The 57,671-nt window shown below is 47.6% G+C and carries 54 protein-coding genes and 1 pseudogene (1 of these 55 running past the window's edge); 8 read left to right on the forward strand and 47 right to left on the reverse strand.

Annotation, left to right across the window (positions count from 1 at the left end):
• From ACTRDR_RS00005 to ACTRDR_RS00015, 3 genes are all read right to left on the reverse strand, one after another.
• Positions 1-199: IMP dehydrogenase (locus ACTRDR_RS00005; protein ID WP_440525674.1), on the reverse strand; the 199-nt coding region annotated here is incomplete at its 3' end.
• Between the two features lie 154 nt (positions 200-353).
• On the reverse strand, positions 354-1,310 hold the full coding sequence (locus tag ACTRDR_RS00010) for an ORF6N domain-containing protein (RefSeq protein WP_440525675.1): 957 nt from the start codon (positions 1,308-1,310) through the stop codon (positions 354-356).
• Positions 1,311-1,438: 128 nt separating this feature from the next.
• Positions 1,439-1,933: a DUF6106 family protein gene (locus tag ACTRDR_RS00015; protein ID WP_118551444.1), complete on the reverse strand. Its 495-nt coding sequence runs from the start codon at positions 1,931-1,933 to the stop codon at positions 1,439-1,441.
• Positions 1,934-2,211: 278 nt separating this feature from the next.
• Here ACTRDR_RS00015 and ACTRDR_RS00020 point away from each other — a divergent pair, with 278 nt between their 5' ends.
• Positions 2,212-2,973 carry a hypothetical protein gene (locus tag ACTRDR_RS00020; RefSeq protein ID WP_440525676.1) on the forward strand — a complete coding sequence of 254 codons (762 nt, stop codon included), beginning with the start codon at positions 2,212-2,214 and terminating at the stop codon, positions 2,971-2,973.
• Positions 2,974-3,047: 74 nt separating this feature from the next.
• Here ACTRDR_RS00020 and ACTRDR_RS00025 read toward each other — a convergent pair whose 3' ends face one another.
• From ACTRDR_RS00025 to ACTRDR_RS00035, 3 genes are all read right to left on the reverse strand, one after another.
• The gene (locus tag ACTRDR_RS00025) at positions 3,048-4,748 is read right to left on the reverse strand and encodes a D-alanyl-D-alanine carboxypeptidase family protein (protein WP_440525677.1); all 1,701 of its coding nucleotides are present in this window, start codon (positions 4,746-4,748) and stop codon (positions 3,048-3,050) included.
• A 218-nt stretch (positions 4,749-4,966) separates the two neighbouring features.
• Positions 4,967-5,518, reverse strand: coding sequence for a phosphodiesterase (gene yfcE, locus ACTRDR_RS00030; RefSeq protein WP_440525678.1), 552 nt, complete (start codon positions 5,516-5,518; stop codon positions 4,967-4,969).
• A 27-nt stretch (positions 5,519-5,545) separates the two neighbouring features.
• Entirely contained in the window at positions 5,546-5,725 is a 180-nt protein-coding gene (locus ACTRDR_RS00035) for a hypothetical protein (RefSeq protein ID WP_440525679.1), read from the reverse strand.
• A gap of 144 nt (positions 5,726-5,869) precedes the next feature.
• Here ACTRDR_RS00035 and trmB point away from each other — a divergent pair, with 144 nt between their 5' ends.
• Together trmB and trxA are read left to right on the forward strand one after the other, a co-directional pair.
• A complete protein-coding gene (gene trmB / locus ACTRDR_RS00040) occupies positions 5,870-6,514 on the forward strand; it encodes a tRNA (guanosine(46)-N7)-methyltransferase TrmB (protein ID WP_440525680.1) in 645 nt (214 codons plus the stop codon).
• Between the two features lie 295 nt (positions 6,515-6,809).
• Positions 6,810-7,130: a thioredoxin gene (gene trxA / locus ACTRDR_RS00045; RefSeq protein ID WP_440525681.1), complete on the forward strand. Its 321-nt coding sequence runs from the start codon at positions 6,810-6,812 to the stop codon at positions 7,128-7,130.
• Positions 7,131-7,911: 781 nt separating this feature from the next.
• Here trxA and gatB read toward each other — a convergent pair.
• The 14 genes from gatB to gnpA all read right to left on the reverse strand — a co-directional run bounded on the left by gatB (position 7,912) and on the right by gnpA (position 24,823).
• A complete protein-coding gene (gene gatB, locus ACTRDR_RS00050) occupies positions 7,912-9,357 on the reverse strand; it encodes an Asp-tRNA(Asn)/Glu-tRNA(Gln) amidotransferase subunit GatB (protein ID WP_440525682.1) in 1,446 nt (481 codons plus the stop codon).
• Positions 9,358-9,561: 204 nt separating this feature from the next.
• Complete coding sequence (gene gatA, locus ACTRDR_RS00055) at positions 9,562-10,998, reverse strand: Asp-tRNA(Asn)/Glu-tRNA(Gln) amidotransferase subunit GatA (RefSeq protein WP_440525683.1); 1,437 nt, start codon at positions 10,996-10,998, stop codon at positions 9,562-9,564.
• A gap of 115 nt (positions 10,999-11,113) precedes the next feature.
• Positions 11,114-11,407: an Asp-tRNA(Asn)/Glu-tRNA(Gln) amidotransferase subunit GatC gene (gene gatC / locus ACTRDR_RS00060; RefSeq protein ID WP_440525684.1), complete on the reverse strand. Its 294-nt coding sequence runs from the start codon at positions 11,405-11,407 to the stop codon at positions 11,114-11,116.
• Between the two features lie 172 nt (positions 11,408-11,579).
• Positions 11,580-13,316: an aspartate--tRNA ligase gene (aspS, locus tag ACTRDR_RS00065; protein WP_440525685.1), complete on the reverse strand. Its 1,737-nt coding sequence runs from the start codon at positions 13,314-13,316 to the stop codon at positions 11,580-11,582.
• A 424-nt stretch (positions 13,317-13,740) separates the two neighbouring features.
• A complete protein-coding gene (locus ACTRDR_RS00070; protein WP_440525686.1) occupies positions 13,741-14,790 on the reverse strand; it encodes a polyamine ABC transporter substrate-binding protein in 1,050 nt (349 codons plus the stop codon).
• 71 nt (positions 14,791-14,861) lie between these two features.
• The gene (locus tag ACTRDR_RS00075) at positions 14,862-15,662 is read right to left on the reverse strand and encodes an ABC transporter permease subunit (RefSeq protein WP_176862026.1); all 801 of its coding nucleotides are present in this window, start codon (positions 15,660-15,662) and stop codon (positions 14,862-14,864) included.
• A gap of 3 nt (positions 15,663-15,665) precedes the next feature.
• Entirely contained in the window at positions 15,666-16,544 is an 879-nt protein-coding gene (locus ACTRDR_RS00080) for an ABC transporter permease (protein ID WP_440525687.1), read from the reverse strand.
• On the reverse strand, positions 16,525-17,514 hold the full coding sequence (locus tag ACTRDR_RS00085; RefSeq protein ID WP_440525688.1) for an ABC transporter ATP-binding protein: 990 nt from the start codon (positions 17,512-17,514) through the stop codon (positions 16,525-16,527). The genes ACTRDR_RS00080 and ACTRDR_RS00085 overlap by 20 nt, the downstream gene beginning before the upstream one ends.
• A 241-nt stretch (positions 17,515-17,755) precedes the next feature.
• Entirely contained in the window at positions 17,756-19,063 is a 1,308-nt protein-coding gene (locus tag ACTRDR_RS00090; protein ID WP_440525689.1) for a polyhydroxyalkanoate depolymerase, read from the reverse strand.
• A complete protein-coding gene (locus ACTRDR_RS00095) occupies positions 19,014-19,487 on the reverse strand; it encodes a hypothetical protein (RefSeq protein WP_440525690.1) in 474 nt (157 codons plus the stop codon). The genes ACTRDR_RS00090 and ACTRDR_RS00095 overlap by 50 nt, the downstream gene beginning before the upstream one ends.
• Positions 19,487-20,215, reverse strand: coding sequence for an ABC transporter permease subunit (locus ACTRDR_RS00100; protein ID WP_176862135.1), 729 nt, complete (start codon positions 20,213-20,215; stop codon positions 19,487-19,489). Before ACTRDR_RS00100 ends, ACTRDR_RS00095 begins: the two co-directional genes overlap by 1 nt.
• A gap of 70 nt (positions 20,216-20,285) precedes the next feature.
• Entirely contained in the window at positions 20,286-21,164 is an 879-nt protein-coding gene (locus ACTRDR_RS00105; protein ID WP_176862016.1) for an ABC transporter permease subunit, read from the reverse strand.
• Positions 21,165-21,237: 73 nt separating this feature from the next.
• Positions 21,238-22,593: an ABC transporter substrate-binding protein gene (locus ACTRDR_RS00110; RefSeq protein ID WP_440525691.1), complete on the reverse strand. Its 1,356-nt coding sequence runs from the start codon at positions 22,591-22,593 to the stop codon at positions 21,238-21,240.
• A 70-nt stretch (positions 22,594-22,663) separates the two neighbouring features.
• Entirely contained in the window at positions 22,664-24,823 is a 2,160-nt protein-coding gene (gene gnpA / locus ACTRDR_RS00115; protein WP_440525692.1) for a 1,3-beta-galactosyl-N-acetylhexosamine phosphorylase, read from the reverse strand.
• Positions 24,824-25,131: 308 nt separating this feature from the next.
• On the opposite strand from gnpA, the gene ACTRDR_RS00120 reads away from it, so the two are divergent.
• On the forward strand, positions 25,132-25,980 hold the full coding sequence (locus ACTRDR_RS00120; protein WP_440525693.1) for an AraC family transcriptional regulator: 849 nt from the start codon (positions 25,132-25,134) through the stop codon (positions 25,978-25,980).
• 51 nt (positions 25,981-26,031) lie between these two features.
• Here the strand turns inward: ACTRDR_RS00120 and ACTRDR_RS00125 are convergent, their stop codons facing one another.
• The 5 genes from ACTRDR_RS00125 to glnA all read right to left on the reverse strand — a co-directional run bounded on the left by ACTRDR_RS00125 (position 26,032) and on the right by glnA (position 31,515).
• Positions 26,032-27,156, reverse strand: coding sequence for a DUF6056 family protein (locus tag ACTRDR_RS00125; protein ID WP_440525694.1), 1,125 nt, complete (start codon positions 27,154-27,156; stop codon positions 26,032-26,034).
• Positions 27,157-27,165: 9 nt separating this feature from the next.
• A complete protein-coding gene (locus tag ACTRDR_RS00130; RefSeq protein ID WP_176862006.1) occupies positions 27,166-28,386 on the reverse strand; it encodes an LL-diaminopimelate aminotransferase in 1,221 nt (406 codons plus the stop codon).
• Between the two features lie 216 nt (positions 28,387-28,602).
• Positions 28,603-29,490 carry a diaminopimelate epimerase gene (gene dapF, locus ACTRDR_RS00135; RefSeq protein WP_440525695.1) on the reverse strand — a complete coding sequence of 296 codons (888 nt, stop codon included), beginning with the start codon at positions 29,488-29,490 and terminating at the stop codon, positions 28,603-28,605.
• A gap of 83 nt (positions 29,491-29,573) precedes the next feature.
• The gene (locus tag ACTRDR_RS00140) at positions 29,574-30,122 is read right to left on the reverse strand and encodes an ANTAR domain-containing response regulator (RefSeq protein ID WP_440525696.1); all 549 of its coding nucleotides are present in this window, start codon (positions 30,120-30,122) and stop codon (positions 29,574-29,576) included.
• A 58-nt stretch (positions 30,123-30,180) separates the two neighbouring features.
• Complete coding sequence (gene glnA, locus ACTRDR_RS00145; RefSeq protein ID WP_440525791.1) at positions 30,181-31,515, reverse strand: type I glutamate--ammonia ligase; 1,335 nt, start codon at positions 31,513-31,515, stop codon at positions 30,181-30,183.
• A 196-nt stretch (positions 31,516-31,711) separates the two neighbouring features.
• Here glnA and ACTRDR_RS00150 point away from each other — a divergent pair, with 196 nt between their 5' ends.
• Complete coding sequence (locus ACTRDR_RS00150; protein ID WP_440525697.1) at positions 31,712-32,467, forward strand: hypothetical protein; 756 nt, start codon at positions 31,712-31,714, stop codon at positions 32,465-32,467.
• Positions 32,468-32,797: 330 nt separating this feature from the next.
• Here the strand turns inward: ACTRDR_RS00150 and ACTRDR_RS00155 are convergent, their stop codons facing one another.
• The 20 genes and pseudogenes from ACTRDR_RS00155 to ACTRDR_RS00250 all read right to left on the reverse strand — a co-directional run bounded on the left by ACTRDR_RS00155 (position 32,798) and on the right by ACTRDR_RS00250 (position 52,356).
• Positions 32,798-34,297: an RNA-binding domain-containing protein gene (locus ACTRDR_RS00155; protein WP_440525698.1), complete on the reverse strand. Its 1,500-nt coding sequence runs from the start codon at positions 34,295-34,297 to the stop codon at positions 32,798-32,800.
• 14 nt (positions 34,298-34,311) lie between these two features.
• Positions 34,312-34,488: a hypothetical protein gene (locus ACTRDR_RS00160; protein WP_176861993.1), complete on the reverse strand. Its 177-nt coding sequence runs from the start codon at positions 34,486-34,488 to the stop codon at positions 34,312-34,314.
• 340 nt (positions 34,489-34,828) lie between these two features.
• Positions 34,829-35,410 (reverse strand): helix-turn-helix domain-containing protein, encoded by a 582-nt coding sequence (locus tag ACTRDR_RS00165; protein WP_176861991.1) that lies wholly within the window; start codon positions 35,408-35,410, stop codon positions 34,829-34,831.
• Between the two features lie 58 nt (positions 35,411-35,468).
• On the reverse strand, positions 35,469-35,606 hold the full coding sequence (locus ACTRDR_RS00170) for a hypothetical protein (RefSeq protein ID WP_440525699.1): 138 nt from the start codon (positions 35,604-35,606) through the stop codon (positions 35,469-35,471).
• Positions 35,607-35,931: 325 nt separating this feature from the next.
• Positions 35,932-37,269: a flagellin N-terminal helical domain-containing protein gene (locus ACTRDR_RS00175; RefSeq protein WP_440525792.1), complete on the reverse strand. Its 1,338-nt coding sequence runs from the start codon at positions 37,267-37,269 to the stop codon at positions 35,932-35,934.
• Between the two features lie 340 nt (positions 37,270-37,609).
• A complete protein-coding gene (locus ACTRDR_RS00180) occupies positions 37,610-38,833 on the reverse strand; it encodes an ATP-binding protein (RefSeq protein WP_440525700.1) in 1,224 nt (407 codons plus the stop codon).
• A 185-nt stretch (positions 38,834-39,018) separates the two neighbouring features.
• On the reverse strand, positions 39,019-39,492 hold the full coding sequence (locus tag ACTRDR_RS00185) for a flagellar protein FliT (protein WP_440525701.1): 474 nt from the start codon (positions 39,490-39,492) through the stop codon (positions 39,019-39,021).
• Positions 39,492-39,878: a flagellar export chaperone FliS gene (gene fliS / locus ACTRDR_RS00190; protein WP_022155007.1), complete on the reverse strand. Its 387-nt coding sequence runs from the start codon at positions 39,876-39,878 to the stop codon at positions 39,492-39,494. Before fliS ends, ACTRDR_RS00185 begins: the two co-directional genes overlap by 1 nt.
• A gap of 1 nt (position 39,879) precedes the next feature.
• Positions 39,880-41,430, reverse strand: a complete 1,551-nt coding sequence (fliD, locus tag ACTRDR_RS00195) for a flagellar filament capping protein FliD (protein ID WP_440525702.1) — start codon at positions 41,428-41,430, stop codon at positions 39,880-39,882.
• Between the two features lie 17 nt (positions 41,431-41,447).
• Positions 41,448-41,900, reverse strand: coding sequence for a flagellar protein FlaG (locus ACTRDR_RS00200; RefSeq protein ID WP_440525703.1), 453 nt, complete (start codon positions 41,898-41,900; stop codon positions 41,448-41,450).
• A 164-nt stretch (positions 41,901-42,064) separates the two neighbouring features.
• Positions 42,065-42,283: a carbon storage regulator CsrA gene (csrA, locus tag ACTRDR_RS00205; RefSeq protein ID WP_440525704.1), complete on the reverse strand. Its 219-nt coding sequence runs from the start codon at positions 42,281-42,283 to the stop codon at positions 42,065-42,067.
• A gap of 1 nt (position 42,284) precedes the next feature.
• On the reverse strand, positions 42,285-42,743 hold the full coding sequence (fliW, locus tag ACTRDR_RS00210) for a flagellar assembly protein FliW (protein WP_440525705.1): 459 nt from the start codon (positions 42,741-42,743) through the stop codon (positions 42,285-42,287).
• 64 nt (positions 42,744-42,807) lie between these two features.
• Positions 42,808-44,346: a flagellin N-terminal helical domain-containing protein gene (locus ACTRDR_RS00215; RefSeq protein ID WP_440525706.1), complete on the reverse strand. Its 1,539-nt coding sequence runs from the start codon at positions 44,344-44,346 to the stop codon at positions 42,808-42,810.
• 47 nt (positions 44,347-44,393) lie between these two features.
• Positions 44,394-46,316: a flagellar hook-associated protein FlgK gene (gene flgK / locus ACTRDR_RS00220; RefSeq protein ID WP_440525707.1), complete on the reverse strand. Its 1,923-nt coding sequence runs from the start codon at positions 46,314-46,316 to the stop codon at positions 44,394-44,396.
• Positions 46,317-46,329: 13 nt separating this feature from the next.
• Positions 46,330-48,048 carry a flagellar hook-associated protein FlgK gene (gene flgK, locus ACTRDR_RS00225; protein ID WP_440525708.1) on the reverse strand — a complete coding sequence of 573 codons (1,719 nt, stop codon included), beginning with the start codon at positions 48,046-48,048 and terminating at the stop codon, positions 46,330-46,332.
• A gap of 60 nt (positions 48,049-48,108) precedes the next feature.
• Positions 48,109-48,627 (reverse strand): flagellar protein FlgN, encoded by a 519-nt coding sequence (locus ACTRDR_RS00230; protein WP_440525709.1) that lies wholly within the window; start codon positions 48,625-48,627, stop codon positions 48,109-48,111.
• A 4-nt stretch (positions 48,628-48,631) separates the two neighbouring features.
• Complete coding sequence (gene flgM, locus ACTRDR_RS00235; protein WP_440525710.1) at positions 48,632-48,907, reverse strand: flagellar biosynthesis anti-sigma factor FlgM; 276 nt, start codon at positions 48,905-48,907, stop codon at positions 48,632-48,634.
• Positions 48,908-49,011: 104 nt separating this feature from the next.
• The gene (locus tag ACTRDR_RS00240; protein WP_440525711.1) at positions 49,012-50,400 is read right to left on the reverse strand and encodes an MATE family efflux transporter; all 1,389 of its coding nucleotides are present in this window, start codon (positions 50,398-50,400) and stop codon (positions 49,012-49,014) included.
• Between the two features lie 222 nt (positions 50,401-50,622).
• Positions 50,623-51,999 (reverse strand): MATE family efflux transporter, encoded by a 1,377-nt coding sequence (locus ACTRDR_RS00245; RefSeq protein WP_440525712.1) that lies wholly within the window; start codon positions 51,997-51,999, stop codon positions 50,623-50,625.
• A gap of 131 nt (positions 52,000-52,130) precedes the next feature.
• Positions 52,131-52,356 (reverse strand): annotated as a pseudogene (locus ACTRDR_RS00250) (hypothetical protein).
• Positions 52,357-52,419: 63 nt separating this feature from the next.
• Here ACTRDR_RS00250 and ACTRDR_RS00255 point away from each other — a divergent pair.
• Genes ACTRDR_RS00255 through ACTRDR_RS00265 form a run of 3 tightly spaced genes read left to right on the forward strand, consistent with a single transcriptional unit; the run spans position 52,420 to position 55,464 of the window.
• Entirely contained in the window at positions 52,420-53,793 is a 1,374-nt protein-coding gene (locus tag ACTRDR_RS00255) for an NAD(P)/FAD-dependent oxidoreductase (RefSeq protein ID WP_440525713.1), read from the forward strand.
• A 42-nt stretch (positions 53,794-53,835) separates the two neighbouring features.
• The gene (locus ACTRDR_RS00260) at positions 53,836-54,693 is read left to right on the forward strand and encodes a DegV family protein (protein WP_440525714.1); all 858 of its coding nucleotides are present in this window, start codon (positions 53,836-53,838) and stop codon (positions 54,691-54,693) included.
• 36 nt (positions 54,694-54,729) lie between these two features.
• Entirely contained in the window at positions 54,730-55,464 is a 735-nt protein-coding gene (locus tag ACTRDR_RS00265) for a lysophospholipid acyltransferase family protein (RefSeq protein WP_440525715.1), read from the forward strand.
• On the opposite strand, the gene ACTRDR_RS00270 is transcribed toward ACTRDR_RS00265, so the two are convergent.
• On the reverse strand, positions 55,457-56,752 hold the full coding sequence (locus tag ACTRDR_RS00270; RefSeq protein WP_440525716.1) for a cellulase N-terminal Ig-like domain-containing protein: 1,296 nt from the start codon (positions 56,750-56,752) through the stop codon (positions 55,457-55,459). The two genes, ACTRDR_RS00265 and ACTRDR_RS00270, sit on opposite strands and share 8 nt — an antisense overlap.
• A gap of 113 nt (positions 56,753-56,865) precedes the next feature.
• Positions 56,866-57,671, reverse strand: partial view of a peptidoglycan DD-metalloendopeptidase family protein gene (locus ACTRDR_RS00275; RefSeq protein ID WP_440525717.1) — the 3' portion only. Its footprint extends 43 nt past the window's final position; 806 of the gene's 849 nt are visible here — the last part of the coding sequence; the start codon falls outside the window, past its right edge — the gene reads right to left on this strand; its stop codon occupies positions 56,866-56,868.

Below are 57,671 nucleotides of genomic sequence, written 5' to 3' on the forward strand. Positions count from 1 at the left end.
TACCACCCTGTCTTGCCATAGCGATCGCCATGCGATGCTCGGTAACGGTATCCATTCCTGCGCTCATCATAGGAATGTTCAGTTTGATCTTCTTTGTCAGCCATGTGGTCAAATCCACCTGATTGGGGACTACCTGAGAATAAGACGGTACGAGCAGTACGTCATCAAAGGTAATGCCTTCACCAATAATCTGTCCCATTTTCTCTCCTCCTGTGTTCATTTAATAAGATTTGTGAATGATTTGTTTCAGTAATATAAGCTATGCTTATAAGAAATATTCGCTGTGCTTATAACATTTCCATGAGTTTAGCAAAGTTTTCTATGGCTGTCAACTGGTGAGTGCTAATTATTTTCTATTCTTCTGTTTCTAATTCTAATCTCTGTAAAATATCCCTTACAATACCTGCATCTTCAATCAGATTAATTCCAAAGCATTTTTTACCTGCATCCTTCAAAGACGCACCCACATGATATGCTTTCGTTTTATCAAGAATTAAAAAACGATCATGAAATACTCTTGTGTACTTTACATCCAGTTTAGGATACTGCGCATTAAAGTTATCTACATCTGTTTGAGATAATTTTGTCCGTTGCAGTGTATAAACTGTCACCGCCACATTTTCTTTCTTCTTTGACAAAATATTTAATGTTCCTACATCCACATATCCATCTACTAGAACAATTTCCGTCTCTGCTTTCTGAATTAGTCCTATTAGTAAACTGAACGCATCATATATCTGACCATCAAAAAATATCTTTTGATTAGACTCCTCATGATCTGATATGTACTCAAAAATCTGCTCAAGTTTTTCATCTGTCTTTTTCTGATATTCCAGTTGTTTTAACTCAACGTTACTAATCCTTTCAAACAGAAGTGCATTGTTGGCTATAAACCGCCGCATTTCTACAAATGCACGCATAATGCCTATGCTTACATTGATTGCCACCTCGCTATGCAATACACTGGCCAGCATGGATATTCCCTGCTCTGTAAATACATACGGTAATGTACGTCTGCCGCCATAACCATTTTCTGTTCCACTGCCATTTGAGGTGCCAAATTGGCATTTCAAGTTTTCATATTCATCTTTTGTAAGCTGAAATCGAAAATCTTCTGGAAATCTGGCAATATTTCTTTTAACGGCTCTGTTTAACGCTCCTGTTTCTACCTGATAAAGCATTGCCAGATCACTATCCACCATAACTTGTTTGTTTCTTACCATATAAATCAGATTTTCAATGTCCGGTGGTATGATTTCAACTGTTTGTGTTTCCACTGGTTCCATTTCTTTTGCTTTTTGATCCGCCATTCCATTTCCTCTATAACTTGAAATGCCAGTTTGGCATTTCAAGTTACTTTACCGCACAATCATTACAAAAGGATCCCGATGCATCCTGTTCACCGGAATCCTTTTGTTCGTGAATTACTCACTGATCATTATTCGCTGAATACCTTACGGGGTGCCACGCTCTTGAGCACCTTCACCAGTTCCTCGTTGGGGCTTAAGATGATCTTCTCGCCACCTTCATAATACATGGCATAACGGCCATCCGGCTGAAGTACCTCGCCGATGCTGTAATCCTTCTCCTTCACCTGACGGTTCTTGAAGTTGTCCAGATGGTAGGAATAGACCGGTGCAAATACTTCCATACGGTCCAGGCTGTAAGTAGCTACACGCTTTCTCTTACTCTTTGCCATGATCTTGTCCACAGACAGTTCCTTATCCAGATAGAGATATTCATACTCCAGATCCGTGAACATATTCAGAAAATAAGCTCCCACACCCGCAACAAGAGCGACCGGCAGGAAAATGATAAACACAAACATTACCAGGCAGCTTAACACTGTCAGGGTGACAAGTAATACTTTTAAGATTTTAGCCCACGCGGGCTGTTTTGCTTTTACCAGACATTCTACGTAAGAATCACTCATTTTTCGTTTCCTTTTCTCTCATATATTTTGCAGCAGGGATTTTCCGCGCCGTTCTTCCGTTCCTTCGGGAAATCTCTGTTTACGTCTGTCCGGATTCTGCTTCTCCTGACAATCGTCTTCTATTATGATATATCATCCGTGGAAAACTTGCAAGATATGCCTGGATTTTCCGGGTGATTTAATTCTTTTTTTAGAATCCCCTCACACTTCCTTCATTGACTTTCGGATAGAGAACCTTTATCATAAATTTATATTTTACACAGGAAGGCGGTTTTCCCATGGCGGTAATGGATGAATTTAAAAAAGAACGGGAAGCCCTGAAAAACGGTACTCCCAAACAAAAGCTGGCGTATTTCTGGTATTATTATAAATGGCACGTAATCATTTCCGTGATCGTCATCGGCATGATCGTAAGCTTTATTTACCAGTATGCGAACCGGAAGGATACCGCTTTTAACGCCGTTTTATTAAACGCAAGTCTCTTAGACCAGATGTCTTCCGAGCAGCCGGATTTCATTACGGATTTCGCCGAAAAAGAGGGCATCGATCTGAATACCAACGATATCACTTTCGATACTTCTATTCGTATTGTGGAAGACAGCATGGATGAGACCTCCGTCACTTCTACCCAGAAGCTGATGGTATATGTGGCAGCAAATGAGCTGGACAGCATGATCACGGATTTCGATTCTTTCCAAAAATATGCCAACAGCAGCCTGTTCTATGATCTGCGGGATATCCTCACAGAAGAACAGATTCAGACACTGGAACCTTATTTCTATTATGTGGACAGGGAAGTGGTGCTGGCGATCGAGGCAGCAAACGATGATCTGAATACCGATTATACTCCGGAATATCCCGATCCTCTCCACCCGGAAGAAATGCAGGATCCCGTCCCGGTGGGCATCCGCCTGACCGGCTGTAAGGATCTGACCGATAACTATTACTTCCGCGGAGACGGTATTGTCATGGGCATCTACGCAAATGCGAAGCATGCAGACACCGCTGTGGATCTGGCAGAATACTTATTGAGCAAGTAGAATTTGCAACATGGAACTTAAAAAGGCATGCCCCTCGTATCGGGACATGCCTTTTTGTATCTATCTATATTCTTTTAGAAATCCAGGTCACGGAAGCGGTTGGGCTTCTTGGGCTTGCGCCGTTTCTTCGCCTGCCGGATAGCCTCCTTACGTCTGCTGCGCAGATCCTGATCCACGGAGCGATAACGGGATCTGGAACGTTTTCTTCTGCGGTTAAACCGCCAGGTCAGTCTGGTGCTGCGGTGGGCGAAATGATAATTTTTAACAAATGCTCTTAGCAGCAGAATGAGGAAAATCACCACAGCGATCCCCAGGATCCAGAAAAATACCTTTACCACATTGATAAAAATCACTGCCGGACCACCGGAAGCCGTATCTTCTTCCCCGGGAGCTGTCGGTTGCGTGGCTGTGGGAATACCTCCGCCCTCGCCGGTCGGCTCATCAGCCGCCGCTCCTTCTGTCGGCTGCACAGTTTCGGCGCTGTCCGGCTCCTGCGTCGCCGCCGTAGCTTCTACCTCCTCCGTTGTCCCTGTGGTCTCGTCCCCAAACACACTGCTTCCCTTTTCCGAAGCCGTGAAATCAATGGATGCCGTGCCCAGTACCACATCATGATACGTATACGTAATGACCGCTACCTGTCCGGGATCCGTATTATCATAAGAAATATCGGATACCGCATCCTCGAATGTGATAGTATTCGGCAGAGTGATACAATCGCTCTGATTCAGTTCCAGGATCGGCTTGGAATTACCAAAGATGTCATTGCCACTATAAAAGGAACCCGGATTTTCAATGTTGTATTTGGTCTCTGTCTGCGCGATATTGACCTTTCCAAAATTACTGAATCCGTAATCAAACAGCGAAATCGTATCTTCATAATAATTAGGATTTTCATCCCTCATCACCACGCAGATCAGCTTCATGCCATCCTTCTCCGCGCAGGATACCAGCGTGCTTCTCGCCACATCAGTATAACCGGTCTTACATCCTACCAGATAAGGATAGGCGTATTTTCCGCCGGGGATCAGTTCCATTTTGTTGACTTCCATAATGTCATCCGGCTGTCTCTCCGAGGGCAGAATGTGCAGCATATGGGTCATGGTCATTTTGCACAATGCTTCGTTGGCAAAAAATGCCTTGCCGATCATCGCCAGATCATAGGCGCTGGTGTAATGATCCTCATTGGGAAGACCGTTGGGATTGACAAAATGAGAATCCACACATCCCAGTTCCTTCGCCCGCTCGTTCATGATGTCGCCGAAATCCTGCCAGGTCGTCCCCGAGATATGTTCCGCCACCGCAAAAGATACCTCATTCGCCGAACGGATCAGTATGGCATTCAGACACTCTTCCATAGTCAGCTGTTCCCCGGGTTCAATGGCAATATGGTTGCTGCCCGGGTCGATGTCATGTACTGCGTCGTAGGAGAAATCCACGATCTCATCCATGCTGCAGCGCTCCGAGGCGATCAGTGTCGTCAGTATCTTGGTGGTACTGGCGGGATACTCCTTCTGGTGAATATTTTTCGCATACAAGATTGCTCCGGTATCCGCATCGATCAGGATCGCCGACTCCGCACTGACTACCGGGCCCGTGGGCCAGTGGTCCACCGCATTGGACTGTACCGCCAGTGACTGGTTGCGGGCGATGTTCTCTTCTTTGATGGTGGTTGCCGAAACCGCAAGTCCATTAGATGCAAAAAGACAGATGGCGCTGATTCCCATAACTGCCTTCGCAAAAAAAGTTCTATATGAAAAATGCTTGAAAAAACGCATGTATAAATCCTTCCTGATAAATCTTTATAAACCTTTATAAAAGATGCCAGTGGCACATGTCTAGCACGGACCGAAGCGGAGCGGAGACGTGGGAGTGCGTGGCACGGGGCAATCCGTAGGCATCAAAGTCGGGGGCTTTTGACCCCGACATCTTATAAAAACGGTGTATGATAATGCACATTTTCTATCATACACCATTTTTCTCAAAAACCATAGTATTAACTTAAAATTTTTTGCATATGTTCCTGACCGTCAAAATCTTTCCAGATAAACGTATTATCTTCCCAGATCATATACCCGTGCCAGCTGCCTTCCTTCGGGATCGACACGGAACCGGGATTCATACAAATGTACTGTTCTTCCTCATGTTCCATGCATTTCGGTACATGGGTATGTCCGTGCAGCAACACATCTCCGGGGTGCAGCGGTGGCAGGTTCTGTTCGTTATAAATATGTCCGTGGGTAGCATAGACCATTGTATTTCCTTCCGCAAGTACGCAGTAATCCGCCAGCACCGGGAATTCCAGCACCATTTGATCCACCTCCGTATCACAGTTGCCGCGGACACAGTAGATGTCTTTTTTCCGGGCATTCAAAAGCTCAATAACTTCCTTCGGTGCATATCCTTCCGGGAGGTCATTGCGGGGACCGTGATACAAAATATCTCCCAACAGCAAAAGTCTCTCCGCTCCTTCTTTTTCATATGTCTCTAATAATTTTCTGCAATAGTATGCCGAACCGTGAATGTCCGACGCGATCATCCATTTCATAATCTTTCCTCCCGTTTGTATATAAAATCAGTCCCGATAGCCCGATGCAGCAGGATCGTGCACAACTGCCTGTTCCGACAGGGTCATATGCACAGCCACCTGTTCCGACAGGGTCATATGCACAGCCACCTGTTCCGACAGGGTCATATGCACAGCTACCTGTTCCGACAGGGTCATATGCACAGCCACCTGTTCCGACAGGGTCATATGTACAGCCGCCTGTTCCGACAGGGTCACTTGACAAGTTTTCCAAGATACAGTACATTGACAATACAGATTCTACACGAATCTGCAGCATTCATCAAGAAAAGTCATTAAATCATCAAATAATAAGGAAAGGTTATCGAATATATGAGATTGCGCAATATTACAGGCTCCCGCGAAGTGATCGCAGAAAGCCCTTACGTGGTACCGGAAGATACTTTGGAAGACTGTCCCGGAACCTGGCACGAGATCTTCGGGAACGATCACCCAATTCATATCGAGATTGGTATGGGGAAGGGACGTTTCCTGCACACCCTCGCGAAATTAAATCCGCAGATCAATTATGTGGGCATCGAGAAATATTCCAGTGTCCTGCTCCGCGCCATCCAGAAAATGGAGGAGGATGAGCTTCCCAACCTGAAATTCATCCGCATGGATGCCGAAGATATCGACAAGGTATTCGGAAAGGGAGAGGTCGACCGGATCTATCTGAACTTCTCCGATCCCTGGCCAAAGGACCGCCATGCCAAGAGGCGTCTGCCCTCCAGACAGTTCCTGGCCCGCTATGATGTGATCTTAAAAAAAGAGGGCACCCTGGAATTCAAGACGGATAATCGTCCTCTGTTTGATTTCGCAGTGGAAGAATTAGAACCCGCCGGCTGGCAGGCGAAGGTGATCACCTACGATCTGCACAGTGACGCTGCTCTGATGGAAGGCAATGTCATGACAGAATATGAGGAGAAATTCTCCTCCATCGGCAACCCTATTTGTAAATATATTATTTTTAGATAACAATTCATAATACACTCATTTTTTGAAATAATTCATAACACACTGGTTTTTGAATTAATTCACAGTACACTCATTTTTGAATTAATTCACAACACACTGTTTTTTTGAAATAATTCATAACACACTGGTTTTTTTGAAATACTTGTAACTGTTCAGTGCCATACAAAACTATGATCTGCGAATGCTTGCGTTCAAGCAGATAAGAAGTTTTATATGGCGAATGTGATTCTGAATACTTGTAAAAACTTAAACCATATCGGCTGCTTGCATTCAGCCGGGGAAAGGAAGGATCATTATGGAATACACTTTTACTGTTGCTAATTTTGAAGAGGAAGTTCTGCATTCGGAGATTCCCGTTCTGGTGGACTTCTACGCCGACTGGTGCGGTCCCTGCAAGATGATGGGACCCGTGGTAGAGAAATGTGCCGATGCTTACGCCGGCAAGATGAAGATCGGCAAACTCAACGTGGATGAAAATATGGCGATCGCGCAGAAGTACCGTGTGGTAAGCATCCCGCATTTCATCGTGTTCAAGAACGGAGAGCCCGCCGTAACCTTCGGTGGTGCCATGTCCGAGGCAGGCTTCCGTCAGAAGTTGGATCAGGTGCTGGCATAACTCGAAAGTTACGCGGGCAATGAGCCGCGCATAGTGAGGACAGCGATGGGCGCTTGCGCTCAAATTGCTGTCTTTACTTATGCCTATGCGGCGAACCGCCAACAGCTCCTGTATCCTTTCTTCCGCCTCAACGTGGGCACAGGAGATAGGAGCAAGCTTCTCTGTGCCCTTCTTCTGCCTCAGCGTGGGCACAGGTGACAAGGGCAAGCTAGTCTGTGCCCTTAAACCAAGATGTGGGGCACTACACACAAGATTTGATGATTACGCCCCGCGCAATGAAAACTACCGGGGCTTAATTGACAAGATTTGATAATTACGCCCCGCACAACGAAAACTACCGGGGCTTAATTGACTAAATTTGATGATTACGCCCCGCATAGCGAATAAAACCGGGGCTTAATTGACTAAATTTGATGATTACGCCCCGTATAGCGAATAAAACCGGGGCTTAATTGACTAAATTTGATGATTACACCCCGCATAGCGAATAAAACCGGGGCTTAATTGACAAGATTTGATAATTACGCCCCACATGACGAAAACTACCGGGGCTTAATTGACAAGATTTGATGATTACACCCCGCATAACGAAAACCACCGGGGCTTAATTGACAAGATTTGATGATTACGCCCCGCATAACGAAAACTACCAGGGCTTAATTGACAAGATTTGATGATTACACCCCGTATAGGCAAAATAAGAACCGTGATTTGTGAGCAAGCTCCCAATCACGGTTCTTATTTTGCCTATGCGCGGCTCATTGCCCGCGTAACTTTCAATTTACAGCAGTTCCTTCAGCATCTGGTTGACGCTGGCGGGATCTGCCTTGCCTTTCATTGCCTTCATGGTCTGACCTACCAGGAAGCCGATGGCTTTCTCCTTGCCGTTATGGTAGTCCTCTACGGACTGAGGATTGGCGGCGATAACTTCCTCCACAACTTTCCGCAATGTGCCTTCGTCATTGACAGTCTTCAATCCCTTTTCTTCCACATACTGTTCGGGATCTACATCTTCCTCAAACATCACCTGGAATACTTCCTTTGCCACAGAAGAGTTGATCACTTTGCCATCAACCAGAGCGATTAGCCTGCTCAGATGCTCCGGGGCAAACCGGATATCTTCCGGCTCCATCTCTTTTTCTTTTAACAGACGCATAGTCTCTACCATCAGCCAGTTGGACACTTTCTTAGGCAGGCTTCCCAGTGCCACACACGCCTCGAAGATATCTGCCAGATGCTTGGATCCGGTGATGATCTCGATATCATATTCGGGAATATCGTATTCTTCCTTGTACCGTTTCATCTTCTCGGTTCGGAATTCCGGCTGTTTACTGCGAATGTTCTCCAGCCACTCATCGCTGATATAGACCGGCACCAGATCGGGGTCCGGGAAATAGCGGTAGTCCTGGGCATCCTCCTTGGAACGCATGGCGTAGGAATATTCCTTATTGTCATCCCAGCGTCTGGTCTCCTGAATCACTTCTTTGCCTGCCTCCAGCAGATCGATCTGCCGCTCTCTTTCGCCCTGAATGGCTCTGGCGATGGCCTTGAAGGAGTTCAGGTTCTTCATCTCGGTACGGGTTCCGAACTTTTCCGCGCCTACTTCTCTCACAGACAGGTTCACATCCGCACGCATGGAGCCTTCCTGAAGTTTACAGTCGGAAGCTCCTAAATACTGGATCAGCAGACGTAATTTTTCCAAATAGGCAATGACTTCCTCCGCGCTGCGCATATCCGGCTCGGATACGATCTCGATCAGAGGCACACCGGAGCGGTTGTAATCTACCAATGTACAATCTTCCCAGTCGTCATGAACCAGTTTGCCGGCATCCTCCTCCATATGGATCTCGTGGATACGCACCGGCTTCGTATAGGTGCTGCCATCCTCTCCCGCCACCTCGATCTCTACCGAACCATTCCTGCAGATGGGCAGATACAACTGAGAGATCTGATAGTTTTGAGGGTTATCGGGATAGAAATAATTTTTTCTGTCAAATTTACAATACTGTGTGATGGTACAATTCGTCGCAAGACCTACTGCCACCGCATATTCTACCACCTGTTTATTCAGCACAGGAAGAGATCCCGGCATACCGGTACACACCGGGCAGGTATGAGTATTGGGTCTGCCACCGAACGCTGTGGAACAGCCGCAGAATATTTTCGTCTTCGTGGCAAGCTCTACATGAACTTCCAGACCGATGACGGTTTCATATTGTTTTGCCATAGTAAATACCTTTCCGTATCTGCATTGTTTCTATTATATCTGACTATATACCTGATCATCCCAAATCACATAAACCGGATCGCATACCGGAATTCATTTGCACCCTGCAAAAGTTTACAAATGCTGTTTTTCCAATGCGGTTTCCGCAGGTATCCAGTGTTATTCTCACATGCAGTTACCAGTTGTGTATATATTTCCGTTGTTCTACTTCACGCTCTGCTCATAGGTATATGCTGCGCGGATCAGAGTCTTTTCCCGGAAACAGTCGCCGATCAGCTGCATACCGATGGGCAGCCCTTTGGAATCCGTGCCGCAGGGAACGCTGATACCGGGCAGTCCCGCCAGGTTGATGGAGATGGTGTAGATATCTCCTAAATACATCTTGATGGGATCCACCAGACTACTGCCTAACTTTGGTGCCGTGGTGGGCGCCACCGGTCCTAAGATCACATCATATTTTGCAAAAGCTTCATCAAAAGCTTTTTTGATCAGCGCTTTTACGCGGAGTGCCTTCAGGTAATACGCATCGTAATAACCGGAACTCAGCACGAAGGAGCCCAGCATGATACGACGCTTCACCTCGGGGCCAAAGCCCTGAGAACGGCTTCGCTTGTACATGGTGTGCAGATCCTCCGCATTCTGGGCACGGTAGCCGTATTTTACGCCATCAAAGCGCTCCAGATTGGAGCTGGCCTCAGCCGCTGCGATGGTATAGTAGGTAGGGATCGCATAGTCTACCAGACTTAAGTCGAACTCCTCCACCTCTGCGCCCTGCGCTTTCAATACTTCCGCGGCTGCCAGTACCGCATCCCTGACCTCGGGATCCAGTCCTTCGCCGAAATAATCTCTGGGAATACCGATCTTTAATCCTTTCACATCCGCTACCAGTGCAGAGGTAAAATCTGTATCCTCCCGCTTCATGGAAGTGGAATCCTTAGGATCATGGGAAGTGATGGCTTCCAGCACGGTGGCACAGTCTGTCACATCCTTGGTCAACGGTCCGATCTGATCCAGAGAAGAACCATAAGCAATCAGTCCGTAACGGGATACCGTTCCGTAGGTGGGTTTCATGCCGACGACGCCGCAATAGGATGCGGGCTGTCTGATGGAGCCGCCGGTGTCGGAGCCCAGTGCCGCGAAGCATTCCTCGGCTGCTACTGCCGCCGCGGAACCGCCGGAAGAGCCTCCGGGAACATGCTCCGGGTTTCTGGGATTCTTCGTCACACCGTAGTAAGAAGTCTCTGTGGTACTGCCCATGGCGAACTCATCCATGTTGGTCTTGCCCAGGATGACCGCCCCTGCCTTTTCCAGATTCAGCACCGCTTCCGCGCTGAAGGTCGGAATAAAATTCTCTAATATTTTAGAAGAGCAGGTGGTCAGGGTACCTTCCGTACACATATTGTCTTTGATGGCAAAGGGAACTCCGGCTAAGGGTCCGGTCAGTTCTCCCTGTTCGATCTTTTTTTGTACTTCCGCCGCCTGCTGTAATGCTTTGTCCCGTTCTACGGTCACATAGCAGTGATAGGCATCTTCAGCGGTTGCGATCCTATCCAGAACTGCCTGCGTCGCTTCCACCGCCGTAGTCTTACCTTCCCGGATCGCCTTTGCCAGCTCTACTGCTGTCAGGGATAAAATATCCATATCCATTCTCCTTTTTTAATGTCTGACGGAAAACCATTACCGCCCGAATGCTGTAACCAGATTATAAAGCAGTATTCTGCCCGATTTCTAATCGAAAGTCCGAAGACTTTTGACATTAGTCAAAAGTCTTTGGTACAACAAACATGTTGTCCTTCTCGCCGGGTGCATTGGCCAGTGTCTGTTCACTCTCGTCCCCATTTGTCACCACGTCCTCGCGGAAGACATTCTGTACCGGGAACACATGGGACATAGGTTCCACGCCGGTAGTATCCAGTTCACTTAGTTTGTCGATATAATCCAGCATTCTGCCCATATCCTTTTTCGCTGCTTCCTTCTCATCTTCAGAGAGCTCCAGCTTCGCCAGAATGCCTACATATTCTATGGTCTCATCGCTAATTACGTTCGCCATACTATTCTCCATTCCGCAGACGGTTCCTTTCGTCGGAGGAATCGCGGATCAAATTTCAAATTTGATTCTGCGATAAGGGCTACTTTGTGACGCCTGCGGCACAAATAGCCGTGTGAAAAATAAGCTATCATGCTTATTTTTCACACTAATCTCCATTCCTTTTCTTTCCGCACTAATCTCTCACCTTAATGTGTACCCCGCGCAGCTGCTGCTCCGTTACCTCGCCGGGTGCTCCGCACATGAGATCCTGTGCATTGCCGTTCATCGGGAAGGCGATGACCTCACGGATATTCTCCTCATTCCGCAGCAGCATGATCATACGATCCACGCCGGGAGCCATTCCTGCATGAGGGGGTGCTCCGAACTGGAATGCCTGATAGAGAGCTCCGAACTTCGTCTCCAGTGTCTCTTCATCGTAACCCGCAATGGCAAAAGCTTTTTTCATGATCTCGATATCGTGGTTACGTACTGCACCGGAGGACAGCTCCACGCCGTTGCATACGATGTCGTACTGGTATGCCAGAACGTCTAACGGATCCATGGTATTCAGTGCTTCCAGACCGCCCTGCGGCATGGAGAACGGGTTGTGTGTGAAGCCGATCTGCTTCGTCTCAGGATCCAGTTCAAACATCGGGAAGTCGTTCACATAGCAGAAGCGGTAAGCATCCTTTTCGATCAGATCCAGCTTCTCGCCCAGCTCGGTACGGATATGACCGGCATAGTAGTTCGCCTTATCCTCTTTGTCCGCAATGAAGAAAATGGTATCTCCGGCAGACAGTCCTGCCAGTGTTGCCAGTTCTTCCTTCATCTCTTCCGGAATGAACTTATCGATGGGTCCCTTGTAGCTCATGTCCTCTGCCACTTCCAGATAGCCAAGTCCGCCCATTCCTAAGGAAGTTGCGAAGCTTAACAGTTTTTCATGGAAGCCCTTGGACATCTCCGCATGTACCTTGATGGCACGAACGGTTCTGCCGATAAACGGCTTAAACGTACATCTCTGGAAGAACTCCGTCACATCCATAATGCGTAAGGGGTTGCGCAGATCCGGCTTGTCACAGCCGAACTCCAGCATTGCCTGTTTGTAACTGATGATGGGGAACGGTGTCTCGGTGATCCTGCTGCCTTCGGGAGCAAACTTTACAAAGGTATCATGCAATACTTCCTCGCCTACCTTGAAGACATCCTCCTGGGTCACGAAGCTCATCTCAAAATCCAGCTGATAGAACTCTCCGGGAGATCTGTCTGCTCTGGCATCCTCATCGCGGAAGCAGGGAGCGATCTGGAAATACTTGTCAAATCCGGAAGCCATCAACAGCTGCTTATACTGCTGCGGTGCCTGGGGCAGCGCATAGAATTTTCCTTTAAATTTTCTACTGGGAACGATATAGTCTCTGGCGCCCTCGGGAGAAGAAGCACACAGGATCGGGGTCTGAATCTCTAAAAATCCCATGTCCGTCATCTTCTGACGCAGATAGCTGATGACCTTGGAACGAAAAACGATGTTGTCCTTCACTTTTGCATTTCTAAGGTCAAGATAACGATATTTTAATCTCACATCTTCCCGGATCTCTTTGGATGTCTGGATCTCGAAAGGAAGCTGCTTATATACTCTTCCCAACACATCGATCTTGTGTGCTTCCAGTTCGATGGTGCCGGAAGGAATCTTCGGGTTGTAGGTCTCTTCGTCTCTGTGTTCCATGAGACCGGTAATGGACAGGCACATTTCCTTGGTGATGCCCTTTAAAAGCTCCGGCTTACGGATGACCACCTGTAACACGCCGTACATATCCCGCAGATCGATAAAGGATACGCCGCCGTGGTCACGGATGTTCTCCACCCAGCCTGCCACCTGCAAAGTCTGTCCGATCTGCTGTTCACTGATCTCTTTCATTGTTAAATCTCTGTACATATCGCACCTCCTGTTATATAGTGTCCCGAATGTGCGCTCCCTGTACAGCTTATTTTTAAATACAAAAAGCCCCGGGACATGTTAAAACATATCCCGGGACGAATCATCTAATCCGTGGTACCACCCGAATTGACAGGCGCCTTTGCCCATCCACTCTTGTCACTTAACGCGTGCAACGTGTCATCCTAGCTGCATGTGATATTCTGCAGTTCAGATCACCTGCTCCGGAGTGTTCCCTTCGCCAGCTTCCGCAAACAGCGCTCTCAGTCGGTGACGCTGTATTCCTGTCGTTTCCCTTGGCAAGAGTCTCTTTCATAGCATTTACAAATTAGTTTTTCAACTTAGGTTTATAATATTCGCACAGATCAAATCTGTCAAGAACTTTTTTCATCCATTCATCGAATGGCGCGGGCTGAACGGAAGGTTAATTACATGCGTTCTTGAACTGATTCCAGATCTCTGCATGCAGGTCCTCTGCCTCCTGGGAGATGTTCTGCACGATCTCGCCCTCCGCTGCATCCTCCGGCAATACGATCATTTTCTTCATATCGTCGGAAATATATTCTTCCGCTGCTTTGTTGGTGCAATAATAACCGATATACTCATAACATTTTGCCGCATTTTCCGGCTCATTGATATAGTCTAAAAATGCATAGGCTGCATCCGCATTAGGAGCCTTGGAGGGTACAAATCCTGCCATGATACCGAAGCCCAGTCCCTCCTTGGGATATACCACTTCCAGATCCGGTCTCGCCTGCAGAGCTGCTGATACCTGGGAGGTATACAAAAATGCTGCTGCCACTTCACCGCTGATCAGGTAATCCTGGGTGTTGTTGTCATTGATCACGCGGATGTTGGGTGCCAGGGTCAGAAGCTTCTCTCCTGCCGCACGGATGGCATCCAGATCTTCCGTATTGAAGGACTCACCCATCGTTTTCAGCGTAATACCGTCGATAACACGGTAATTCGCTGTCAGTGCCACATTATTTTCCAGCGCCGGATCCCACAGATCCTCATAGCCTGTGATCTTCACATCCGTCAGTCCCGGATCGTACACGATCAGCGGAATGCCCGCACCGTAAGGTACCGTATATTCGTTCTGCGGATCATAAAACTGGGACATAAATACAGGGTTCAGATTATCGTAAGTGCTGATCTTTCCCGTATCCAGCTTCTGCACCAGACCTTCCTGAATCGCCAGCTCGATGATATAGTCATCCGCGATGACCAGATCATAATCACCGCCCTTGGTCTCCTCCAGCTTCGCCAGCATATCTTCATCATAATCAAAGTTGGAATAATTGATCCGGATACCGGTCTCTTTTTCAAAACCGTCCAGGATCTCCTGAGGGAACATGCCATCCCATGTATAGAGATTCAGTTCTCCCTTATCTTCCTTACCGCCTGCTCCACAGCCGGTAAACAACGTGACCAGCATGGTCGCTGCCAGCAGCATTGCCAGCTTTTTCTTCATAATCTCCTCCTTCGATGCAGATTTTCTGCATCCTTTTCTATTTTCCATGATGCTTACGGGCAATCCCCCGATCATTTTTCTCCGGGTATTTCTCCTGCAGGTGCCTGACTTTTCCGTCCCAGCACATACGCTCCCGCCAGACACAACAATATCACAAACAGCATGACCGTTGCAAGTGCATTGATCTCCGGGGTCACGCCGGTCTTTAATTTCGTGTAGATCTTCACCGGCAAAGTATTAACCTTCGGTCCGGTGACAAATATACTGATCACCACATCATCGAAGGACATGGCAAATGCCAGCAGCACACCGGACAAGATCGCCGGCAGGATCTGCGGAAGTATTATGTCAAAAAATACCTGCCGCTTCGTCGCTCCCAGATCCAGCGCCGCCTCTTCTAAGGAATGGTCCATTCCCACCAGTCTCGCCCGCACCATAGTAAAAATATAGGGCACACAGAATGTAGTATGGGCGATCACCAGCGTGACCATACCAAAAGGCAGTCCCATCAGGGAAAATACGGACAAAAATACCATGCCCAGAATGATCTCCGGGATCATGATGGGCAGTGTGGATACATATGCCACAACCTCATCCGTCTTCCGCTTCCTGCGGCTCATCCCCAGCGCTCCCGAAGTGCCGATCAGCACTGCAAAAGCGCAGCTTAATACCGCCAGGATCAGACTGTTGATCAGTGCTTCTCCTAAATCTCTGTCGCCAAACAGCTCCCGGTACCATTTCAAGGAGAATCCCTCCCAGACTGAGGTCAGCTTCGAGGCGTTGAAGGAATACACCACTGTCAGAAGGATCGGGATATAGGTCAGCACAGTGATCACCGCCACATATACAAACGGCCATTTTTTCTTTTTCATATCTTACAACATCCCTTCCAGCTGTGAAGTTCCGGTGATCTTCCGGTACAGACGGATCATCACGGAGGTCAGCACCATAAGCACCGCGGACAGTGCTGCCGCAAACGGCTGGTTGCGCCCCTTGGTGATCTGTTCCTGTATCACACTGCCCACCAGTACGATCTTATTGCCTCCTAAGATATCCGCTATGAAAAACAGTCCCATGGACGGGATAAAGGACAGTACCACGCCGGATAACAGACCCGGCAGCGTCAGCCGGAAGCTGACGGTCCAGAACGCCGTCCACTGGGAAGCTCCCAGATCCCTGGAGGCTTCCACCAAAGACATATCCAGCTTCTCCGCGCTGGAATACACCGCCAGGATCATAAAAGGCAGCAGGGAATAGACCATTCCCACCACCACTGCCGGATAAGTATAGAGCAGTTTTAACGGCTGATTGGTCAGATGCAGCCCCATCAATATCTTATCCAGCACACCGTTGCTGCGGAATACGATGATCCAGCCGTAGAGACGGATCAGCGCACTGGTCCAGAACGGGATCATGATGAGAAGCAGCATCCTGCGCTTCCACACCGCATTCATCCGCGCCATAAAATACCCATAAGGATACCCGATCAGTGCTACAAAAAAGGTAGCGGTAAACGCCAGCTTCAGAGACTGCCGGAAGGTATCCAGATACAACGGCTCCAATATTCTCTTATAATTGTCCAGGGTGAACGTAAAATCCACGCCCCAGACCTGCGCTCTCTGTAAAAAGCTCAACAGAAACAGATACAGGATCGGCAGAGCCACGAACAGGATCGTGAACACATACATAGGGATCATCAGTCCGATATTCCCCAAGTTCCTGTGTCCGTTACTTTTAGTTTTCGTCTTTGTCATTATCTATTACCTTTACTGCGTCTTTCGCATCCCAGCCGATCTTCACCGTCTCTCCCGCCTGCATATCATTATCGATGCCGTAGCGGCTGGCTGTCAGAAGCTGCCCATCCGACAGGCGGAACAATATACGAAGCTGCCCACCGGCAAAACTTTTCTCCACTACGACTGCTTCCTGCGTACAGACACTCTCCCCGTCCATCCGGATATTTTCCGAGCGGATGGCAAGTGTCTCTCCATTTTTATGCAGAATATTCGCATTTCCCACGAAATCTGCCACGTAGCTGGTCCTCGGCCGATAATACACCTCGTTGGGTGTTCCCATCTGCTCCAGCACACCTTCATGCATGACACCGATGCGGTCGGACATATTGATCGCCTCTTCCTGGTCATGCGTGATATAGATAAAAGTGATCCCCAGCTGCTTCTGCAGACGTTTCAGTTCCAGCTGCATCTGCCTGCGCAGCTTCAGATCCAGTGCTCCCAGCGGTTCATCTAACAGCAATACTTTCGGCTCATTAATCACCGCTCTGGCAATGGCAATGCGCTGCTTCTGTCCGCCGGAGAGCTGGTCCGGCATACGTTTTCCGTACTCTTCCAGCTGCACCAGGCGAAGCGCACGCTCCACCCGCTCTGCGATCTGCGCCTTCGGGACTTTGCGGATCTTCAATCCATAGCCTACGTTATCCGCCACGTTCATATGCGGAAATAGGGCATAATTCTGAAATACTGTATTAACATCCCGCTTGTTGGGTTCCCAATCCGTAATATCGTGGCCCTCCAGGATCACCTGCCCGCTATCCGGCAGTTCCAGACCCGCAATGATCCGCAGCGTCGTGGTCTTGCCGCAGCCGGAGGCACCTAACAGCGTGATAAATTCTCCCTGTCCGGCTTCCAAGTCAATGCCTTTTAATACCTCTGTATCAGCAAAAGATTTCCGGATCTGCTGAAGTTGTAATATACTTTCACCCATGCCCCGGCTCCTTTCTTATTGTTATCTTCCTTCTGTCTGTTTACCGCCTAATAGTTTAACAGTTCTTTTCTCGTCCGTCAAACCGTTTTGTCGCCGTTAATCGAGTAGGCTGTCTCCTACTCGATTTGTATATTTTGTACACCATCTCGCTTAAAAACTCGATGATGTACATTCGCCAAATACACACATAAAAAATGCTAAGCCACGGAGTTTCATTCCGAGCTTAGCACCCTATCTGTTTTTATTTATCCGGACTAAAATCCAACTCCACAACCCGGTCATTCACCTGTGTAAAGCTGCCACCGTCCATATTTTTACGTACAAAGGGAACACCCTCTCGCACATAGTATACATTATCCTGAAGCAGGGCATCCGGATTCTCTGACGGGCTGATCGTACCACCGAGATCATCATAGCTGATATTATTGCGGAAGGTATTATGGATCGCCTCCTGTAAACAGAACATCACACAGCCGCCCTCATTCTGCCTGCTGTAATTATATTCATACACCGTTCCGTCCCCGGAATCCGCATCATATGCCATGCCGTCCTGATTGAGCCTAGTGTCAGCGACTTCATTATAGCGAAACAGGGCATCCTTGCATTTCCAGGGCCAGATTGCGGCTGCCACTTTGCCCATCCGGTCACCCGGCTCGCAATAGATCCGGTCATTGATCTCGCATGCCACAGAGTCTGCCATATTATGCTCCACCAGAGGACGCAGCGCATACATCGGTGTGATCCCATCCCCGCCGGCCTCTTTTACATAATTATTCCGTATCTGCATATTTTCATGCCCATAGTTCAGAAAAACCGATTCCGTAAGCTCTGCTCCCCGGAACTTATCATGAGCATAGGTATAGCCTGCTGCAATTCCCCAGCGGCTGACCCGGTGCACGAAGCATCCTTCTATGACGACATCCCGATACCGTGCCACACCCGTCCGCTCCTCACATTCCGGGCGAAGCGCTGTCATATAGATCCCACCGTTATTCATGTGCTTATCGTAGACATTCCCATGAACATCATGGATCCACAGATTTCTAAGGGTGATGCCGCTGCGCACCCCTTTGTCCTTAGCCACCACTGCCACACCGGTACGGTTCATTTTCTCACCCAGGCTGTAACGCTCTCCCGGAATCCTGCTGCCTTCATTCGTGATCTCCAGATCCTCGACCACAATGTGCTCTGCATCATACAAAAGCACTGCGGAAGATACATAGCCGTGATACACATGCGTAGGGGAATCCAGCGGTGTCCCATAATCCTGGTACCAGATCCCCTGTCCGCAGGCATCGATCCGCGGCAGTGCATCTGCTGTGCCGTACGCTCCGATCACAATCGGAGCCTCTTTCGTACCGCTGTCTGTCACATGCAGATACTGTCCGTAAAATACACTGCCCCGCTCTAACAGGATGCGGTCGCCCGGCTGCAGATGTCTTCGATTGATGGCAGACAGACTGGCAAATGCCGTACTGCACGTCCGTCCGTCATTTTCATCACTGCCCGTTCTCTGACTCACATAATACGTCGCAGATAAGCTTGTCATATGCATCCTCCCGTAACCGTTTCTCAATGATCTGTGACACTTCCTCATAGGTAAAATAATCCCCATGATAGCGTCCGAACAGATCTCTGTTCTGTTCGTAAAATTCCCGCTTCTCCCGCTCCGTAAAATCCGGGCACCAGCCGCCTTCCCGGACTTTCCCACACGGCTGTACAAAATCCAGCTTCAGGCGGGTCAGCTCATATTGCAGATATGCCGGTGCGGAAAAATAATGCGGTCCGTAGAACCGCTGTCCTTCCTGTTCCATTCTCCGCAGTTCTTCGTTGTGCTTCTTACGTCTGGCCTCTAGTCCCTCCATAGAGGGATCCTCGATCAGGCCCATTCTATGCGCCAAAAGGAAGGCTCCCTGAGCCTTCCTGATATGCGCCTGTGTCATAGTTTCCTGTTTTGGCATTTTCTGTTGCATTATTTCACTGCTCCCGTAATTCCATTTGCAAAGCTCTTCTGTAAACACAGGAAGATGATCGCCGTAGGAAGTGTACAGATCAATACTCCCAGCATCAGCATACCATAATCCACACTGTATCCACTCTTCAGATTGGCTACCAGCATCGGCATGGTGATCGCCTTATTGTCCTGTAAAATGATCGTCGGCCACAGATAATTGTTCCACGCATTCATAAATGTAACCGTCATCGCTGCTCCATAGGTAGATTTCATCACCGGAATGAACATCCGGAAGAAAATCTGTATTTCACTCAGACCTTCCAGCCTGGCAGCCTCGATAATATCATGAGGAAAAGAACGTGCTGCCTGTCTGAAAAGCATGATCATAAACGGAGTCGAGATGGATGGCAGTGCCAGTGCGATCCAGGTATTTACCAGCTTCCAGGAGGTAAACATCTTGAACAGAGGGATCATGATCGCTACGAACGGAAGCATCATTGCCAGCAGCAGAATACTCATCAGAATATCCTTGCCCTTATCATGATAGATCTCAAATCCATAACCGGCAATGGAACAGATCAGCAGTGTCACAACCGTGATCACGATCGCATTGCGGAAGGAGTTAAACATCGCAAGTCCGAGATTCTGCATGTCAACCAGGGTCTTGAAATTCTCGATCAGATAGGTACCCGGGATCAGACGTCCTCTTACCACATCAATACTCTGGTTCGTCGCACCGCATAGCATATAATACAGTGGAAATGCTGACAGAAAGCTTGCTATCACTAAGATTGCGTAGGAAATTATTTGCTTGAATTTAGTCACGTTTGTCACCCACCTTCATCTGAATTGCAGACAGAACCGCTACCATCACAAGTATGCATACAGACAACGCTGCCGCATAATTAAATTTCGGTGTCTCCACAAAGGAGATATTGTAAATGTAATGCGCTAATGTCATTGTAGATTTACCGGGACCGCCTGCTGTCAGGTTCATCGACTCATCGAACAGCTGCAGTGTTCCCGAAGTAGACATGATCGCCGTCATCAGAATGGTCGGCTTTAACAACGGTATCGTGATCTTCATAAACTGCTGGAACGGTGTCGCTCCGTCGATGTAGCTTGCCTCATATACAGAATAATCGATATTCTGTAACCCTGCCAGATAGAATACCATATTATATCCGGTCCATCTCCAGATCAGTGCGATCACGATGACCCATCGCGCCGCCCATGTGCTCTGGAACCAGTCCACAGAAGACAGTCCGATGGCCATAAGCACTCTGTTGACAACTCCATCCGGAGCAAACAATGACTTAAATATCATGGAATAAGATACCAGTGACGTTGCACACGGAAGGAAGATCAAAGTACGGAAAATACCTTTTCCTTTTATCTTAGGATTATTCAACAGCTGCGCCAGCATCAGTGCGAGCACAAGCATGATCGGTACCTGAATCACAAAATAAAAGAAGGTATTGAACAAGCATTGCTGGAATGTTTTATCCTTGAAGATCCTGGCATAATTCGCTACACCATTAAAGGCTCCTCCTGTCTTCCGGAAGGAAAGAAGGATGGCCTGTGACATCGGATAGAAACAAAATACAAATATTAAAATCGATGCCGGGAGCAGGAATGCCCATCCGGTCAGATTATGCTTTTTTTCCAAACTTAATTTTGTTTTCTTCTTTTCCATGTTTCTCTCCTACAACAGTACCGGGAACGCACTGCTGCACCCCCGGTACTATCCAGTTTCCATACTCTGGTGATTATTCGGCGATATTAAACTCTACGGTATCCTGAGCGTTTTTGATCTCTGTATCGATATCAGCATTCTTCTGTACAACGTTGGTGATTGCATCTGTCAGTGCGCTTCTGATGTCAGAGTAGTATGCACCGTAGTCAATTCCGGGAACATGTCCGGCGAACTCTACGATATCCTTGTACACTGCCTGACCGCCGTAGAACTCATTGCCCTCATTATAGGTCTCAGACTGTGCTGCGGGCAGGTAACTTGCGATTGCTCCTGCATTTACCAGCAGATCATCGTATAAATCTACATCCGCACCAAAGGTAGCGTTCAGGAAATCAAATGCCAGATCGGTATTTTTGCAGTTAGAAGATACTGCCCAGCTTGCACCACCGCAGTTAGCGTAGTTGGTTGCGCCTTCTACATCATCTAACTTAGGCATGTTTACGATTGCCCATTTGCCTGCCTGGTCTTCTGCTGCCTGAATGGAGGACATGATCCAGCAGCCCTGGATAACGCCTGCAGCGGTACCCTTGTTCATGGAAGCGATATACTGATCCCAGTCGGTATAATCAGCCATGATTCCTTCATCGATCAGCTGCTTGTAGGTCTCGATCGCTTTCTTCAGCGCTTTGTTGTCTACCAGAGATACTTTGCCATCTACCATAGGGGAAGCACCTGCAGACTGTAACATCTCGATCACGATCTCAGAACCGCCGGAGCAGGTCAGCATGGGAACATCATTCGCAGCCATTACCTTCTTAGACAGCTCCATGAACTCAGACCATGTGGTATCCTTGAAATCTTCTACCTTAAGGCCTGCTGCTTCTACCATATCGGAACGGATCGCCATGATGGTAGCACCATTATCAAAAGGAATACCATAATGTGTGCCATCTACTGTGGAGTCAGCCAGCTTACCCATAGAGAACTGGGAGAAATCAATTCCGCAGTCATCCAGTGCTGTGAAGATTCCGGGATAATTGGTTGCATTTTTGTGGAAGGAATAATCCTGCATCAGGAAGATATCAGGTAAAGTGCTGTAATCACCGGCTTCAGCCGCTGTGATCAGAGCTGTCTCGATATCGCTATATACCTTCTCCTGGATGTCTAACTTGAAGTTAGGATGATCCACCTGGTATGCCTTCTCTGCCTGCTTCATTGCATAGACATTGAAGTTAGGATCCCAACACCATACGGTCAGTGTCTCGTCTTCTGCGGAAGCAGTTGTCTCTGCTGCTGCCTCTGTTTCCTTGGATGCCTCGCTGGGCGCTGCGCTCTGCGCATCATTGCCGGCAGGCTTATTGCCACATCCGGTAAGCATGGAAACGGTCATTGCCGCTACTAAGAGCACGCTTAATACTTTCTTTTTCATCTTAAATAACCTCCTTATACTTGTAAAGTACTACCTTATAAAATATGAAACGCTTTTTGCCTTCCATAAGTTACCTGTCTTCGATATCGTCCACCCAACGCATTTCCCCGGGTTTCAGATCCAGCACATATGCACATTTTCCTTTGATATACAGCTCTGTGTGCTGTGCCTGTGCTGAGTTGTTGATCACTGCGATCTTGCCGGTCTTCTGGAATACCGTTACTTCGGTATCCACATTCGTTACATAGTAACGCTTCATCTCCTGCTCCATGCCGGCTGCATAATAGATTGCCCGAAGCAGAAGTCTGCAGTTCTGGGGAGAATACGGAAGGCCTGCAAAATACACACTGTGTCCTCTGCCATATTCATTGACCACCAGCTGGCTGTATTCCCCATCCATCGCAAGGATCTGATAATGTCCGCCCTGTGCATAGACGCGGCTGGTTCCCTCGCCGAAATCCAGGGCTCCGTCAATATCCTCTAAGATAAAGTGATCTGCATTTTTCTCATTGTACTTGTCCGTGCTGAGAGAGAAACACATCTCGCGGTCTACGCCGAGCACATCGGACAATTGGAAATATCTTCCCTGATGCTGATATGCGGTAGGCTCACCCACACCGATGAATCCGCCTCCCTGATCCACAAAGCGTCTGATATTGGTCAGGACCTTTTCGTCGATCCAGTTCTCCGCGCCGCTGAATGCGGTGTACGCATCCCCGACATTAATGATGACCTTGATCTCCTCAGGGATACCGTTTCTGACATCATCAAAGGAAATGAACTCGACCTCAAAAGGCATTCCGCTTAAGCATTCCAGTACTCCCTCTGCGGAATAGGTCTCCCTGTGCCAGATCGCATGATGTACCTGATTGGACATCCACCTTCTCTGACTGCCCCAGCAGTTCAGGATCGCCACCTTGAAAGGTGCCACATAGGAAGCTGTCCCCTGCATATTTTCATGGATCTCTCTAAACTGTGTTACCACGTTTTGGATCTCATCAATGAAACCGGGCCAATTACTTGCCAGCTTCAGATAACCGCCGTATCCGATTCTGTCCAGGGGAGACCTGAGTAATGCACGCCTTGCTTTTCTCCAGTTATCCCTTGCCTCTCCGATCGGGTCACCGCCTTCGCAGAACACATCCGGGAAAAAGTAAGGTAACAGCCGTCCTTCGGTATAATCCACTCCCTTGATATCAGAGATCATTCGAAGCGTCACACCGCTTCCGACAGAACCTACCACTGCATCCAGTCCGATGCCTGCGAAATATTTACCGTAGGGCTCTGTTCCGATCCAATGATCTCCGAGGAACATCATAGCTTCCTTGCCATAAGAATGTACAATGTCTACCAGCTCCTTCGCCAGCGCACATACCTCGATCTGCTGGAACTCTATGAAATCCAGGAACTGTCTGCTGGGAACGCGGAACATGCTGTTGTGATATCCCTGATCCACAATGTACTCCGGGCGGAATTTGTAGCCTGCCCATTTTTCAAACTGTTCCAGGATATAGGGGCTCACACTTGCGCTGTATCCGAACCACTCTACAAATTTTTCCCGCTTCTTGTCATCGAAGGTCAGTGTGAACTGATGGAAAAAGGTAGTGAAGCGGACAACGTCGATATGAGGATTGTCCTCGCACCATTTTCTCAGCTTCTCTTTGACGTACTGCTTGGTCTTGGGCTGTCTCACATCGTAAGTCAGCTGATGCGGTGTATCCTTCCAGTCATTCGTGATGAAATTGTACATGTGCACCGGATCCCAGATCAAAAATGCCAGGAAGCTTACCGTATACTCATGATAGGGAATCGTATGGATCTCCACTTCGCCGGACGCCTCATCAAATTCCCATGCATCCGTCGGCACCACTTCACCGGTCGTTCTGTCGATCACTTCCCACCAGCGCTTCGGATCATCCAGCGTGTTGACCTTAAGCTGCTCCGTATGGAAGCCTTCCATCAGACGGATGCGGAGTGTTTCCCCTCTGGCGGTGATGCGGTTGCTGATCAGGTATTCCTGCTGGATCTCCTCCGGATGCTTCATCGCCCACGCATTATCCTTTCTCGTGGTATAATAAGTCGCATATTTCTTCACCGGCTCTGACAAAAGCGCTTGTGGCATCTCGGTTCCGTCACAGTCTCTCAAAGCATCTGCGCCCAGAAGATTTTTTAACCGTATTGTTTCGTCAATGATGTCTGCATCTGTTGGCAGTGTCAGTCTTCCTGTCATCGCATGATTTCCTCCCCATCGCTTTTGTACTATCTTGCAGCTGATGACTAAAGTATATCGGCTTCCTGACCTGATATCAATTTCTTTGTTGCTTGTTTTGTTATGTTTATTGCTATTTTGTTACTAAAATAGTGGATTTTTTTAAATGATTATGTATAATATGCTTATCACGATCGTATGCATTTTTATTTTTTCGTCTTTTTTACGAACGTTTTTGTAAAATATTGTTCTTTTTATATATTCATTATAAAAAACATTGCAAATTCGAAAAAGTGCACAATAAAACAAGATAAAGAAGGTGTCTGGTTATGAGTAATGAATTTATCAATATTGATTCTGCAAACGCAAACAGTTCTCCGGAACATTTCCAACTGCGTTACATCTCCATCTCCAAATACGAAGGAGACTGGCAATCCCTTCCGCATACCCATCACTTTTCAGAGTTGTTCTATGTCCTGCATGGTGAGGGAGCCTTCTATATAGAGAATGAAAAGGTGCCTGTGAAGACGGACGATCTGGTCATCATCAACCCTTATGTAGAACACACAGAAAAAACACTTCCCAACGATCCCATGGAATATATCGTATTCGGTGTGGAAGGGCTCGCATTTTCTTTTTCCGGTGCAGGCCAGGACAACCCGAAGGGTTACAGCTTCTACAGCTACGGCGCCGACAAAAAGCAGTTCATCAACTTTGCCCAGCTGATGATGCAGGAATTCCGTGACAAACTCCCCGGCTTTGAACAGGTATGCCACGGACTGCTCCAGGTGCTCCTGGTATATATTTCCCGGAAGCAGAACCTGTCCGTCATCTCCGATTCCTCCTTCCAATTATCCAAGGAATGTGCTCTGGCGAAGCGCTATATCGACTCCAATTATTCGCAGAACATTACATTGGATTCCCTGGCGGAGATCACGCATATCAACAAATTCTATCTGGCACACTCCTTTACCGAATGTGTCGGGCAGTCTCCGATCAATTACCTGACCGACCGGAGACTGGAAGCCTGCAAGGAGCTCCTGGTATCCTCCAATCTGTCGGTAGCGCAGGTAGCCACCAGTGTCGGATTTTCTTCGCAGTCTTATTTCTCGCAGATCTTCCGTAAAAAGACCGGCATGACACCGCGCCAGTACCGGAGCCGGTATGCCCGGAGATAAAAAGGACCCCACAGACGGCTTCTGCCGCCCGTGAGGTCCCCCGGATCCTCTCTACGTGATCCAACCCTTCATAAGTCCTATAAATTCCATGAAAAAATACATTCCCCGAAGCCATATGAACACTCCGCAGCCATAATACATCCATGCATTTTCCTTCTGTCTGTCCACCGCCTTGCCCGTCAGGGACAGGATCACACAGATGAGTAATACCATGGTTCCGAAGGCTGCACGGTCAGGGTAATGCGGTGACAGCACCATAGCTCCCCAGGATAACAATGCCCCTGCCAACAACAGCAGGTTCTCTTTTCCGATTTTTTCTCTTAAAATTCCCACGCAGATCACAAGCAGTACCACTGTAAACAGGAGTGCCGGGAACAGATACTCAAAGGCTCCCTTCGCCTCGCTGTAGAAGCGCAGAAATAAATTCCATAACAGTCCTCGCGTATCCTCAGACGTCTCCTCACTGCGGACAAAATTGCCCGGTGCAACGATCATCAGAACACTTCCCGCCAGACAGCTGATATTTCCAAGATACATCCATAACGGTATCTTTTTATGATCCTTACGTCTTAAGATCATCACCAGGAGACTCAGGATCCATACCGCCGGTCCCATATTTTCATTGCTCCATCCGGCGATCAGTCCTAACGGCAGGATCCACAGAGTGATTCCCGCAAGATTCCTCTCCCAGCGGTCTTCGTAGCGCAGATAACAATATAAAAATGCCAGCAAAAATCCTGCCATATACAGATAATTCGCCGCCCCGGACTCCCAGACCATACTCATTCTCCAGTTGGCATTGAGTCCCAGTAACATACTCATTGCCGCAAAAAAGTACGGGAATCCGCGTCTTCCGGACACCTCACAGATCAGCCATGAAAGAAGCAGCGTCATACCGGTATTAAAAATATCCGCCCAGTGCTCCCCGCACAACAGTATGAGCTGCAGCAGCCCATGTGCCATGCTTCTTCCGCCCCAGTTAAAATAGTGCCAGATCTGTGCATGGATAATGTCACGGATGTTCTGTATCGGAGTATCCGCGTACAATAATGTGGAATACCATTCATCATCCATCATAAAATCCGTCAGATAATTGACATACCAGATCATAACTGTCGTAAACAGGATCAGTACCAGACTGCTCCGGCGAATTATTTTTTTCTGCTTTTCCTGCATATTTTTCTCCTACAGCCGGATCCTCTTCAGACGGTCCACTGCCTCGACAGTGTTCTCGTAGCTTCCGAACGCCGTCAGGCGGAAGTAATGCTCACCGCTTGGTCCGAATCCGGATCCGGGGGTACCTACCACGTTGACATTCTCTAACAGATAGTCGAAGAACTCCCAGCTGGTCATGCCGTTCGGCGCTTTCAGCCAGATATAGGGAGCGTTCACACCGCCGGATACGGTAAATCCTGCTTCTTTTAACCCCGCAAGGATATAGTGTGCGTTGTTCATGTAATAAGCGACCTGTTCCTTCAGCTGTGCCTTACCTGCTGCAGAGTATACTGCCTCACCGGCACGCTGTACGATATAGGGTGCTCCGTTGTATTTGGTGCCGTGTCTTCTCGCCCACAGTGCATGAAGGCTGACATCCCCGCTCTTTAAATCCTTGGGGATCACGGTAAAGCCCAGACGCACTCCGGTAAAGCCGGCATTTTTGGAGAAGGAACGGAACTCGATGGCACAGGTTCTGGCTCCTTCACATTCATAGATACTGTGAGGCACATCCGGCTCGGAAATATATGCTTCGTAGGCTGCATCGTAAAGGATGACAGCGCCTACCTTATTCGCATAGTCCACCCATTCCTGCAGCTGTGCCTTGGTGATCGTGGCACCGGTAGGGTTGTTGGGGAAGCATAAATAGATCAGATCCGGGGTCTCCTTCGGCAGCTCGGGTGCGAAACCGTTCTCTGCCAGACAGGGCATATAGATCACATCACTCCAGGTCTCGGACTTCGGATCGTAAGTGCCGGTTCTGCCTGCCATAACATTAGAATCCACGTATACAGGGTAAACGGGATCACATACCGCGATCTTATTGTCCAGACTGAAGATCTCCTGAATATTGCCGCAGTCGCATTTTGCTCCGTCGGATACAAAGATCTCGTCCGGCGCAATATCGCAGCCTCTTGCCTTATAATCATTCTCTGCAATGGCATTGCGCAGGAACTCATAGCCAAGGTCAGGAGCGTAACCATGAAAAGTCTCCGCTTTTCCCATCTCGTCCACCGCACCGTGCAGCGCATCAATGATGGCAGGTGCCAAAGGCTGTGTCACATCTCCGATTCCCAGACGGATGATCTTTTTGTCCGGGTGTGCTGCGGAATACGCGTTTACCTTTTTACCGATGGTGGAAAATAAATAGCTTCCGGGAAGTTTTAAATAGTTGTCGTTTACTTTAAACATAATACGTTCTCCTCTCTATGATCCTTGGTGCAATATTGCTGTCACCTTGCTGTCGTAAATAAGCAATTTTTCCGCACTACGTGCTCTCAAAATTGCAACGAACATTCGTAATCCGGGCTGATCACCCTACTTAATTATGTTCGTTTACTCCTCTCATAGAAACATGTCTTTGTCTGCAAGCAGCCACGCCGTGTTTCTATGGAGGAGTTTATTCTATCAGATGGAGTACGGGTCAACTTCACCCTCAAATACGATCTTCGCAGGTCCGGTCATGTAGACCAGATCCGCCACACGGTCCCATTTGATGTGCAGTTCACCGCCTAATAGTTTAACAGTTATTTCCTCGTCCGTCAAACCATTTAGCACGCACGCCACCGCCGTAGCGCAGCATCCGGTACCACAGGCAAGGGTCTCCCCGGTGCCTCTCTCCCAGACGCGCATGAATACATTCTTCCGATCCAGGATCTCTACGAATTCGGTATTCGTCCGGTTGGGGAAACAGGAATGGTGCTCGAACTTCGGACCGATCTTCTCAATATTGAGATCCTTTACCCCCTTCATAAATACAATGGCATGGGGATTGCCCATGGAGACACAGGTCATACGGTATTCCTCACCATCCACCGCGATCGGTGCATCCACTACGGCAGGTCCCACCGGGGTCTGCTGTGTTGCTTCCGCTATCACCGGCACCTCCACAGGTGCCAGGACCGGCTGTCCCATGTTCACCTGTACCATAGTTACCTGCCCTCTGTCCGTGGCGGTCCTGCCCTCCACCGTGAGCTTTAAATATTTTATTTTACCGGCACTGACGATGGTAATGTCTTCCTGGTCCGTCAGTCCCTTATCGTGGACGTATTTTGCCACGCAGCGGATACCGTTGCCGCACATCTCCGAGCGGCTGCCGTCCGCATTGTACATCTCCATCTCGAAATCCGCTTCCTTGGCCGGATTGATGAAGATCACGCCATCACCGCCGATGCCGAAATGCCTGTCGCTTAACTTTCTTACAATCTCGGGCTTTTCCTCCTTGGAAAGCTTCTCCGTAAAGCCATTAACATATACATAATCATTGCCACAGCCCTGCATTTTTGTAAATTTCATGTATTGCTGTTCCTCCTGTTGTTCTCTTTCACATTCATTGCCTGCGTCGTCCGGAATACTATCATCTTTTCCGTGCCGCTCTATTACTCCGTCATCATGGACAGCACCATCTGTGCCGTCTCCACCAGATTCGTCCCACTGTCCATACTGGTCTTCTGAAGATACCGGTGGGCTTCTTCTTCCGTCATATGATTTCTTGCCATCAAAAGCTCTTTGGCATCTTTGATCGCTTTTTCATCCGCCGCATTTCGGGTCTTCGGCTGCATGCGCCGTTTTCTTCTGCGGCGCTCCACGCCTTCCACCATCAGGTTCACAGTATTGATCAGGTCCTGAACCTTTAACGGCATGGAGAGGCATACGATGCCGTTGCCGTAGCATTCGCTGATCAGATTCTGGGATGCCATCAGAAGCATCTCGAAGCCCTCCGGCAGATCATCATGAAGTTCTGTATATATCATATCCGCCAGCTTATAACTGCAGATCACGATTCCGTCATTCAGTCCGTCCACCTGGCTGATCGCCTGGGTGCCCGTAGTACAGATACCCGTGACCTGAAAGCCACTGCGTACCAGGATATTCTTGACGCCTTTGGCTTCCTCCAGCTTCGGCAGCACGACAATAATGTTCGTCATTCGCCCACCTCCTTTCTTCTGTGTTTATTACTCTATCATTACAAAAGAAAGGATTTTATCAATACTTATACAGATACTCCTGAATCTCCCATTCAGATACCTGGGAGCGGTACTCATGCCATTCCTTGCGCTTGGCATCGATATATTTTCCGGCAATATGCTCGCCTAAAACATCCTGGATAAAGGTATCCTTCTCCAGTTCTTCCACTGCCTCTAACAAAGTGCCCGGCAGCTGGTCGATGTGAAGCTCCTTCCGCTCTTTGGCGGTCAGTGCGAAAATATTCGCATTGATACTTGCAGGGGGATCGATCTTCTCCCGGATGCCCTGTAAGCCGGCGCTTAAGCAGACTGCCAGCGTCAGATAAGGGTTCGCTGCGGAATCGGGACTGCGCAGCTCGATACGGGTACCCTCTCCGTCTGCGGTAGCCGGAATACGGATCAGGGGGCTGCGGTTCGTCGTGCTCCATGCGATATAGACCGGCGCCTCGAAGCCGGGCACCAGACGCTTATAGGAATTTACCAACGGATTCGTGATGGCTGCCATTCCTTTGATATGCTTCATAATACCGCCAATGAAATAATAAGCTTCCTTACTCAGACCGTTAGGGTCGGAAGCATCCTGGAATATATTTTTCCCGTCCTTTTGCAGAGACATATTGATATGCATGCCGGAACCGTTGACGCCGAACTTGGGCTTCGGCATAAACGTAGCGTGCAGACCGTGGCGTCTTGCGATGGTGCGCACTGCCATCTTGAAGGTCATGATATTATCTGCGGTATGTAATGCCTCATCGTATCTGAAATCGATCTCATGCTGCGCCGGAGCCATCTCATGATGGGATGCCTCGATGACAAATCCCATATCCTCCAGGTTCATGACAATGTCACGACGGGCATTCTCACCGAAATCCAACGGTCCGATATCGAAATAACCTGCCTGCTCATGGGTGTTCGTAGTCGGCATGGTATTTTCATCCGTATTGAATAAGAAAAATTCACATTCGGGCCCTACCTCAAAAGTATATCCCATATCCTCTGCCTGCTGTACCGCACGCTTCAGCACATAACGGGGATCACCTTCAAAAGGCTGACCATTGGGGCGATAGACATCACAGATCATACGTGCCACCTTGCCCTGCTGGGGTCTCCAGGGGAAGATCTCTAACGTGGACAGATCCGGGTACAGATACATATCGGATTCCTCGATCCTGGCGAATCCATCGATCGCCGAACCGTCAAACATACATTTATTGCTCAACACCCGGTCTAACTGGCTGGCTGTCACCGCAATATTTTTCAGATTGCCAAACAGATCCGTGAACTGCAGACGGATGAATTCCACATCCTCTTCTTCCACAAGACGGATGATATCTTCCTTGGTATAATTGTTCATCATTACCCTCGTTTCTGCGCCGCCTGTCTGCTCCTTTTCCACGGGGCGGACGCATCCGTGAAAAATACTTACACTAAATATAGCAATGCCTGTTTTGTCTTGTCAATGCGAAGTTCTCCTCATTTGCGGTACTATGTGGGAGTTCCTGCGCATACTATTTATAAAGATCATCCCATCATTCCAAGGAGACCCAAGAATGAGTGCAAATACAAAGATCGTTGTCCTTCGCAGAAAAGAACTGCTCTATACCGGAATCTTCGCTGCGTTGGGGGTGTTGTTCGTCATATTACTGTTGATGTTATTGTTACCGGGAAAAGATGCGGATACCTCCTCCGGGGCACCGGATTCCCCTGACAGTACTGCCGAGACCGCTATGCCAGACAATGTGGCGGATCTCGGACGTTCATCACAGTTCTCTGATGCGGAGGATGCCTCCACGGGAGCTAGTGCATACACCGGTGCTGTTGACAATGCCGGTGCTGTTCTGGATAACGTCTCCGGGTCTGTCGGTACTGACAATACATATATCCCCGGGATCTACACGACCGAACTGATCCTCGGCAGTGAGACTGCAAACGTGGAAGTCATCGTAAATGACCACGCCATTACATCCGTAAGCCTCGCCGATCCGAGCGAAACACTTACTACCATGTACCCACTGTTAGAGCCCACCATGGAATCCCTAAACGACCAACTCTGTGAGATGCAGGATCCAAGCCAGGTGACCTATTCTGCCGAGACCAGGTATACTTCGCTGGTGCTATTGGAAGCCGTGAAGGCATCCCTGGAAAAGGCAAAGCCTAAGGCTACACCGGAAGCGACGGGCGCGCCGGATGCAACGAATGCGCCGGTGGCTTCCCCCGAGAATGCAACGGCCACTTCGTCGGAAACGGATGGGAAAACCGCGGAACCTACGAAGATGCCGACAGCGGATATCAATCCGGCAGCGTAAGGACTCGGGTGCACGGTTTACAAGATAGCGTAACAATCGCAGCTATTGCGCAGGCACAAATCTGTACCTGGCTCATCGTATACACAAAAAAGGGCGCATGCCTCCCGGCATGCACCCCATTGTGCGTTTTATTGTAATATTTTGTTTGCAACACTGGGTTTATTTTATACTATTTGCGGTGGAGATGCAAGGGAAAATTACTTCTCTTTTTTCTCTTTTTTCTCTTGCTTCTTTGCTCTTGCTGCTTTCAAAACATCAGCAAGATTATCGCCATTAAGCACTCCCGGATAATTTTCCTGAAATCCCACTAAAGTATCTTTATTTTCCTGCTCACTTTATACTCCAATATCCGCCTTTACTCGGGCCTTCATATTCGATTATTCCACTAGTCTTCAATTTATTTATTGAACGTTTAACCGTACTGAGTGAAACCTCTATCTGACTCGCCATTTCCTCTCGTGTTACATACTTATTCATTCGTATCAACTGCAAAATAGCATCCTCCACTGATTTCGCATTTTGGGGTTCATTTTGGGGTTCATTTTGGGGTTCACCTTGTTCCATTAAGAAATCCGGATGAATAGGTATCTCAACAGTAACTGCTCTTCTTTCATCATCCGTTTCAAATGTCGCTTTAGGAGAACCATTATCTCTAAGTTCCTCTTGTATAGTAGGAATTCCTGTAGATTTTCCTTCTGTCAAATCTAACTCCTTCAAAAATTCCCCCAATCGTTTGTTTCTATAATATCGAGATTTGAATCGTTCTCCCTCAGCAATTGTCTTTTGCGAGATTGAACGGTCAATACCTGGATAACTAATAATTCGAACACAATCTGGTTCAATCTCTATGATTATTGCCTGATAGGATTGATAATCACGATGATAAAAAGCATTGACCACAGCTTCCTCTAACGCCTGATACGGATAGCTGTACCGGCGAATGGCTTCCATCTGATAATCTACTTTCGTGACCTTTTCCTCAATCACCATGTCCTGTAGCTTTTCCATAGTTCTTTTAATCATTGTCGGCACAGAGCCTTTGATAATCGGCACTTCAATAAAATTATTTGGATTTTTAATGCTACCTTCCGGAAATTTTGTAATTTCAACCTGCGTATATGGAAAGAATTTGTCCAAATGCTCACAAAACATCATCAGTGCCGCATTAGATATACATAGCTGCTCCGGTGGTCCTACAAGAAGCTGCATGTCTCCAAGCACTTCCATAACACCACGTTTTCCAATCTGCTTTGCCAGCTTGCTTTTGGTTGTATTGAGATGGTCCGTTAACAACGCAACCGATATGTCTGACTCTGTAGCCTCAAAATTAGGCCTCGTGTCAAACGGTGCGTAGTTTGTCATATTAATTAATTCTCGTTCCTGCTCCGCATTTGCACGAACCGAACTTGTCGCATACCGTATATAGTAATAATACTTTTTATCCTTCTTAGCAGTAACATGCTCTGGTGCCTTATACGGTCTTTGCACTCCAGGTGTCACCCACAATACAACAACATTTTTCCCATCAACTTGTTCAATGATCACACGTGGAAAATATGCCGGAATCATTGTATTATTATAACCCAAAAGTTCCTTTTGTATGGTATCCAACTCATATTCTTCCAAACCCTTTACCGGGCGAACTGCAACACCGTTTTTCTCCTCGACACCAATCAAAACATATCCGCCACCAACATTGTCAAAATCATTGGCAAATGCACAAATGCTATGATAAATATCATCCGGATTCCACGATGCTTTAAATTCGATCCTATCAGATTCCACTCTTCGCTTATTTAATAAATCTTCTATGCTAAGCTCCAATTCCATTTACTTCACCACTTTCATAATTTAGGACTGCCCATCTCTTTCTCAGCATTCTCTCGTTTAATCCGATAATCCGAAAGCACTTTCAGTATTTCCGGGTCAGTTACATTGGATTCATAATCTGAAAAATCATTACTTTCAATTATTGGCTTAATTTGTTTCATCATTAACCATAATTTATCGTAACAAATCAATTTGCCCCTCCCAATAAGACGAAAAACACCTTCGTCGGAGTTTGCATTTGCGTGTGAGACTTCGGTGTTAATTATTTTACACTCGTATTCGTTTCAAAAATATCTATTAGAACCGGAAGCATTGCTTGCTGCTCTCTAACCTACGAAGATGCCGACAGCGGATATCAATCCTGCGGCGTAAGGGACTCAGGTACCGTGCATAAAATTCAGGGCTGACTCAAAAAAGGCGCATGCACCCCGTTGTGCGTTTTATTGTAATATTTTGTTTGCAACACTGGGGCTTTTTTATACTATTTATGGGGGAGATGCAAGGGAAAAATATTTCTCTTTTTCGCTTTTATCAGCAAATATTTCGCACCTCATTTTCTACAATATTAAATTGTATAAATTCCGGTATCGCATTTGCAAGTGCCTTTTCTTTTATACGTTCATCTCCCGTCGCTGCATATGCCACTTCAACACCTGCAGAAAAATATAATTTTTCAAGCTTCTGGGAGCGAATATCATTATAATTTGTACAAAGAGGTAAATCGTTCATCCTGGACAAGTAATCAATCATAGCCAGCAGATACATAGCTTCTCTGCACCATCTGCGTTCATAAAGCTTTCTTACTTCATCCGTCTCAAGTGTTTCGATAATAAAATCTATATCACCCATATCCTTTACGTGATGACAGGTATTACTCTTAAAAGTTTCAAACGAACATCTATAATCTTCATTATCTGCACTATTATTTTCCAATATTAAGTCTACCGTTACATTAAGCACCCTGGCGATTTTATGCAGAGTTCCGGCCGTGCATTTATCAAGGTCTGCTTTTCCATTACAGATATCAGTAATTGTTGTCATTGCAACTCCGCTTTCCTTGCTCAAGCGATACCTCGACATTTTTTCTTTTTCAAGTAAATCATTAATTATCATCTGCTTCCCTCCTATTTATTAATATATCGGTCAGCCGAACTACTGTCAATAATATTATTTACAATTGAGATATCTGAGAATTCCTTGCATCCACCATAGCTCTGATCACATCAAGTTCCGGTTGAATTGCCTCATACTCTTTTCGGAATTCGTCATTCTTCATTTCCTCAGAAAGCATTTCATTTAAGGTTTTCATTCTCTGCCATCCTTCCTATAATGTCAAATATTATTTATCCTTTAGTATATGTTATATATGCCATATCGCCAACGAATCAATCTCACATTGCACGATATTTATTAAAAACAATTTATTCAAACTGATTTTAATAAAATTCTTCTGAATAAAATTTAACATGAACTCTTATGTTTTGCATTCTTTTTTCCCATTTTTGACAGAATAAAAAACGTTTATGCTAGGGAGATACCTATGGAATTCATTTGGAGGATTTAAAAGTAAGAAAAGCCGGTGCTGATGCACCGGCTCCTCTTGTATTACGTTAGTTATGAACCTTTTACAGAGATTACTGTAACAGAGACAGTACGCCCTGGTTGGACTGGTTAGACTGAGCCAACATAGCCTGACCTGCCTGAGCCAGGATGTTGTTGTTGGAGTACTTAACCATCTCAGTAGCCATATCGGTATCACGGATCTGGCTCTCTGCGCTGGTGGTATTCTCAACTACGTTGTCGAGGTTGTTGATGGTGTGCTCCAGACGGTTCTGAATAGCACCAAGGGCAGATCTCTGAGTAGATACCATCTGAATTGCTTCCTTGATAGAGTCAACTGCATAGGTACCATTCTGACCATTATCACCGCCAACCTGAATACCATTGATTCCAAGTCCCTTTGCGCTCATTGCATCAATGTCCATGGAAATCTTGTTGGATGTGTAAGAATCAGCACCTACATGCAAGTCAAGGCTGACTGCCTTATTAACTGCAACCTTTCCTTCGTTAACGGTAAATACATTTTTATTATTAGTAACCGTTGCAGCCGTATCAGTTCCAATAGAACTAGCTTTTGCAATCTCTTTACCAATTGCTCCATATAAATTAGTCGCCGTATCGTATCCTTCTACTGTTCCTACGCCATAGGTTTTGCCATTGACAGTATTCTCCTTATCAGCTGTCAGCAAACCTTTAACTTCATCGGCTTTATACTTTTTAGCATCATGATCCACATCACCATCATCTACAACACTATATGTTGTTCCATTAATAGTAACCGTATCTCCTGCTGCCAAAGTATCTTTTCCAGTAGCTGCCTTTAAAACATTTTCTGCCGTGTCAGAAACTCCATACTTGGTTCCGGCAATCGTAACTTCATCGCCTGCTTTTAACTCTTTTACGGTGAATTTAGCAGTACCGGTACCCTGGCCTGACCATGTTCCTTCAAAGCCAGCAGACTTTGCTTTTAAAATCTTATTAGTAGTTGCTGCGCTGTCGCCCTTGAGCAGATAAGTCTCATTGAATTTTGTGGTTGTAGATACTCTGTCGATTTCTTCTACCAGCTGGTCTACTTCGTCCTGAATGTACTGTCTGTCATCGGTGCTGTTGGTTCCGTTAGCAGCCTTTACTGCCAGTTCATTCATTCTCTGCAGCATATCATGAACTTCTGTCAGAGCACCTTCAGCGGTCTGCACTGCGGAGATACCGTCCTGTGCGTTGCTGGATGCCTGTGTCAGTCCTCTGATCTGCTTTCTCATTTTCTCACTGATGGAAAGGCCAGCTGCATCATCTGCTGCTCTGTTGATCTTATATCCGGAAGAGAGTTTCTCAGTAGACTTTGCCTGAGAAGCAGTGGTCAGACCTAACATTCTGTTAGAGTTCATAGCTGTAAGATTGTGTTGTACTACCATAATATATTCCTCCTTGAATTGACGAGCGCTTCCCTGCGCTCCGTTATTTGCTTTGGCAATGTCAGCTTCAAGTTCGCACATCCTGTTACCTTCATCGCCATTGTCTTCCTACTGTCCGGCGTGCGAAACCTTCGATTCGGAAGAGGTTCGGTAAGCAAATGTTTTATTTGCTTTACTTGTTAAGTATATCGGAGAGGATTTTGGAAACTTAACCCCTGTTTGAAAAAAAAGTTGACTAATCTTATTTTTTTCTTTTTTCTTACTTAGGGATAAAGACGTATACGCAAAAACATTTTTGAAATTACAGATCCCTGTCTGATATTCAGGCAGGGACTGTATTTTAGATCATCCAGACCGGTACGATATAATTGTCTCTGTCAATCGCACTAAGTCCCGGTTTCATGCAGATAACTGCGCCCTTCGCACGAGGCGTTGATGCCTTGTCGAGTAATTCAAATACCTTTACCAGCTCTGTTCCGGGATTTGCAGTTTTCTTAATCTCAATCGGATTCAATATTCCATCATGTTCCAGGACAATATCAATCTCCCTGGCATCTTTATCACGATAATAGTACAAATACGGCTCTTTTCCACAATTCAGGTAGGTTTTCTGAATTTCCGCGACCACATAATTCTCCAAAATGGCCCCGTTCATAGCACCGCATTCTAACGTTTCCGCACTGCTCCATTTCGTCAGGTAACACACCAGACCCGTATCGTAGAAATACAGTTTTGGTGTTTTCACAAGGCGCTTCAACAAATTATTAGAATACGGATGAAGATAAAAAATAATTCCCAGCGTTTCCAGAATTCTCAGCCAATCCTTCGCCTGCGTCTGATTGATATCTGCATCTCTGGCAATCTCTGCCGCGTTAACCATCTGCCCACATCTTGCTGCCACCGCAGTAATAAACCGGAGGAACTTAAGCGAATCTATGGCATCCGATAATTCTCTTACATCCCGCTCAATATAAGTAGACAGATAACTGCTGTAAAAAAGCTGACTGTTACTGTTAATACCGCTTACGATCGCCGGCATGGAGCCCTGATAAATCCGCTCAAAGATCTCTCTTGTATCAGCTTGCTCTCTCTCTTTCTGCCTCTCGCTTAAGTCCTCCAGATCTACCTTAAACGGTTTCATCGTCCCGCCGGATATCTCTGCCTGTGACAGTGATGTAAGTGAAAGTACTGCCACTCTTCCTGCCAGTGACTCCTGTACTCCCTGCATCAATTTGAACACCTGTGATCCCGTAAGCCAAAATGCTCCCGGCTCATGGTTTTTATCTACATATATCTTGATATAAGTAAACAGTTCCGGTGCATATTGAACCTCATCAATCAATACAGGCGGTTTATGCAGTTGCAGAAACAGTTCCGGATCGGTCTTTGCAATATTTCTTTCGTTCAAATCATCCAGTGTTACATATCCCCGCTCCGTTCCCTCCATCAGTTTTTGGAGCATTGTCGTCTTTCCTACCTGTCTCGGTCCCGTTACCAGGAGTACCGGATATTCCCTGGTTACCTGTCTTACTACATTCTCCAGATTTCTTTTGATATAATTCATAAAAGCCCCTCTTTCGGCTAATCTTTTTTATGATTATATTTTAGCCGGATTTTTTTAAAATATCAAGCACTTTTCGGCTAATCTATGCTTTGATTATATTTTAGCCGGCTCACATTTTTATTCTTTCACATTGATTCTGTCATAAAAAAGAGAAGCAGTGATCTGCTTCCCTTCATCCGTTGTATTTATTGTTTATTATCGTACATCTGGGGCGGTACGTATCCGGCGCCGCTCATGCTCTTGTAGTAGTCAAAGGCGCTTTTGGCATTTTTGCGCCGCTGTCCGATGTTGGCACGTTCCTTCGCAAAGTAGTTCTCGATGAGTTTTTTATTCCGTGCTTCCTGTGCCTGGACAGACACGCTGAGTTCAGTCACCCTGGCTACCTTTGCCTGCAGTTCCTTAATCTGGGCTGCATAGCGTTCTCTGTTGCCCTCCAACTCCTTTGCCAGCTTCTCATACAGGATCTCGAAGCCTTCATCCAGCCGGACGACCTCATCGATCAGACGCTGCTTCTCCTCCACGGCATCATCGAACAGGCTCATGTCCACTTTTTCCGCTGAGAAGATCTCTTCCTGACGCTTATTATATTCCCGGATCTTCTGCAGTACTTCCAGCTTCTTATCCAGACTTTCAGATAAAATGGTCAGCTGATTCTCCATCAGTCATTTCCTTTCTTGGCACCGGCCTTCATGACTTCTTTCCAGTTGTCGCGGATCGAGTGGAGATGTGTGTTGATCTCTTCGAGAATCTCCTTATCCTTTTTGACATTGGCTTCCACCAGCCGTCTCTCCAGATAGCTGTAAATATTATCGAAATCCTTGGAAACCTCGTATTTCATATCGAGTGTGGAATGCAGGTATCCGATGATATTCTGCACCTTGCGGATATTCTCATGCGCTCTGGGAATGTCATTTTTCTCTACGGAAAGCTCTGCGATGTTACAGAACTTAATGGCTCCGTCGTAAAGCATAAGCGTCAGTTCTGCCGGAGATGCGGTCAGAACCTTGCTGTTATTATACTGTGCATACGCACTGGGTAATGCCATATCATGATCCTCCTAATAAGCTGGTCACCGCACTGGAATTGCTCTGCAGCTTTGCCAGAGCTGTCTCCATCTTGGAGAATTTGGAATACCATTTGTCCTCGTAATCGTTGAGTTTATCTTCCAGGTCTTTGATCTTAGATGTATAATCATCATAATCCGATTTCATCTTTTTGTCATCATAAAAATTGCCGTAGGAGCGATAACCTTCTACCGATTTGGACAGATCACTCATTTTCGTATACAGATTCTTGAACAATCCGGAGAAAAAGCTGACTACGGTATCCGGATCGCTGCTGATCATGCTCTTGAGCTTATCGGCATTGCCGGAAGTACTGGAATCATCTGCATCACCATCGATATGGTAGGCATTTTTCTCATTCTCCGCAGCGGTAAAGTAGCTCAGAGTCTCAATACCGAAATCACTGAGGTACATCTGCTTGCCGTTGACCTCCAGTCCGGAAGACATTACCTCCTTCAGAGTAGAGCTTACGGTAGACAGATTGCTGTCTCTGCGTAACAGTGCATCCTTGATCTTCTGCTCGTATTTCTCTACCTCGGAGTCGGACATAGCATCCTTCTCGTCATCGGTCAGCGGCTCATAGCCTTTGGCAGAATCTGCATTATACAGCTTATCCATCTCATTGATGATGGAATTATAATCCTTCAGGAAACTCTTGATCATATCGTAGATGCCGTCTACGTCATCCTTCGTGGTCACCACGACGTTCTCAGCGGTCTCCTTCATGGCTGTGATGGTCAGTCCATTGATGGAGAATACATTGGTGTTGCTCTCATACTCCGTATCATTCAGCGTGATCTTCGCATTCTTTGCATCGATCTTGTTGGCACTTGCGCTGTCCAGACCCAGGCTCTTAAGTACGTTATTACCGATCTCATCGGATGCGGTAATGCTGAAATCGTTGCCCTCTCCGGAATCCTTGGCACTGATATAGAATCTCTGCTGCGTCTCATCAAAGTTGGCATTCAGTCCGGCTTCTTTTAATTTGGTCAGTACGTTGGAGATGGTAGTATCCGCAGTGATCTCCAGTTCCACATTGGTATCACCGCTCTTGATATTTAATTTGGTACCGGTGCTCAGATCCAAAGCAGTACCGTTATTATTCACGCTCAGGTCAGACAGCTTCGTCAGGGCATTGAGCTTGAAATCATCCCCGTCTGTGTCTGTTTTAGTCCTCAGAGAAGCCTTGCCACCGGTCATGTAAGCAGTCTTGGCCAGCTGTGTGATCTTCAGGTTCTGCACGCCGTTCATGGCATTCTCACCGGTGATGATGCTGGCTGCGGTGCTGTCGGAGACGGATGTGGTCTTCTTCATATAAGCACTGGTAAAACGCATATTGTTGACGTATTTGGACTGCAGATTCTTCAGCTTGGTGTTCAGATCCTTCCATGCCGTAGTCTTCCACTCCAGCTTGGTCTGTGCCTTTTTCGCATCGTCTACTTTGGTCTGCTTTGCAGATACCAGCTGCTGGATAATGCTCTCTGTGTCCATACCGGAGATCAGTCCGGATAATCTCATTGTTGATGATGCCATATTGGTATCCTCCTATCTTATCTCTTCTCATCTACCAGGATACCGGCTAACTCCCACACTTTGGCGATCATGTCCAGGGTCTTCTCGGGAGGAAGTTCCTTGATCACTTTCTTGGTATCCTTATCTATGATCTTGATGGTTACGCGGTTGGTTGCCTCATGGATGCCGAAGACCGCTTCGGAATGAGACATCATGTTCTTGTTCAGCTTCTCTACCGCTTTCTTGATCTGCTCATTGGTCACATGCTGTTGCTGCTCCCCATTGGGATCGGCAGAGGTATTGCTCTGCTCCTTGCCCTGAGCATTCTCAACGACTGCTGTCGTCTGATCGATCTTGTCTATTGGCTTTACATTGGCAGAATTGTATTCAGAGGCGTTTTCCTCTGTGGTCACTTTTGTAGTCGCATTCCTGGCAGCGGACGTGTTCTGTGCCTGCACTGTCATGATACTGGAAATCGGTTCTATGGTCATAATGGTCACCTCCGTGTGATAAAAAGCGCCTTCCGTGGGCGCACGACCTTGCTTCTCTAAGGATTGTATCGGTAAATCCTTAGAAAAAGTTAATAGGAGCTGCAAAAAATTGCACCTCCTATGCCTAATTTCCTATTTTCCTATTTTTCTATTTTGTCTTCTGCTTACCCAAACAGGTTCTTCAGTGCTTCCATACCGTCCGCATCCACAGAAGCTTTATTAGCCTCCTGGATCTGGATGTATACTTCCTTGCGGTAAATGGGCACTTCCTTGGGAGCGGAGATACCGATCTTGACCTGGTCACCCTTGACCTCTAAGACAGTGATCTCGATGTCATTGTTGATGACGATGGCCTCATTTTTTTTACGGGATAATGCCAGCATCTTACTCACCCGCCTTTCCGGACTTCAGGATATCGTAGATGGGGAACTTTACGGGATACTGGTTGCCTTCGAGGATGATCTGGCATGCCTTACGCTCTTCCACGTTAATGACAAAGGGGCCCTGGAGGTTCACGGTCATCTTCGTAAGATCGGAGGGTACGGTCACGGTCACCATGACCAGAAGGTTCTCCGGGGTGAGTGTTCCCACACCGGTGAGCAGCTCATCATCCACCTCGGGATCATAGTCCGGGTTGACCAGCAGAGGATCCATGACCGGCATGGCAAAGCTGGGTTCCTCGATGGACTGCAGATAACGGATACCGGCGCTGCTGCCCTTCTCCTCGTCATGCAGCATGGTAAAATGCTTCAGCTCCGGGAATCCGATGATTCCTTTGTCGAAAGTGATGATCTTGTCATCCGCGATCTCTACTTCCCCAAAATTTTTTGTCTGAATCTTCATAGAACACCTATGCCTTTCCGTACCTGCAAGCCTTCAGGTACTTCTGTATTTTTACACTATCCTCTTAGATAAAGTTCAAAAGCGTGGTCTGCATGACTTTACCGGTAGCCATCAGAGCCGCTTCGTAGGTCATCCCCGCACTCTTTAAGTTAATGGCGGTCTCTGTCACATCAATATCTTCGTTTTCACTCTTTAATGTCTCAAAGGTAGTCTTCTGGCTCTTCATACGGTTCTCAATGAGCTCCAGCTTGCTGCTTCTGGTACCGCAGTTGGTGATGCACAGGTTGGCATCATCGAGATATCCCTGGAAGGTGGTAATGCTGCTCTCGAACAGCTTCTGGCATTTATCCTTCGACAGGGTCAGTGCCTTCTCCACGGCTTCCATCTGTTTTTTCAGAATATCCGCATCCTTACCGGTAGCATTTTCCTGCAGTCCTTCAAGCCTGGTCTTCACAGTCTCTAAGTCGATTACATCCTGCATCGCCTGTACCAGGTCATCCACGGTACGGCCGATTCCGTGCTGGAAGCACTCATCTGCGGTAGAATTTACACGGATGGTCTGATTGAATCCTACATCATATTCGATCACCTGTCTGTCCTCATCATCCTGTGTATATTTCTGATTATATTTTATTGTCTTGCCATCCACGGTAGCATCACACTTGAAGTAATGTTCCGGCCGCAGGTCTCCTTTGACCCAGTGATTCTTCTGATAGATCACCTGGATCTCGCCCTCGTTCTGATCAGGTGTAGCGGGATCATCCTTGCATGCCATCAGGGTCTTGTAGCAGTCTTTTCCGATCAGGAGTTCTCCGGTATCTGCCACGTAGATTATTTTATCTGGATTCTGTGCAATCTTATCATAAGGGCTGTCCGCGTCCGTAGAGGTTGCCTTCATAATCGTGCCATCTGTTGTGGACCATGTGGTATTGCCGAATTTGATCTCGACATCCCCACCCTTTTTACAGTCATCATACGCCAGTCGAATCCGATATACCTCCGTAGCCTTGATGTTCTGTTCTGATATCTTATCAAAGCCCGCATCTTTATAATTCGCTGCGGTGATATCCAGCAGTTTACCGGTATTTACCTTGGTCAGCTTAGTGATGGAGCTGTTGTCCAGCTGCTCGGTGATATTGTATTCCGTGTTGTATTCCTTGTCAAAGCTTAAGGAAGTATCGGTACGATATCCGGTAAACACATAGCGTCCGGCGTAGTCGGCATCGCCGGTGCTGTAAACTTCTTCTCCTAAAGCTTTCAGCTGTTCGAGAATGATCTGGCGGTCTTCTGCCTTCAGGTCTCCGTTGGAGCCCTTCGTAGACTGTTTAATCATGCTGGTGATGATTTCTGTCAGATTCTTCAGTGCATCTTCCGTCACGTTCAGCCAGCTCTCCGCATCGGGGATATTCTTGCTGTAATACTGTGTCACTTCCGTTACGTTGCTTCGCAGGCGCAGGGCACGGATCGATACCACCGGGTCATCGGAAGGGCGGTTCACCTTCTTCTGCGTGGACATCTGTGTGCTCAGCTTATCCTGATATACTTTGTTCGTATTGATATTGGACAGATTATTACGCTGCATGATCTTATTCGTAATTCTCATTTTGGTCCTTGTCCTTTCTCTCTATAGAATTCCATACCATTTTCACACTAGACTCCGGTCTCCAGGATCAGTCTGTCATATATTTCCGTTAAGGTCTGGATCATCTTGGAAGCCAGATTGTATCCGTTCTGATATTTTACCAGATTCACCGCTTCTTCATCCTCATCGACACCGGAGATGGAAATTCTCTGATTATCAATGGTAGCGGAGACATCCTTAAAGCTTGCATAAAATGTATTTGCTCTGGATGCATTCAATGCCACATCCGACAGAATACACTGTAAAAATTCGGAAGCATTACAGCCGCGGAAGCTCATCTTCGTCTTATCTGTTGCCAGGTTCTTCAGATCATTTAACAGGTCGTTCTGTTCCACACCGTCGGCGGCATCCTTACGGTTCGCCATCAGGCCGGGATCCTGTTCGATAGCCTCCAGGATGTCGAAATTCTTCGCGGTCAGACGATAGTAGCTGTCATCGTTGACCTTTACCGTCATTTTGCTGCCGGCCTTTTTTTCCTGCTTGTCATATCGCTTCGCCGCATCATCCAGCAGGAACTGCTCGCCACCGGTAGCTTTATTACCGGTGAACATCTTCACGCCGGGATCTCCGTTTCCGCTGTAGCCGGAAGTCAGAATATCGTTAAATTTCTGAGAGAAGGTACGGATCCACTCATTCATCTGGTTCATGTAATAAGGGATTCCCTGATAGAACAGGTCGGTACCGATCTCTGCCTTTTTCCCTACACGGTCATTGGTAATTCCCCGGGGATTCTTCTCACTGTCCGATAAAGTAAATGTATAGGAGTAAGTAGCGTTGCCGTTCGCATCATATTCGCAGGTATATTTCCAGGAATCATAGTAGAATTCCTGATTGCCCAGATCCAGGATGCCTCCCTGATCCGACAGATTACATTTATTCAGATCCTGCAGATAAGCCTTGGTTACTTTTACGGTTACGGTATCATGGGTCTTGCCGTCTGCTGTGGTCGTCGTGCCGGTGGCGGTCACCTGTCCGGTGAAATTCTCGCCGTTGTTACCGTCACGCATCTGGATCAGTCCTGCCAGATCACCGCCCATGGATGCATTGTACAGGTTGAACTTCTGCCCGTCCGCCCAGTAGACTTCATAGAGACCGTCGATATCGGTCTGGTTTACTTTCTCGTAGGAGGTTCTTGCCACACATTCGAGACCGTTGTAATCACTGCCGTCTACCAGCATCTGGCCTCCGGCGATCTTGACCATGTATCTGTTGGCACCGGTCTCACGGTTCTCATTGTTGGCATCGATGATCGGTGTCTCTTTGACTTGCACGTCCACGATCTTGGATAACTCATCGATCAGCAGGGTTCTGCGGTCACGGAGCTCGTTTGCTTTCACTCCGGTCAGTTCGATGGTATTGATCTGTTTATTTAAAGTAGCGATCTCACCGGCGATGGAGTTGATCTCGTCCACCTTCAGCTTGATCTCCTGGTTGATATCTTTCTGCACTTTCTCCAGATTGCCTGCCATGCCGTTGAAGTACTCGGTCAGGGCTCCGGCATATCCTACGAACTGGGACTTGGCGGTAGCGCTGTTGGGATCTTTTAACAGAGCCTGCATACCGGTCACCATCAGCTGGTCGAAGATGGTCTTGAATCCGGTGCTCTTGCCGTCATCGTCAAAATAGGTCTCCAGCTGCTGCATGTAGTACTGCTTCATATCGTACTCACCTAACTGCGCGTTGTTATCCCAGAATCTTCCGTCATAGAACTCATCCCGGACACGCTCGATGGCTAACGTCTCTACACCGGCGCCGGCACAGCCGTAGGTCTGGAATACCCGCAGTGCATTGGACGCCTGCTGGGTTACCTGCTGTCTGCTGTAGCCTTCCGTCTGTACATTGGCGATATTGTTGGACGTGGTGTTCATGGCAGCATTGCTGGCCAGCAGTCCTGTATATGCAATATTTAATCCAAAAAATTGTGAGGGCATTCTATATCGCCTCCTATACTCCTAATGTGGAAATAATATGCTCCAGCATCTCGCTGATCACATTGATATATCGACTGGATGCGTTGTATGCATTCTGGAACTTGATCATATTGGACAGTTCCTCGTCCGTGGAGACACCGACCACCTGCTCTCTGGCACTCTGTGTCGCTTCCACGGTGTTGACCTGGTTCTCATAGATGCTCCGGAACACGTATCCGGAGTTTGCTACCTGGGATACAAGATCCGTATAATAATCTACAAAAGTAGTCTTTTTCTGTACGTTGGGATTCAGCGTATAGGATTCTTCGGTAAACGCTGCCTTCAGTGCATCCGCCGTTTTCTTATCTTCCGAACCGTCAGCCAGACGGAAGCCCAGCTTGGAAGGCTCCTGCAGTAATGTGGGATTCACCTGCAGATTGCCGATGGTGTAGAGGCTCTCAGGATTTCCCGCCTTTTCCTCGTTCATGACCCAGTAGTCCTTCTTGTCTTTCCCGGTCACCTTGCGATATCCGTCTGTCGTCACCTTGGTAAATAACTGGATCGGAGTACCATCATCCATGCGCATATAGCCGTCGGACTCCACCGCACAATACTTTACATTTGTAAGCTTTGTGCCGTCTGCCAGCTCCAGATCTCCGCTCCGTACCCCGGCTGCACCTGCCAGGATATCATTGATCTTCGTCACCACATTGTGGATCATCTGGTCAAATTCACCCTGTATGTTCATAACGACCGACTGGGATACGCTGTCGTATTTTCCCTCTGCCAGATCGGTATAATTCGCTCTGTGATCTCCTCTTGCCAGAAGCATTGCCTTCAGTCCGCCGATGTCAGTTCCCAGATCCGATGAGATCTCGATGGAGAGATCAAACACTTCCGCGCCGTCGATATTATAGACTCTGGTGCCGTCATCCCTTGTAGTATAAGAAGCATTCATGGGCCAGAACGGTGTTACGAAGCCGGTAGCTTCGTCCGTCTTCATGGCGATCTCATAGCAGGTTCCGTCCTTGACGAAATCCACACCCTCGATCTGTACGGATACACTGCCGTATCTGTCCTCGGAAAAGCTCATATTTGTCAGCTCTGCCAGTTCATCGAGGATCTGATTTCTCGCATCCCGCAGGTCATTGGCATGCTCAATACCGCCGCTCTCGATGGCACGGATCTGATCGTTTAAGGTTAGCAGCTGTTCTCCGTATTTATTGATCTTATCCACATTCTGTTTGATCTGTGTGTTCAGGTTATCCTGATAGGAGCTTAAGCCATTATATACCGCACTTGCTCTCTGCACGAATTCGGATGCTCTCTGTACGATCAGTCCCTGTGTTACGGAGCTGCTGGGATCCTTGGAAAGCTCCTGTACGGCAGTCCAAAAATCTGTCATGGTCGTCTGAAAAGCCTCGCCGTTTAATTCTCCCAGCTGGCTCTCCACCTCCTCGAGTACTTCCGTGGACACTTCATAGAACATACTGCGTCCGGATTCCTTGCGGTATGTTTTGTCCAGGAAATAATCTCTGACCTGTTTTACACGGGAATAAGTGACACCCAGACCTGTCTGCTTATTTGCAATCGACTTCGGGTCCGTAGATAACGTGACATACGCTCTGTTAGACTGCTGTACCTGTTGTCTGGTATAGCCGGTGGTGTCCACATTAGAAAGATTATGCGCTGTGGTATTCAGCGCATTCTGACTTGTCTGTAATCCGGACGAACCTATATATAAACTACCCATTAATGGCATGAACTCTCACCTCTGTATCAGGGGATCTGCGTGGATCCCCGGGATCTGCTCTTACTGCTTGGCATCGAAGCCATGATTCATAACGCCCATGGTATCACCCGCATTGTAAGCTCCACGATTGTAATTGGCTGTCTCGGGTGCCGCCTTCGCCGCCTGGAGGAGATTCATCTCGAACTCCACCATCTCCAGTGCACTGTTTAACAGTTCACTGTTCTGCTCATTGGCGCGCTTCAGGCCCCGGACTGCTGCCTGCAATCTGTCATGTGCATCTGCCAGCGCCTGCTGCTCCGCAGGGCGTGTGGATAACATGGTGATCAGATTGGACAGCTTTAAATCATTAACATCCCTGTTCAATACATCGGCTATGTCCGCAGTCACTCCCGCTCTCTGTTTGTCCAGATTGTGGATCCTGCTGACAAGCTCCTGCTCCTCGTCCGTGATCTTCTGTAATTCTGCAAGATTACCGCTTGCAATGATCGGTGTCTTGCGTTGTGATAACTGAAGCAGAGCCTCGTACTCCGTACTCTCTCTGTCCAGTACATCTATCAGGTTTTCCATTAAACTAGCCAAGGAACTACCTCATTTCTTCCTGTTTTTGAAGCAGCTTCTCCGCAAAGCTTGCATTGTCCACTCCATAAGTACCGTTTTGGATCCTTGCCTTAATGGGAGCCGTTAACTCTTCCCTGATATCAGGTGCGGCTGCCACTGCTGCCTTAGCGGTCTGGAAATCCTTTCCCTGGTTGCTGATCTGCAGTCTGTCCGTGTGTGCTGTCTTCTGTGTCTTCTGTGTTCTGCTTACCTTCTGAGACTGATACAGCTGCTGTACCTGTGTATACGCTTCAATACGCATATCGACTCCTCCTTCCCGAATGTCTTTGATGTTTCACAATAGATATCGGATGGATTTGCAATTACTTTAGAGTCTGCTGAAAAAAAAACGGTATCTGCACGTACCTATACCATCTGTACCACCCAAACATTGCTCTTCACCATGTAGTAGCCGATGATGACCTTGATCATTTCTGTCCCCTGTACCAGGAAATAGATGCTTACGATCCCCAGCCCGGTAAAGTGCGCCAGCAGATAAGCCGCAGGTACCACGATCACCCAGGTAAATACGGAATCAAACAAAAACGTTACCACCGTCTTACCGCCGGAGCGCAGGGTAAAATAGGACGCATGGCTGAATGCACAGAACGGCATGATGATCGCGGAGACTGCGATGAACTGCGTAGCCAGTCCCTTGATCTCATCCGAAGTATTATAAATACCGGGAAAAAATCCTCCTACCACGAACATCAATGCTGCCATGATCACACAGCAGAAGACACTGAATACGATCATCTTATTGTCTGCATCCTTCGCCTCTTCCAGCTTGCCGGCGCCCAGATACTGTCCTACCACAATGCTGATACAGGAGCCTAACTGCAAATATACAATATTGAACAGATTCGTAATGGTGGATGCGATATTCAGTCCTGCCACTACATCCAGTCCTCTGACGGAATAACACTGGGTCACGGTGGTCATACCTGCTGCCCACATTACTTCATTCATCATCAGGGGGAAGCCCTTGACGAGAATTGCTTTTAGTTCCGCAAAAGGAATGCCGAAGCCGGTGTAGGCTCCTTCCAGATAGCGGTTCTTCGCTCTGTGCATGTGTGCCCAGGTGATCACGATCAATGCCTCAATGTAACGGGCGATCACCGTCGCCAGTGCCGCACCCGCTACCCCCATCTTGGGAAAAGGTCCGATGCCGAAGATCATCAGATAATCTAACAACGCGTTGGTTCCCACCGCCACGAAGCTGGCTAACATGGGAATAAAAGTCTGCCCGGTCTCTTTGATATTCGTAGCATAGGACTGGTTCACCGCAAACGGGATCAGACCTACCATCATGATCGCCAGATATTCCTGACCGTATTTGAGTGCCACATCCGTAGCTCCGTTTCCCACCGTATCCGTCAGATACAGGGAGATCAGCGCGGAACCTTTGGTCAGAAACAGTAATATCGCTCCTCCGGTCACAAACAGGGTCGCATATAATTTAAAACGGAACGAATACATATGCCCCTTATGATTGCCCTTGCCAAAATACTGGGCACCGAAGATGCTGGCTGCGGATACGGCTCCGAAGATCGCCAGGTTGTATACAAAGATCAGCTGGTTCACGATAGCGACACCGGACATCTGCTCCGTACCCAGCTGTCCTACCATAATATTATCTAAAAAGCTTACCAGATTGGTAATAGCATTCTGCAGGATCATGGGAATTGCAAGCAGCAGATACCTGCGATAGAAATCCCCGTTTCCGATATATTTTTTCTTGAATTTAGTTAACATGTTGTTCTCCATTCCGCAGACGATTCCTTTCGTCGGAGGAATCGCGAATCAAATTTCAAATTTGATTCTGCGATAAGGGCTACTTTGTGACGCCTGCGGCACAAATAGCCGTGTGAAAAATAAGCTATCATGCTTATTTTTCACACTATCCCTCAATTCTTTTACTGTCTGTGCTTTGCGGTCACGAGTCTTCCACACTCTGCAGCCGCCTGTCTTATGTTCTTATGTTTCTTCCTGCGGCATGGTACTGTGTACTTTTTTCCTTACAAAATAGAAGCACACTGCCTGCAGCAATATCGTCGCGGTCCAGGATGCCGGATAAGACAAAAACAGTACCATCAATGACCGGTGCATCGGGAATACCCCATAGATCCAGAAGATCCTCGTACCTACCGTCCCGATGATAGATAAGATCATGGGAACCGCCGAATGCCCCATTCCACGCAGGGCTCCCGGGATCAGATCCATGATTCCGCATAAAAAATACGTCAGTGTCGTATACAATAAGATTTCCGTACCACAGGCGATCACATCCGCCTCCGTAGTATAGATATGAAGCAGCTGGGGGCCAAAGAGATTGGCGCCGCCACCCAGCGTCACCGCCACGATCACCGACAGGATCATGCAGTCGGCAAGCACCCGGTCCATACGCTTTTTCTTCCCGGCTCCGTAGTTCTGGCTGGTGAAGCTCATGCACGCCTGCGTGATGGAATTGACCGATACGAACAGGAATCCGAAGATGTTGTTCGCCGCCGTGTATCCCGCCATGGCAATGGATCCGAAGGAATTCACCGAAGACTGCAGCAATACGTTGGAAAAATTGATCACCACGCTCTGAATTCCTGCAGGCACTCCCACCTGGAAGATCTGCACCAGATACTCCCATTTGATTCCCAGCTTTGTGATCTGCAGACGATAGCAACTGTCCGTGCCAAGCAGACATTCCAGTACCAACACACAGGAGATGATCTGCGAGAACACCGTAGCGATGGCCACACCTGCCACTCCCATGGAAAAGACAATGACCAGGAACAGATTCAGTGCTGCGTTAACAGCTCCTGAAATGATCAGGAACAGAAGCGGTCTCTTTGTATCGCCCACCGCACGCAGAATGGCAGCTCCGTAATTGTACAGCATAAAAAAGGGCATTCCGCAAAAATAGATTTTCATATATAAAGCTGCCTGGTCGATCACATCTGCCGGCGTATCCATCAGCTCCAGTGTCCCACGGGCACAGAACAGTCCCACGAATACCATGACGATGCCGCTGATCAGGGCAAAAGTCATCGCCGTATGTACCGTCTCGCTCATCTCCCGCTCTTTGCCTGCCGCATAGAATCTGGCAGACAATACGTTGGCTCCCAGCGAGACCCCGATGAACAGATTCACAAACATATTGATCAATGCCGTGGTGGATCCCACCGCCGCCAGCGCCTGACTTCCGGTGAATCTCCCGACCACAATAATATCCACTGCATTAAACAGCAGTTGTAAAATACTCGACACCATCAGCGGCAAGGCAAAGGATATTAATTTATCCATGATCGTGCCATTGCACATATCTATCTCATATTTATTTTTCTTCTGTACTGCTTCCATTTCAGATACCTTTCCCACCATTTCCGGACAAGCCTATGAATTATGATTCTATCACATATTTTACTATATTTCCATTCCCCTTTTTTGCTAAAATTATGGTATACTATATTTTGATGCCAGGGTCAAAAGGTCTAAGCCCACATGAGCTTGCTCATAAGTGGGTGAAAGACCTTAGGACCCGCCCCGATATGAGCATAAAAGTGGGATGATAATCCCACGATATGCGAATAGAGGGTAGGGTGCTATGTGCCAGTGGCACATGTTTAGCACGGACCGAAGCGGAGCGGAGACGTGAGAGTGCGTAGCACGGAACAATCCGTAGGCATCAGCGTCGGGGGCTTTTGACCCCGACATCATATTTTGGATGTTTTTGGTATTTACAAAAGTGAACAGAACACACTATGAAAGGAACCATTCCCTATGAAATATGACATCATTATTATCGGTGCCGGCCCCGGCGGTATCTTCTCCGCTTACGAGCTGGTACAACAGAATCCCGATCTGAAGATCGCCGTCTTCGAAGCCGGTCATCCCCTGGAGAAGCGTCACTGCCCCATCGACGGAGATAAGATCAAGAACTGCATCAACTGCAAGAGCTGTTCTATTATGAGCGGTTTCGGCGGTGCAGGTGCTTTTTCCGACGGAAAATACAACATCACCAACGCTTTCGGCGGTACGTTGTATGAATACATCGGCAAAAATCAGGCCATCGATCTCATGAAATACGTGGATGACATCAATATGAAATTCGGTGGAGAGGGCACCAAGCTGTATTCCACCGCAGGTACCTCATTTAAGAAGCTCTGCATGCAGAACAAGCTGACTCTGTTAGATGCTTCCGTGCGTCACTTAGGTACCGATATCAATTTTATCGTGCTGGAGAACCTGTACGCGGAGCTCAAAGATAAAGTGACCTTCTATTTCGATACTCCGGTAAAAACCGTGGAAGCACTGGATCCGGGGTATCGTATCAGCTGTGAGGACGCCTCCTACGAGTGTGATCAATGCATCATCTCCGTAGGCCGCAGCGGCAGCAAATGGATGGAACGCATCTGTAAGGATCTGGATATCAACACCAAGTCCAACCGTGTGGATATCGGTGTCCGCGTGGAGCTTCCCGCTGTCATCTTCTCTCATCTGACCGATGAGCTGTATGAGAGCAAGATCGTATACCGAACCGAGAAATTCGAAGATGCCGTGCGTACCTTCTGTATGAACCCCCACGGTATCGTAGTAAATGAGAATACCAACGGCATCGTCACCGTCAACGGCCACAGCTACGAAGGTGCCGACAAACAGACCGAGAATACCAACTTTGCACTGTTAGTCGCCAAGCATTTCTCCGAACCCTTCAAGGACAGTAACGGCTACGGCGAAAGCATCGCCCGTCTCTCCAATATGCTGGGCGGCGGTGTCATCGTACAGCGTTTCGGTGATCTGGTAAGAGGACGCCGCAGTAATGCAAAGCGTATTGCCGAGGGCATGGTGGAGCCTACCCTGGCTGCAACCCCCGGTGACTTAAGCCTGGTACTGCCCAAGCGTATCTTAGACGGCATCATTGAAATGATCTACGCTTTGGACAAGATCGCACCCGGTACTGCCAATGACGACACCTTACTCTACGGTGTGGAGGTGAAGTTCTACAACATGGAAGTGGAACTGGACGAGCACCTGGAAAGCTGTCATAAGGGATTATATATCATCGGTGACGGCAGCGGCGTGACCCATTCCCTGTCCCATGCATCTGCCAGCGGCGTCTATGTAGCCAGACAGATCGTCAAAGGCAATGAATAAGGAAAGATGAAACACTAAAAACTAAAAAAGAAGGTATATTCTATGGCACAGACAGTTAAGATCATCTCTGACAGCACCTGCGATCTGTCAAAAGATTTATTGGAAAAATATGACATTACCATCCTGCCCCTGCACATCCTGTTAGGGGAGACAGAGTATCGTGATGGTATAGACATTACCCCGGAAGAGATCTTCCGCTGGTCTGATGAAAATAAGACCACACCGAAGACCTCTGCGCCTTCCATGACCGAGGCCATGGAAGTGATGAAGCCCTTCCTGGAGGAAGGCCGTGAGATCATCTGTTTCTCTATTTCCGACAGCATGTCCACCTCCGGCAACGTCATGCGGCTGGCCGCGGAAGATCTGGAGGCTTCGGATAGAGTAACCGTGATCAATTCCGCCAACCTGTCTACCGGTATCGGACTGCAGGTAATACAGGCTGCCATTTTATCCGCAGAAGGGAAAACCAGAGCCCAGATCACTGCTGCCATCGAAGAGATCCGCCCCAGAGTCCGCGCCAGCTTCGTCGTAGATACCCTGACCTATCTCTATCGAGGTGGCAGATGCAATGCCGTAGCTGCTCTAGCCGGTGGTATGTTAAAGCTTCACCCCAGGATCGTAGTCGAAGACGGTGCCATGGATGCCTCCAAAAAATACCGTGGTAAGCTGGCTTCTGTCATCCTATCCTATACAAAAGATATGGAAGAAGCCCTGAAAAATGCGGTTCCCGACAGAGTCTTCATCACCCACTCCGGCTGTGACCGGGAGATCGTGGAATCCGTTCGTTCTTATCTGGAGAGCCTCGGCATTTTCAATGAAATACTCGAGACCAGAGCCGGCGGTGTCGTATCCAGCCACTGTGGCCCCGGTACACTGGGCGTATTATTTATCGAGAAATGACATTGATAGAGTAAATAAATCAGAAAGAGGTTTTTTATGATCCGTTTTATATTCGTTGTATTATTTGTTGTATTATTCCTGATCCTGTCCACTCCGCTTATGCTGGTGGAATGGATCATTGGCAAGTTCAATCCGGGACGGAAGGACCGAAGCTCTCTGGCCATTGTCAACTGGGCATTCCGTCAGGTGATCCGCCTGGCGGGCACCAAAGTGATCGCCATCGGTGAAGAAAATATTCCCACCGATACTGCTGTACTGTACGTGGGCAATCACCGCAGCTTTTTCGATGTGGTCCTGACCTACGTCCGCGTGCCCAGACCTACCGGCTACGTTGCCAAAAAAGAAATGCTGAAATGGCCCCTGTTGAATATCTGGATGAAGGATCTGCACTGTCTCTTCCTGGACCGCCAGGATATCAAGGCCGGACTTAAGACGATCCTGCAGGCCATCGAAAAAGCCAAAAACGGCATTTCCATCTGTATCTTCCCGGAGGGCACTCGGAATAAGACAAAAGATACCTTCCTCCCCTTCCATGAAGGCAGCTTTAAGATTGCAGAGAAAGCAGGCGTTCCCATCATTCCCATGACGATCGTGAACTCTGCTGCGATATTCGAAGACCATTTTCCGAAAATAAAAAAGGCCACCGTAGTCATTGAATACGGTAAACCTATTTATATGAAGGATCTGGATAAGGAAACCCGTAAGAGCATGGGTACCTATGTACAGAATATTATCTCCGAGACCTATTTTAAAAACAAAGAACTCATTTAATCTGTTCGTGTTTCCCACCGAGGGAGACCTGCTGGGCGATCAAAAGAAGATAATCCGCAGTGTCTCCCTCTTCGGGATAATAACATACCGAATCTTTATTTCTTCCCATCAGATAATGTAAAAAATCTTCCAGAATCTCCGTGTACTGATAACTGTATAAGATGTAGTTGGCACAGGACAGTTCCTCCGCCCTCTTCAGCAGATCTTCCGTGCCGTTATTAACCGAAGTCACCGCATCGATCATCTTATCCGATCTTTTCGCCAGTTCCTCCCCCCGGTTACGGATATCCTCCATAAACACGGTACACAGATCCACATCCACCGCTTGTCTGGTCGCCAGATATGTCATAGCGCCATAGAGATAGTCCGTCTCTTCGAGGTAGCTGGTATTATCTTCAAAGAAATCCTTATATTCCAGTATCTGCGTCCGGTAGGAATATAATCCCGCCGCCCGGTACAACTCCGTCAGCGCCATGAATTTCTGTGCATCTCTTCCGGAAGTCGCTGTAAGCTTCGTATATATGGCGGAAGCATGCTGTAAGCACTGTGTGGCGTACTGCACGTCGTATTTTTGATACAAATAGCCAAACTTCGCCAGTGCCGCCACATAGGTCATATTCTCCGGCTCCGGCTGCCCGGTGTCATTGGTCGTCTTCTCCAGCCACCCGGCGATATCCTCCAGAAGATCCGGAATCTCATTGGCATTATCATCGGCGAAAGTCTCCGGATACCATTCGCAGGCAGTCAGAACCGTCAGGATCTCTTCCTCGGTAATCCTCCGGTTCTCACAAGCCTCATGCAGCTTCGCACATAAGGAACGAAACAGTTCCCCATAATGATCCTGCTGCACTGTAAAAGCAAATGACTGTCCTACCCTGTCACATTCCAGATAAAATGTACCGTTCTGTGTAACTTCGGTGAAATCCACCCTGCCGATATATAAATGCAGATCTTCGTTATAATCGGAGTTTTCTACCTTACCATGGTATACCGTCTCCCCGGTCTCTTTATCGATCACGCGAAAATTTTCCACCGGCTCACGGCTTTTTACCACTGCCAGTTTTTCTCTGCCTGATGCATAACCCTGCTGGTCCACCAGCACATTGGGTGTCAGTACAGGCAATGTATAGTTGATGACCGGTGTGCTCTCCATGCCGGTGAGACTGCTGATGCTGCTATAACTGACATGTCCCGTCTCCACAGTAGTCCTGCCACAGGCCATCATTCCTATGCTGCTAAATAGTAATAGCAGGGAGAGGATCCCTGCATTTTTCCTGCTGTATCTCAAACGCTTCCTCCGCCCATTCTCTTTGGAGATTATGGTACACTTTTTTCCCATCTATAATAGTATAACGGGTTCGTATAAAAATTTCCATAGGGAATCCTGCCTCCTACGATATATCAGTGGAACAATGTCTCCCCGTTTACCGGTTCCCCGTTATGGGTCAGGGCAAAATATACATTGCTTCCCTCGGCACTGTAATATTTGGTAGGCGCTGCTACTTTGCCTATGGTCTCCCCGGGATTTACATAGGAATCCTCCTGCACAGCGATCTCTGCAAGCTGTCCGTAGGTGGCCTCATAGCCATCGCCCAGATCCAGTGTTACTGCCTTGCCGATCTCTTCATTTTCGAAAATCGAAGTCACTTTACCCTGTGCACAGGCGGTCACTGCCTCGCCCTCCTCCGCGGAGAAAATTGTGGCAGGATTGTATTTGTACTGATCCAGTGTTGCAAAATAGGTGCTCTGATCCATAGAATAATGCATCAGAATATCACTCTGTACCGGCTGCTGTAACCCATCGCTTTCCGCGAAATGCAATGTCTTCTCCACGGTACCTTCGGACAGGGGAGTTGCTGCCTCGGCTTCTTCAAGCAAGGTCTCCTGATCCGTCAGTCCCGGGATCTCCACATGCCCGGAGCCAACCTCCTGTGGCATATAGTCCAGATCATCCTCCGTAACGGGCGCCCCGGCGATCTCCTTCCCAGCCGTGTTATTCGCGGTCAATCCCGGAATGTTCTCATCCTCTTTTAACAGATGCTCATCGTTGTTCTCCGTGATCTCCTGCAATTTATCATCCGCATTGTTTTCAAGCGCAGTGAAGTCCAAGGTATAACCATCATCCTCGGACTCCACATTCTGCCCCTTCATATAGACCCCTGTCATGGTCAATGCTGCCAGTACAAAGGCTGAAGAGGCTAACATTA

This window comes from Simiaoa sp. (assembly GCF_051972595.1).
Lineage (GTDB): Bacteria > Bacillota > Clostridia > Lachnospirales > Lachnospiraceae > Acetatifactor > Acetatifactor hominis.

What these genes read in the sequence shown, in the direction of transcription:
- ACTRDR_RS00025 (WP_440525677.1), bottom strand. Translation starts at nt 4,748, where the DNA reads ATGCGTTTTTTCAAGCATTTTTCATATAGAACTTTTTTTGCGAAGGCA.
- ACTRDR_RS00255 (WP_440525713.1), top strand. Translation starts at nt 52,420, where the DNA reads ATGAAATATGACATCATTATTATCGGTGCCGGCCCCGGCGGTATCTTC.
- csrA (WP_440525704.1), bottom strand. Translation starts at nt 42,283, where the DNA reads ATGCTGGCATTATCCCGTAAAAAAAATGAGGCCATCGTCATCAACAAT.
- ACTRDR_RS00110 (WP_440525691.1), bottom strand. Translation starts at nt 22,593, where the DNA reads ATGAAAAAGAAAGTATTAAGCGTGCTCTTAGTAGCGGCAATGACCGTT.
- gatC (WP_440525684.1), bottom strand. Translation starts at nt 11,407, where the DNA reads ATGGCGAACGTAATTAGCGATGAGACCATAGAATATGTAGGCATTCTG.
- ACTRDR_RS00070 (WP_440525686.1), bottom strand. Translation starts at nt 14,790, where the DNA reads ATGAAGAAAAAGCTGGCAATGCTGCTGGCAGCGACCATGCTGGTCACG.
- ACTRDR_RS00185 (WP_440525701.1), bottom strand. Translation starts at nt 39,492, where the DNA reads ATGGAGAATCAGCTGACCATTTTATCTGAAAGTCTGGATAAGAAGCTG.
- gatB (WP_440525682.1), bottom strand. Translation starts at nt 9,357, where the DNA reads ATGGCAAAACAATATGAAACCGTCATCGGTCTGGAAGTTCATGTAGAG.
- ACTRDR_RS00010 (WP_440525675.1), bottom strand. Translation starts at nt 1,310, where the DNA reads ATGGCGGATCAAAAAGCAAAAGAAATGGAACCAGTGGAAACACAAACA.
- gnpA (WP_440525692.1), bottom strand. Translation starts at nt 24,823, where the DNA reads ATGACAGGAAGACTGACACTGCCAACAGATGCAGACATCATTGACGAA.
- ACTRDR_RS00165 (WP_176861991.1), bottom strand. Translation starts at nt 35,410, where the DNA reads ATGATAATTAATGATTTACTTGAAAAAGAAAAAATGTCGAGGTATCGC.
- fliS (WP_022155007.1), bottom strand. Translation starts at nt 39,878, where the DNA reads ATGGCATTACCCAGTGCGTATGCACAGTATAATAACAGCAAGGTTCTG.
- ACTRDR_RS00140 (WP_440525696.1), bottom strand. Translation starts at nt 30,122, where the DNA reads ATGACGAACATTATTGTCGTGCTGCCGAAGCTGGAGGAAGCCAAAGGC.
- ACTRDR_RS00100 (WP_176862135.1), bottom strand. Translation starts at nt 20,215, where the DNA reads ATGCTATGCGGTGCGACGAACCAGAGTATTGATGTGGTAAGAGGACGT.
- flgM (WP_440525710.1), bottom strand. Translation starts at nt 48,907, where the DNA reads ATGCGTATTGAAGCGTATACACAGGTACAGCAGCTGTATCAGTCTCAG.
- trmB (WP_440525680.1), top strand. Translation starts at nt 5,870, where the DNA reads ATGAGATTGCGCAATATTACAGGCTCCCGCGAAGTGATCGCAGAAAGC.
- ACTRDR_RS00095 (WP_440525690.1), bottom strand. Translation starts at nt 19,487, where the DNA reads ATGCAACAGAAAATGCCAAAACAGGAAACTATGACACAGGCGCATATC.
- ACTRDR_RS00155 (WP_440525698.1), bottom strand. Translation starts at nt 34,297, where the DNA reads ATGGAATTGGAGCTTAGCATAGAAGATTTATTAAATAAGCGAAGAGTG.
- ACTRDR_RS00015 (WP_118551444.1), bottom strand. Translation starts at nt 1,933, where the DNA reads ATGAGTGATTCTTACGTAGAATGTCTGGTAAAAGCAAAACAGCCCGCG.
- ACTRDR_RS00200 (WP_440525703.1), bottom strand. Translation starts at nt 41,900, where the DNA reads ATGACCATAGAACCGATTTCCAGTATCATGACAGTGCAGGCACAGAAC.
- fliD (WP_440525702.1), bottom strand. Translation starts at nt 41,430, where the DNA reads ATGGCATCATCAACAATGAGATTATCCGGACTGATCTCCGGTATGGAC.
- ACTRDR_RS00175 (WP_440525792.1), bottom strand. Translation starts at nt 37,269, where the DNA reads ATGGTAGTACAACACAATCTTACAGCTATGAACTCTAACAGAATGTTA.
- ACTRDR_RS00125 (WP_440525694.1), bottom strand. Translation starts at nt 27,156, where the DNA reads ATGCAGGAAAAGCAGAAAAAAATAATTCGCCGGAGCAGTCTGGTACTG.
- ACTRDR_RS00240 (WP_440525711.1), bottom strand. Translation starts at nt 50,400, where the DNA reads ATGTTAACTAAATTCAAGAAAAAATATATCGGAAACGGGGATTTCTAT.
- ACTRDR_RS00180 (WP_440525700.1), bottom strand. Translation starts at nt 38,833, where the DNA reads ATGAATTATATCAAAAGAAATCTGGAGAATGTAGTAAGACAGGTAACC.
- flgK (WP_440525707.1), bottom strand. Translation starts at nt 46,316, where the DNA reads ATGCCCTCACAATTTTTTGGATTAAATATTGCATATACAGGACTGCTG.
- ACTRDR_RS00035 (WP_440525679.1), bottom strand. Translation starts at nt 5,725, where the DNA reads ATGACCCTGTCGGAACAGGTGGCTGTGCATATGACCCTGTCGGAACAG.
- yfcE (WP_440525678.1), bottom strand. Translation starts at nt 5,518, where the DNA reads ATGAAATGGATGATCGCGTCGGACATTCACGGTTCGGCATACTATTGC.
- trxA (WP_440525681.1), top strand. Translation starts at nt 6,810, where the DNA reads ATGGAATACACTTTTACTGTTGCTAATTTTGAAGAGGAAGTTCTGCAT.
- ACTRDR_RS00130 (WP_176862006.1), bottom strand. Translation starts at nt 28,386, where the DNA reads ATGTTTAAAGTAAACGACAACTATTTAAAACTTCCCGGAAGCTATTTA.
- aspS (WP_440525685.1), bottom strand. Translation starts at nt 13,316, where the DNA reads ATGTACAGAGATTTAACAATGAAAGAGATCAGTGAACAGCAGATCGGA.
- ACTRDR_RS00215 (WP_440525706.1), bottom strand. Translation starts at nt 44,346, where the DNA reads ATGAGAATTACGAATAAGATCATGCAGCGTAATAATCTGTCCAATATC.
- ACTRDR_RS00170 (WP_440525699.1), bottom strand. Translation starts at nt 35,606, where the DNA reads ATGAAAACCTTAAATGAAATGCTTTCTGAGGAAATGAAGAATGACGAA.
- gatA (WP_440525683.1), bottom strand. Translation starts at nt 10,998, where the DNA reads ATGGATATTTTATCCCTGACAGCAGTAGAGCTGGCAAAGGCGATCCGG.
- ACTRDR_RS00080 (WP_440525687.1), bottom strand. Translation starts at nt 16,544, where the DNA reads ATGACAAAGACGAAAACTAAAAGTAACGGACACAGGAACTTGGGGAAT.
- ACTRDR_RS00265 (WP_440525715.1), top strand. Translation starts at nt 54,730, where the DNA reads ATGATCCGTTTTATATTCGTTGTATTATTTGTTGTATTATTCCTGATC.
- ACTRDR_RS00245 (WP_440525712.1), bottom strand. Translation starts at nt 51,999, where the DNA reads ATGGAAGCAGTACAGAAGAAAAATAAATATGAGATAGATATGTGCAAT.
- ACTRDR_RS00120 (WP_440525693.1), top strand. Translation starts at nt 25,132, where the DNA reads ATGAGTAATGAATTTATCAATATTGATTCTGCAAACGCAAACAGTTCT.
- ACTRDR_RS00090 (WP_440525689.1), bottom strand. Translation starts at nt 19,063, where the DNA reads ATGACAAGCTTATCTGCGACGTATTATGTGAGTCAGAGAACGGGCAGT.
- ACTRDR_RS00105 (WP_176862016.1), bottom strand. Translation starts at nt 21,164, where the DNA reads ATGGAAAAGAAGAAAACAAAATTAAGTTTGGAAAAAAAGCATAATCTG.
- ACTRDR_RS00150 (WP_440525697.1), top strand. Translation starts at nt 31,712, where the DNA reads ATGAGTGCAAATACAAAGATCGTTGTCCTTCGCAGAAAAGAACTGCTC.
- ACTRDR_RS00020 (WP_440525676.1), top strand. Translation starts at nt 2,212, where the DNA reads ATGGCGGTAATGGATGAATTTAAAAAAGAACGGGAAGCCCTGAAAAAC.
- glnA (WP_440525791.1), bottom strand. Translation starts at nt 31,515, where the DNA reads ATGAACAATTATACCAAGGAAGATATCATCCGTCTTGTGGAAGAAGAG.
- flgK (WP_440525708.1), bottom strand. Translation starts at nt 48,048, where the DNA reads ATGGGTAGTTTATATATAGGTTCGTCCGGATTACAGACAAGTCAGAAT.
- dapF (WP_440525695.1), bottom strand. Translation starts at nt 29,490, where the DNA reads ATGAAATTTACAAAAATGCAGGGCTGTGGCAATGATTATGTATATGTT.
- ACTRDR_RS00075 (WP_176862026.1), bottom strand. Translation starts at nt 15,662, where the DNA reads ATGAAAAAGAAAAAATGGCCGTTTGTATATGTGGCGGTGATCACTGTG.
- ACTRDR_RS00260 (WP_440525714.1), top strand. Translation starts at nt 53,836, where the DNA reads ATGGCACAGACAGTTAAGATCATCTCTGACAGCACCTGCGATCTGTCA.
- fliW (WP_440525705.1), bottom strand. Translation starts at nt 42,743, where the DNA reads ATGAAGATTCAGACAAAAAATTTTGGGGAAGTAGAGATCGCGGATGAC.
- ACTRDR_RS00085 (WP_440525688.1), bottom strand. Translation starts at nt 17,514, where the DNA reads ATGGGTGAAAGTATATTACAACTTCAGCAGATCCGGAAATCTTTTGCT.